Genomic DNA, 55922 nt, shown 5'->3' on the forward strand with positions numbered 1-55922 from the left:
TACCCTGATGGAAACTCAGTGCGGATTGTTCGACCACACACTCACCCCGCGCTTCAAGATAAACATTCACCATCGCGAACGCACCTTGGTGTTGTGGCGACTTCGCGATTCCTTCGCCATTTCTTTGTGCACGAACGAATGCCTCAGTGCCATCATGATACGGTACGCCAGGGGGTAACGCAATGGGCGCTTACCCCCAGACGTGACAACCGAGTGACAAACCGCCACGTGTCCAAGTCACCCCTGGGCATTTCGGAGGACTTCCGTAGCAGACCACCATTTCTTCGATTGCGTATCCCGCACCCAAAGCCGCAGCCAGCCGTTCTGCACCTTTTGCCGAAAGTCGGCATGGTCTCGGAGCAGGAGGGCCGCATGCGCCACAGGCACCTCCATTACCACCGTCAGCCGCAGCGGACGGTGGTACAGGTGGCCATCGTCGGCCGCAATCGACTGCCATGGAAGTCCCGGCAGCAGATCGCTCGCGTTTCCGTTCATCACGCCGACGCCGGCGGTGACCGTCTGCAGGACCTTGTTGCCTCCCCCGTGAACGTGCGGCGCCACCGCCGAGGCGTAATACTGCAAATTAATCCACTGCGCCACGGTCACGGGACCCGACACAATCGCGCGGAGGTAGGCCCCGTCGGGATCGCACCGCCAGTCGTAGTCGTGCGCGAACACCTGGCCGCGGAGGCGCTCATCGAGGTCGGGCAGGCGGCCAACCCAAAAGGCGCGGTTGCGCGCCAGCCCCCACTCCGGCCGGATCTCGCTCCAATCGCAGGCGCGGCGAACGACCTCTCGCTGATCCGGACGCCCCTCTGCGCCGGGAAGTTGCTCGAGGCGCTCGGCGGCCGCGCACGCCCCGGCTCGGCGCAAGTTCGTATCGAGCTGCTGCCACAATCGCTCGGTTTGCGCAGGCATCTTTGGCACCTCGACCCACTCGATCTCGTCCGTCGTGGTGATGTGCACCGCCGCGAGAAACACCGTCTCGTCCGGAATGTGGAGGCCGTGCTGGTCGCGAAGCAAGCGCCTGACGTCGGCTCGATTCAGCGCCATGGCGAGCAGTCGCGCGTTGTGCCGCCCCGATTGTCCGCCACACGCTCCGCATTCGAACGCCGCCCGATGGGGCTGATTCTCCACCCGCGCTTCGTGGCCGCAGACAACGACCATGCGAGCGAACTCTGTCAGACCAATCGAGCGAAACAAGTCGGCGGCCGCGGACGCGAACAGCTGCGCCGTCCCACCAAGCGCCGAATTCCGCGGATCCGCGGACCGATGCGCTTCACCGGCGAGTTCCCACCGCGTCTGCACGAGCGGCAGGGAATCACGCAAGAGGCCGCGAAGACGGGCCGACGCGCGCGGGACCGACTGGACAAGCGCGTGCAGCGCGAGGTATCCGCCCGAGAGCTCCGGCAAAGCGAGGGATGCCACACTCGCCTGTTTCAGCTTCTTGAACGAAAGCCCCACCGCTCGCAGAGCACCTGTGACGCGGAGGCGGCGATCATAGGCGCTCGGCTCCATCGCTCGCTCCCGCATGTCGGCCACAGGCGTCACGATGGCCGGACAACTCGGGTGCGCATACGCGCTGTCCAAGGGTTGCGTCCGCACTGGGAGATTGAAAAAGCCTGCGCAGCCGTAGGTCGCGTACGGGCCGAGCGCCTCGAGATGGCGACGCAGTCGCTCCGAGCGCACGTCGATGCAGAACAGCAACTGGGCGTCGGCTTCCTGCGTGCGGCTGGGCGCGGCGCCGGATCGCACGAGCTGCGCGTCCAGCGTCTGTTCCCAGGCCTCAAGCCACACAGCGTACCGATCGGCGGTCATGTATCGGTGCACGGCGAGGACGAGATCGTCTGCCAGCTCTCCTTCGACGTCCGCGACGTGCGCAGCCGCCTGAGCCAGACCGGTCCAATCGGGATGAGGCGCGAAGACGCCATCAGGCCCTGCAACAGCCCACTCGATGAGGATGCGCAGCGCGAGATACTCCCGCATCAGGCGGCCTTGGCCGCCCTCCTCCCGATCCCGATAACGCAGCGCGCCCACAAAGCCAGGCATGCGCAGGTGGTGCACACGAAAGTAGTCCGCCGCGAAGCGCGGCGCTGCGCGGAACCGGTCGAGCCCAAACGCGAGCACCTCGTCGGGGTCTCGCGGCAGCTCCTCCACGCGCCGCCGCTCGGCCTTGCTGAGGGCTGGATCGCGCATGAGAAGCGCACGGGCGGCCGCGAAAAGGCCCTCATCCCGTCCTGGCATGGCCCACGCCGACTGCCCCCGGTCCAGATACAGACGCAGGTAACGCGACGTGAGCGCATCGACGCGCGTCCTCGCCTCGTCGGACGGCAGCGGAAAGCGAAGCGCATCGTGGGGCAGGTCCACGCGCGCGGCCGTCCGCGCAGCGAGCGCCGCCGCTTCGGCGGAGATAGGAAGCTCGGCCTGCTCCAGCGTCAGGCGGGGCTGGATACGCGCAAATGCCGCGCGCAGCGTCGCTGGCACGTAGTGGTCCAGATATTGATCCATTCGATCCTGGAGCGCGTTTGGATCAATCTCGCCGCGGGACTTTGCGTCCTGCAGCAGGCGCCAGGACGGGTAAAGCCGCACCCCACCGAGCGCCTGCAATCTCCGCATCGCCTCCAGGAAGGACAAGTGTTCCAGTGCCGGCCAGGGATGCCGGGCAATCCACACCGAGAGGGGCCACTGAACGGCGGTCACATCGAGCGCCATCTCGGCGGCGGCTGCGGCGGATGTCGGAGTCCACGGAGCGTAGGGCATGGCCAGGGTGGACGAGATCACGAAAGCATCGCCTCCTTTGCGAGCGTTTCGAGCGCGGCGGGTTGCGCCTCGGCAGCGTGCGGGCTCGGATCGCCCATGTGCGCGAGCCACGCGTATGCGCGCAGGGAGCACGGGTGGCGAGGATGTCTGCGCAGCCATGTGAGGAGCGCAGCGTGAAGCGCGATGAGTCCCGCCGCCACAGCGGCAAGCCACGCATTCCCTGATCCCGGCGTCCCCAGGAGAACCGCCCACGCGCGGATCAGCTCGTCACGGAGTGCCAAGGCAAGCGCGCCCGCGAACAGCGCGATCGCAGCGCCGAGCCACCGCCCAGCGCGTAGGGACGTGGCCGCCGCAAGGGCGACCGCACACCCTGCGCCGAGCAACAAACCAGACAAAAGGCTCAACCCGTCTGCCGGACGAGGGAAGGCATAAACGAGGAAGAACGCCGCTCCGACGAGTTGTGCCCACGGAAAACGAGGTGATAGCACCTGCGCCTTGACCAGAACCTCGTCGGGGCGTGGCACGGCCGAGCCGGATCGCAAGAACAGCGTTGCCTTGAAGACCCCGTGCAGCACCAGATGGACCATGGCGACGGCATATGCCCCCACGGCGCACTCCGTCAGCATGAGCCCCATTTGTGCCATCGTGGACGCGACGAGCTGACGCTTGTAATCCGCGTGAATCATGAGGATCCCTGTGCCGATGGCGATGCTGACCCACGCCGCAGCCATGAGCAGCGCGCGAGGGATGATCCCCCCCGTCGCGAGAACCGGCGCAAATTTGGCGAGCAGCAGGCCACCAGCGTTCACCACGCCTGCGTGCATCAGCGCCGACACCGGCGTCGGCGTAATGGCCGAGTCAAGCAACCAACGCATGAATGGCGCATTACCAGCTTGTGCGAGCGCAACCACCGCAAGGACGAGACTCGCGAGAATCGCCACGTGAGGACGTTGTGCCAGCGCCGCGACGCCCGCGTGGAGCGAGATTCGGCCGGAGGACTTCACGCACAAAAGCGATATCAGGGCGATACCGCCCATGCTTCGCAGAAGCCTCACGAAGACTGTGCGGACGACGCGCCGCACCGCACGGCTGCCTCGCTGCAGCGAGATGAGCCGCACGATCCCGACATCCATCCCTATCCAACAGACGGCGAAGACAATCGCGTTGTCGACCATCCAGCTTGCGCTCGCGCAGAACAGCGTCCAGGTCATCCACGCGAAGTAGCGGCCGTATCGCTCGCTCCCTGCCAGGTGGCGCATCGCAAACGCCTCGACCCCGAGTCCCAGCGCGGCGATGTAGGCAGACACGGCCCAGCCCAACCGTGCGTCGCGATAGGGCTCGCCAGACGTGAAGACGAGACCCGCAAGCGAGATGAACGCGACGAGTGCGAGCCCACCTAGCAGCAGCCCGACGCACCGATCCAGATAGGTTCAATTGCCTGACACGTGCTGTTCGATGAACTGTACGCCGCCATCCACACGGATATGACCGCGAGATGGAGGCATTTCACAAGTCTCGCCCGGCGTCCACGATATCGCGTCCGCCCTCGAACTCACCGGACTCGAGCTTCCGCTCAAGGTCCGAATGCAACCGAAACACCATGATCCGTTCGCCCGTGCGCGTGCTGAGATCCGTGAAGAAGCTTTTCACTTCTTCTCCTGTGATCCGGCGAATGATCACCTTCAGATCCTCAACCCCAGACTCCACCAAGCTGGTGCGAGTCCGCTTCACCGACAGCATGCCCTCATAGGTCTCGCAGAGCGCGTACTCCGCGGACGAGAGAATGCCATGCAGCGAAACGATGATCATATCCCGCAGGATATCCGTCTTAACCGAGACCGAGCCGCGCCCGAGATAGTCCTTTTCCCACTTCGTCAGGGCGTTCGAGATGTCAGCCTCGATGCAGCCTTTCAGCTTGGATGCCGCCATGTCTCTCTCCCTCGATCCGCGATCGCTGCACGGTCTCGCGCTGGACATCAGAGAGTATTGTATCAAGGAAAACCGCATGGCGACAAGAGGAACATGGAAAAGGGGGCCCGGCTGGTGTCGGGCCCGCGCGTAGTATGAAGAATCGTCGGCGAAGGTCAGATGGGATACTGGCGCCGATCCCGCTGAATCGAGATCCATTTCAGCGTCGTAAACTCATCGATGCCCCACTGGCCGTTGTATCGGCCGACGCCTGAAGCTTTTTCACCGCCAAACGCCACAAGTGGCTCATCGTTCACGGTTCCATCATTCACGTGAAACATCCCTGTCTCCACCTGCATTGCGACACGAAGGCCGCGCTCAATGTCACGCGTGATGACCGCGCCCGTCAGCCCATAGTCGCTGTCGTTCGCCACCCGCACGGCTTCTTGCTCATTCGCGACAGGCATCACCGCCACAACGGGGCCAAACATCTCGTCTTTCGCACACGCCATCTCTGGCCGAACGTCGGCCAGTACGACCGGCCCCACAACGTTTCCGTACACAGGTCCCCGATAAGCGACCCGCGCCCCCTGCTCGACGCTCGCATCGACGACGGCCAGCAGCCGCTCGACCTGGCGGCGGTTGATGAGCGGCCCGATGACCGTCTCAGGATCTCGAGGATCGCCCATCTTCAGCTTCGACACCCGTTCGACAAATTTCCCGAGAAATTGTTCATACACATCTTTCACGACGATCACGCGATTGGCACACATGCAGATCTGGCCCTGATGCGTGAAGCGGCTGAATATCGCCGCATCGACAGCAAGGTCGAGATCGGCATCATCAAGCACGATGAGCGCGCTGTTTCCGCCCAACTCCAGCGTCACTCGCTTCAGATGTCGGCCCGCCACCTCGGCGATGTGGCGCCCCACAGCGGTGGAGCCGGTGAACGAGATGATTCGCGGAATTGGGTGTTCCAGAAATGCGTCGCCAATCTCCGCGACATCGGCCACCACCACGTTGACAAGCCCCTTCGGCACGCCGGCTTCTTCGAACACCTGCGCCAGCAGTGTGCCGCCCGTGATGGCGGCCTCCTCGTGCGGCTTCAGCACGACACCGTTGCCGCACGCCACTGCGGGCGCCAGGGCGCGCATCGACAAACACATGGGAAAATTGAAAGGACTTAAGATGCCCACCACCCCGGCGGGCAGGCGGAGCAGGCGATTTTCTTTTCCGGGGATGGTCGCCGGGAGCAACCGCCCCTCCATGCGCAGAGGATACGTCGCCGCCTCGCGCAAGAAGTTCTTCACCAGTTCGAACTCGATGGCCGCCTTGATGAAGGTTCCTCCGATCTCGTCGGCGACAAGCGAGATGACGTCATCCCGATATCCCTCCCAAATTCGGAGAGCTCGCTCCATGACAGCCTGCCGTTCGAACGGATTCACGCGCGCCCATTGCTTCTGCGCAACCTCGGCAGCACGGTACGCCTCGTCGATATCCTCCACCGTGGCCAGTCGGATTTCCGCCACCGTCGAACCGTCGTACGGATTCCGATTGCGGTGAACGCGGGCGCTGCGCCCGTCGCGCCACTCGCCAGCGATGTATTGACGTGATAGCTTCGTGAGATCGAACATGTGGACCTCCGTTTCCCGCCGTTGCAAGCACGGCGATGACTTCAAAGGTCATGCTACAAGCGCTTTCAAAGCAGGGCAAGCAGTCCTTTCCTCCATGCGGAACACCGTCCGCCTGACACGATGCATGGCGCACGAGAGGTTCAATCAAACTGGCCTTCAATCAAATTCGCCGGCCCGCCCCTTGAGGGACGGAACCGGCGAACGGTGTCCTCATATTCCTTTGAACCCATGCATGGTGGAGGCGACGGGAATCGAACCCGCGTCCGAAGACCTCGCTACATGTACATCTACGGGCGTAGACCGTCTACTCAAGTCCCTGCGACCCGCGGACGATCACGCTGGTGCACAGGCTAGTTCGCTATCGTCTCACGGCGTCCCCGCGAACGAGGGAGGCCGCCAGCCTGCTTAGATGACGTTACGCGACGCGCGCAGGCGACGCATCACGCAACGGTCTCGCTGGATTAGGCAGCGAGAGCGAGCTTGTTTTGAGTGGTAAAGCGATTCGCTTTGCCAGTTAAATTTAGACCTGCGTGCATAACGTGGTCGCAGCCCCACGGCCCGCCGTACATGCTCGAACAGTCCCCGTCGAATCCAAAACGCCCCCGCGTTTTGGCGACAGCCGTCCGGCATGTCTTCAGCGAATCGCTTATCGTTCAACAGCACACTTTATTATACTCCACTTTGAATACAGATCAACCCATTTCCACAAACAACCTGACCCGCCCCCTGCCCCGATTTCTCGAGCGATACGAGCGAGGTCACTCCCCGCGCATGCGCGCTCGCAGTGCGCGCTGAATTTCGCGGTTTGCATCGCGCTCCTTGGCAGCTTCGCGCTTGTCATACAGCTTCTTTCCTTTCGCGAGCGCCAACTCCACCTTGGCCCACCCATCTTTGATGTAAACTTTGGTAGGCACGAGGGTGACCCCTCGCTGCCTGACCGCACCATAAAGATGATTGATCTCCTTCTTGTGCAGCAGGCACTTGCGGGGCCGGAGCGGATCATGGTTAAACCGGTTCCCCTGCTCATAGGGCGCGATATGCATGTTGTAGATGTACACTTCCCCTTCGTCCACGCGCGCGTATGCGTCCCGCAGGCTTACGGATCCCTTGCGGATGGACTTGATCTCCGTGCCCGTCAGCACGAGACCTGCCTCGTACGTCTCTTCGATGAAGTAATCGTGGTACGCCTTCCGATTCTGCGCAATCAATCGAGTTCCCTGCGATCTCGCCATCTCACGTCACTCCGATGCTCCATCGGGCGCGCGATACGCCGCCGTGCGCGGGCCCTGCCATCTGCCACACGGCGGCACATTCGCATCACCGTTTCCGCTTGCTGCGCGAACCGCGCCCACCCGATTTGCCTGTCTCCTTTTTTCGCTTCGCGGGAGATCGCTCCCCCGCGCGGGCCTGCCGCGGCTTACCCTCGCTCCCGCCTCGGCCGCTGCGCTCGCCCGCCTCGCGGGCAGGCCATGTTCGATAGCCTCCCCGCCGCGTGGGCGTCGCGCCAGGGCCGCCCCGTATCCCCCGGCCGTCTTCTGCCGGACCTGACTCCGGCGCCGCACGCCGGCCGCGCTTCTGCGGCCCCTTTCGAGAGCGCGGATCTGGATACTCCTCGTCCCAAGCGTCGTATGGCAGATCACCGGTCAGCATGTCGCCTGGCACGGATGATGCTTCGTCTTCGCCGTCATCCCAGTCGGACAGGCGAACGCCCGCGCTCGCGCCCGCACTTCGCTCCCGCCGCACGCGATGGCGCTTGTCGTCCCGCTCGCGGCGGCCACCGGCCCGGGAAGCAGCCTCGCGCCGCCGGCGCTCGGTTACTCGCCGCTCCTTCGGTGTCAGGTCCTCATCATACACGATCGCGCCTGGGCCTTCACCTCCGACGTACGTCGCTTCGCGAAGATGTTCGACGAGCCCAAAGTCGATCCGCAGGTCCTCTTTGGCCGCCCGTATCACCACGACGCGGACGGGATCGCCAATCCGGAAGACGCGCCGCGTGCGCTCGCCGATGAGGGCCATCTGGCGCTCGTGGAGCACGTAGTAATCGTCTGACAGCTCACTGATGTGGATGAGTCCCTCAATGCCATTGTCAAGCTGCACAAACAGGCCGAACGGAACCACACCCGAAATGACGCCGTCAAACTCCTCGTCGATGTGCTCCTGCATATATTCGACCATCTTCAGCTGATCGACTTCGCGCTCGGCGTCCTGGGCGATTCGCTCGCGCTCGCTCGACTGACGGCTTGCATCGGCGACAAACTCGCGCAGTTGCGCCTCACGTTCCGGAGACAGCGATCCGCGCGTCAGCACCTCGCGGATGATGCGATGGATGGCCAAGTCCGGATACCGGCGGATGGGCGATGTGAAGTGCGTGTAGTACTCCGCCGCGAGGCCAAAGTGCCCCGTGCATTCCGGGCGGTATTTCGCCTGCTGCATCGACCGCAACATGACCATCGCGATCATCCGCGCCTCGCGCTTGCCCTCGACCTCGTTCAACACTTCCTGAAGCGCGCGCGGATGAATCTTGCCGCCAGCGGTCCCCTTCACGCGATATCCGAAGTTGTGCAGAAACAGATTCAAATGAATGATCTTGTCCGGATCCGGATCGTCATGTACGCGGTAGATGAACGGCGCGCCGAGCCAGTGAAAGTGCTCGGCCACGGTTTCGTTGGCGGCGAGCATGAACTCCTCGATGATCCGCTCCGCGATGGATCGCGGGCGCGGTTCAATGGACGTGGGCTCGCCGAGATCGTTCACGCGCACCTTGATCTCGGCGAAGTCAAAGTCGATGGCCCCGCGCCTCATCCGCTTCTCTCGTAAAATGAGGGCCAGCTCCCGCATCAACTCGAACATGGACACGAGCGGCGCATACCTCGCTCGCAGCTCCGCGTCTTCGTCCTCCAGGATCTTGCGCACGTCGTTGTACGTCATGCGTTCCGCCGTGCGAATCACACTGGGCACAATTTCATGGGAGACGATGCGCCCCTGCCCGTCGATCTCCATGACGCACGACATCGTGAGGCGATCCACTTGCGGGTTGAGCGAGCAGATGTTGTTCGACAGGCGCTGAGGCAACATGGGGATGACGCGATCTACCAAGTACACGCTTGTCCCGCGCCGGAAGGCCTCTCTGTCGAGCGGGCTGTTCTCCTTGACGTAGTAGCCCACATCCGCAATGTGTACGCCGAGCTCGTAGTGTCCGCTGGGCAGGCGCTTCACATGCACCGCGTCGTCCAGGTCCTTGGCGTCGTCACCGTCGATGGTCACGATGATCTCGCTGCGAAAGTCCTTCCGCCGGGCGATCTCGGCCGGATCGATCTCCAGCGGAATCCGCTCCGCGTTCGCGAGTACGTCCTCTGGAAACACCTCCGGCAGGTTGTACTTTCGCACGATGGCCAGGATGTCCACGCCCGGCTCGTCCGGATAGCCGAGGACCTCCACCACGCGCCCCACGGGGCCGTGTGTGGCTGTCGGATAGGAGGTGATCTCAACCACCACCACCTGTCCGTCGTGCGCATTCCCCACCGCATCCCTTGGCACAAAGACGTCCTCGGGAAACCGCTTGTCGAGCGGCGAAACGAACGCGTGGTGCGTGTACATCGCAATCTGCCCCACGATGCGGTCGTTCCCGCGCTCCAAAATCTTGACGATTTCTCCCTCGCGGTGGGCCTGCGCCCCCTTGCCGCGCTCGTCGCGCAGTCGCACGAGCACTCGGTCTCCGCTCATGGCGCCATTCAAAGCGGACTGGGGAATATAGATGTCGGCCTCGGCCTCGTTTTCGGGAATGACGAAGCCATACCCCCGTGCCTTGAGCTGAAGCCTGCCGGCGATGAAGTTCATCTGCTCCGGCAGCGCGTAACGGTTATTCTTGGTGCGAACGAGATCTCCTGCGTCCTCCAGCTCGTTCAGAAGGCGGACAAATGTACGAAAGTCCGCCGCGCTCTCCACGCCGAGCCGCTCACACAGTTCCTGCACCGTGCTCGGCCTGTAATCCTCGGAGCGCATGTATTCAAGTAATCGCTCTTTCCACAAGAAGGCTTCACTCCATCGTCCATCGGCCAGGTTCAGCGGAATCTGCCGCATGCGTTGGTACTAGTATGAACCCAAACGGACGAGATCGCCACAAAAGGAAGAAGAAATTTGCATCGCGCGGCAGACGAGAGCTGACCTCAGACCTCCTTGTGGGTTGGCCGCTTGTGAAGAAAGAGCGAACACAGCACGAGCCCAGCGGCCAGTGCGACGAGGAGCCAGAACGAGCCCGCAAAGTTCCCGGTCGCGTCCTTGATGGCGCCGGCGAGGATTGGCACGAAGCCGGATATGATGTAGCCGCCGCCCTGCATCATGGCTGTCCAGCGACTCGCATCGTCTCCGCTTTTGGTCTCATCCAGCGGCAGAATGAGCAAGATGGGAAACAGTCCCCCGAGCCCGACGCCGAGCAGCGCGTCGGCCAACCAAGAGCTCCACGCGGGAAGAGGGAGAGCGCAGACGACGAGGCCCACGAGCGTCAAGGACGCCGATGCGACAAGCCAAGGCGCACGGTTCCTCGTGCGGCTCATGGCCATCGGAACGAGAAGGCTCGCAAACATCTGAATGAGCGCAAACACGGTGAGTACCACGCCCGCGCCGCTGGCCGAGTAGCCAGCCTCCTCGGCGCGCGGGGCGAGCCATGTCGTCGTCGAGTAGTAGATGCCCGATTGCAGGCCGAACGCGGCGAGCAACAGCCACGCCCTGCCCGTGCGCCAAGGCGATGGCGATGCAGATTCAAGCTGCCCGCCAGCGTTCAACCCGCTGGCTTCGCGCTCGTCGTCCCCCGGCGCCGCGCGGAGCACCGGCCACCACCCGATGAGCCCGAACACCGCAAGAACGGTCCACATGCCGAGCGACGCCTGCCACGACCCGAGCCCGCGCGCCAGTGGAATGGACAGCGCGGCGCTCGCCAAGGCACCGAGGCCAATGCCGACGGAGTACAGGCCGATCACGGCAGGCGCGCGCCGGCCAAAGTGATGTTTGATAAACCCCGAGAGGAGCGGCCCGCAGATGGCGATTCCCACGCCGGCCGCAAACGCGGATGCCAAGAGAAGCCACGACGCGTGGGCGAAAAAGCGCACGAGCGTTGCCAGGCCGACGAGTCCCACACACGCAAAGACGGCCCGATTCATGCCCATTCTGGCTCCCACTCCGCCCGTGAGCGGCGCGAAGACGCCCATGCAAAACACGGGAATGGACGTGAGCAGGCTGACCTCGGCAGCGTTCATGTGCAGCGAACGCTGGATGGTGAGCACGAGTGGCCCGATGGACGTGATGGGCGGCCTGAGATCGAGTGACACAACGAACACCGCGATGGCCAAGAGCCAGAGCGCCTTCCCCATCCCCATCCCCCTTTTCTCTACGCCAAGCGCAAAAAAGGAGCCCTTCTGCAGGGCAGAAGAGCACCTGATCTTCGCGTCATCGTCGTGTCTCTAGTGCACGTTGTAGTGGTACATCACCGCGATGAGCCCCGTCACCAGGAACAAGAGTATGGCGAGCACCACGGTCACGCGGGCCAGCAGGGAATCCATCCCTTTTGGGCGGCGGTTGGAAAACTGGTTGGCGCCGCCCGTGATGACGCCCGACAGGCCCGCGCTTCTCCCCGACTGGAGCAGGATGACAAGCACGAGCAAGGCACAGAGCGCCACGAGGGCAATCTTGGCCGCCAGCATCATGGTCTTGTCACCTCCGCTCCCCAAATCCCAAACTTAGTCTAGCACGGCTGTCAACCTTGCACAAACGCGCCGCGCCCCGCGTACGCCGCCGCCGCGCCCAGTTCCTCCTCGATGCGCAGCAGTTGGTTGTACTTCGCCACGCGATCCGTCCGGCTCGGCGCGCCGGTCTTGATCTGGCCGGTGTTGAGCGCCACGGCGATATCCGCGATGGTCGTGTCCTCGCTCTCGCCTGAGCGGTGGGAGATGATGGCCGTGTAGCGGTTCTTCTTGGCGAGTTCGACCGCCGCAAACGTCTCCGTCAGCGTGCCGATCTGGTTGACCTTCACGAGGATGGAGTTGCCCACGCCGCGATCGATCCCCATCTTCAACCGCTCCACGTTCGTCACAAACAGGTCGTCCCCAACGAGCTGCACCTTGCCGCCGAGGGCCGCGGTGAGGTTCTTCCACCCATCCCAGTCGTCCTCCGCCAGCCCGTCCTCGATGGACAGGATGGGGTACTTCGAGAGCAGTCCCTCGTAGTAGTGGATGAGCTCGTCGGCCGATCTCGTCACGCCCTCGCCCTCGAAGTGATACTGGCCGTCCTTGTACAGCTCCGTCGAGGCGATGTCGAGCGCGATGGACGCCTGCTCGCCCGGCTTGTATCCGGCCTTTTCGATGGCCTCGACGATGACCTGAATCGCTTCCTCGTTCGTCTTCAGGTTGGGCGCAAACCCGCCTTCGTCCCCGACCGTGGTCGACAGCCCTTTATCCGCGAGCACCTTTTTCAGGCTGTGGAAGATCTCCGCGCCCATGCGCAGCGCCTCGCGGAACGTCGGCGCGCCGTGCGGCACGACCATGAACTCCTGGATGTCGACCGTGTTGTCTGCGTGCTTGCCGCCATTCAGGATGTTCATCATCGGCGTCGGCAGGGTGTGCGCGTACGTCCCACCGAGGTAGCGGTACAGCGGCAGGCCGAGCTCCGCCGCCGCAGCCTTTGCCACCGCAATGGACACGGCGAGGATGGCGTTAGCCCCGAGCTTGCCCTTGTTGGGCGTGCCGTCCAGGGAGATGAGCAGGTTGTCGATGGCAATCTGGTCCAGCGCGTCCTCGCCGATGATCTCCGGCGTGATGATCTCGTTCACGTTTTTCACGGCCTTGAGCACGCCCTTGCCCTGATAGCGACCCTTGTCGCCATCCCGAAGCTCCACGGCCTCGTGGGCACCGGTCGACGCGCCGGACGGCACAATGGCGCGTCCCTTCGCGCCGGACTCGAGCTCTACCTCCACCTCGACCGTGGGATTGCCGCGGGAATCGAGCACCTCGCGCGCATGGACGTCAAAGATCTCGGACATCGCGATCCTCTCCTTTGTTTGACAGGAATTCAGTGTTCAATCAAGGTCGTGCCCGTCATGGCCTGGGGCTTGGGCACGCCGAGCAGATCGAGCAGCGTCGGGGCGAGATCGGCCAGCACGCCGCCCTCGCGCAGCTTCAAGCCGGGGACCGTCACAATGCACGGCACCGGATTGGTCGTGTGCGTCGTGCAAACCTCGCCCGTGTCGGGGTAAATCATCATGTCGGCGTTGCCGTGATCGGCTGTGATGATGGCGACGCCGTCCATGTCGAAGATGGCGTCCATCACGGTCTTCAGGCACTCATCGACCGCCTCGCACGCCTTGATGGCCGCCTCGAGCGAGCCGGTGTGCCCGACCATGTCCGGGTTCGCGAAGTTCAGGATCATGGTGTCGATCTCGCCCGAGCGAATGCGCTTGGCCGCCGCATCCGCCACCTCGTACGCGCTCATCTCCGGCTTCAAATCGTACGTGGCGACCTTGGGCGACGGGATGAGCACGCGTTCCTCGCCGGGGAACGGCTCCTCGCGCCCGCCGGAGAAGAAGAACGTGACGTGCGGGAACTTCTCCGTCTCCGCGATGCGGAGCTGCGTGAGCCCCGCCTTCGACACGACCTCCCCGTATGTCTCGGTCGGAAAGTCCGGCGGATACGCGATCTCGCTTTTCACGTCGTCGCTGTACTTCGTCATCGAGACAAAGTGCACCTTCGGCGGATTGGACCCGCGGTCGAACCCGTCGAACGCAGGATCCGTGAGGGCGAGCGACAGCTGAATGGCGCGATCCGGCCGGAAGTTGAAGAAAATCAGGCTATCGCCGTCCTCGACCGTCGCGAGCGGCTTGCCGTCCCCGTCCACGTGCACGATGGGCTTCACGAACTCGTCGGTGACGTCCACGTCGTAGCTCGCCTTGACCGCCGCGATCACGTCCTCGCAGCGATCACCCTCGCCGTGAACCATCGCGTCGTACGCGCGCTTGACGCGCTCCCAGCGCCGATCGCGATCCATCGCATAGTAACGCCCCATCACCGTCGCGATGAACCCTGTCTGCAGGTCGTCCATGAGGCGCTGGAGTTCGGTCAGATATCCGACGCCCGTCGTCGGCGGGGTGTCCCGGCCGTCGAGGAACGCGTGGACAGCGACACGCGGAACCTTGCGCCCCGCGGCCATGCGCAGCAGCGCAAACAGGTGATCGATGTGACTGTGCACGCCGCCGTCCGACACGAGCCCACAGACGTGCAGGGTCTTCTTGCGCCGCACCGCGAGGTCCATGGCGCGAACCAGGATTTCGTTCTGGAAGAAGTCTCCGTCGCGAATGGCCTTGGTGATCCTGGTGAGATCCTGGTACAGGACGCGCCCCGCCCCAATGTTCGAGTGGCCGACCTCGGAGTTGCCGAACTGCCCGTCCGGCAAGCCGACGGCCTCACCGGACGCCTGCAGCGTCGTGTGGGGGTATGTCTCCCAGTAGCGATCGAAGTTCGGCGTCTTGGCCAGATAGACCGCGTTGCCCTCATGGTGCGGACTCAAGCCGAAGCCGTCGAGGATGATGAGTGCGACAGGGCCCTTGCCGTTCGGCCGCGGTTTACGCACAAACTCGCTCATGCGAGCACCCCCCGGATGGCTTCCGCCATGGCCGCGAACGATGCGGGGTCCAGGCTGGCGCCGCCGACCAATGCGCCGTCGAGATCGGACTCCTGGACGAAAGACGCCACATTCTCAGGCTTCACGCTGCCGCCGTACAGGATGCGAAGACCCTCTGCAGCCTGGTCCGACCAGGTCTCCGCCACGGCCGCGCGAATCGCCCGCGCCACTTCCTGCGCGTCCCCAGGCGTGGCCGTCTTGCCGGACCCGATGGCCCAGACAGGCTCGTACGCGACGATCGCACTCGCCACCTCGTCCGCGCTGAGACCGTCAAGACCCTGAAGCACCTGGCCCGTGACCACTTCTTTGGTCACCCCATCCTCTTTCTGCGACGAGTTCTCTCCGACACACAGGACAGGCGTCATGCCATTGACCACGATGGCCTTCACCTTTTGGTTGATGAACTGATCCGACTCGCCGAACAGCATCCGGCGCTCTGAGTGTCCAGCCAGGACGAATTTCGTCCCGAACTCAGCAAGCATACCCGGGGCAATCTCGCCTGTATATGCACCTTCCTTTTCTGGAAACACATTCTGGGCGCCCAGGTGCACATGCGCCGGCAACATCACGCGCAGGACGTGCAGACACGTGTACGGCGCGCAAATCGCGTACTCGATCCGGCTGTCGAGCTTCTGCGACTGCTGCCCGAGAGCCTCTGCGAAAGCCCGGGCCTCCGCCACCGTCTTGTACATCTTCCAGTTGCCCATGAGAAGGGGCGTCCTCGCCATTCAAAAGACCTCCTCACTTATCTTCAATCGCGGCCACACCGGGCAGCGTCCTGCCCTCAAGAAACTCCAGCGACGCGCCGCCGCCCGTGGAGACGTGGGTCATCTTGTCAGCCACGCCCGCCTGTTCCACGGCAGCCACCGAGTCGCCGCCGCCCACAATGGTAATCGCGTCCGCCTCCGCCATGGCCTGCGCGATGGCAAACGTCCCCTTCGCGAACGCGGGCATCTCAAACACGCCCATGGGCCCATTCCAGATGACCGTCTTCGCGCCGAGGATCTCGTTTCGGAACATCTCCACGCTCGCCGGGCCGATGTCGAGCGCCATTTCGTCCGGCTGGAGCTCGCTCACGAGCCGCACCGTATGCTCCGCGTCCGGCGCAAACGCCTTGGCCGCCACCACGTCCACGGGCAGCAGGAACTTGCGGTTCGACTGGCTGGCGAGATCGAGCAGATGGCGCGCTGTGTCCTTGGCGTCCTCCTCCACGAGCGACTTCGCCATGTCGTGGCCCTGAACCGCGAGGAACGTGTTTGCCATGCCGCCGCCAATGATGAGCGCGTCCACCTTGGGCAGCAGGTTCTCAATCACCTTGATTTTGTCCGACACCTTGGCGCCCCCGATGATCGCGACGAACGGCCGCTCCGGATTCGCGAGCGCCCTGCCCATGATCCCGACTTCCTTCTCCATGAGGAAGCCCGCCACGCAAGGCAGATACTGCGCGATCCCGGCCGTGGACGCGTGCGCGCGATGCGCGGATCCGAACGCGTCGTTCACGAAGACGTCGCCGAGATCGGCCAGTTGTCGGGCCAACTCCGGGTCGTTCTTCTCCTCACCGGGATAGAAGCGGACGTTCTCCAGGAGCAGAATGTCGCCGTCCGCAAGCGCCGACACCGCCTTCGTCGCCTCTGAACCGACGGCCTCCGGGCAAAACGCCACGCGCTTCTGCGGAAGAAGCGAAGCGAGGTGATCCGCCACCGGGCGAAGAGAATACTTCGGATTCGGCTCGCCCTTCGGGCGCCCGAGGTGGCTCATGAGAATCACGCGAGCGCCGCGATCCGACAGATATGTGATGGTCGGCAACGCCGCGCGAATTCGCGTGTCATCCGTGATATGGCGCTCGTCGTCCATCGGCACGTTGAAATCCACGCGCACGAGCGCGCGCTTGCCCTGCCACGCCACATCTTCCACGGTCTTTTTCGGCACAAAAATCCTCCCATCTCCAAGCGTCTTCTGATCTCGGGTGCTGTTCCGCTTGTATTGTACCAGACCCTCCCGCGCGCGTCTAAAGGGGCGCAGAGAGACATATACATGGCAAGAGCGAGATCGCATCGGGGGTGGCCCACCATGACCATCGGCATCATCGGGACCGGACACATGGGCGGCATGCTCGCCGCCTTGCTCGCAGACACCTCGAGCGAGCGCATCCTCGTGTTCAATCGGACGCCGGAAAAAGCCGCCCTCGTGGCTGAACGTCACCCTCACATCGCGGTTGCCAGAGATGTCTGCGACATCGCCGAGGCCTGTGACACGGTCATCATCTGCACGCGCGCGGCGGACGGTGAGCAGGTGATCCGCCACATCGGCCCGCTGCTGTCGCCGACCACCCTCCTGCTGACCACCATTTCGACGGCCCATCTTGCCTCTTGGCAGCAGTTCACCCCCGCCATCCCGGTCAAAATGGTGCCGAGCCTCACGCAGTGGGTGAAGTCGGGCGTCATCCTCGTCATCTATCCAGAAAACGCGGACAGAGGCATCAAGCGGAGAGTCGAAGATCTCCTCGGTCCCATCGGCCAGCCGTTTCCCATCGCTGACGAGCAAGTGCGTGTCGCGTCGGATCTCACGAGTTGCGGACCCGCCTTTTGGGCGCGACTATGTCTCGCGTGGACGAACGCCGCGGCCGCCACGGGAGCACTGAGTCACGAAGAGGCAGCGAAACTCGTCCGCGAGACGGCCATCGGGTTTGCCCGCCTGCTCGAGGCTGGCTGGTCCTTCGACGAGATTTTGGACGCCGTCTGCGTGCCGGGCGGCGTGACGCAAGCAGGACTCGAAGCCTTCACCGGCGTGGAGGCTGTGTTCACCAATCTCCACCGGCTCACCGCTCACTTTGCGCGCGGCCATATGCCGGAGGCGCCGCGTGGCGGCTGAAGTCCCCGGTGCAGAGATCGGCCAGGCCCCTACTAACTCGAATTTTTAGAAGCTTTGTCGAAAGGGCGTGAACTGGAATACATCGTCTTGTGCGCCGCTCGCCCGAGTCGCATAATGGTTACAAGTGTAGAAATTTGTTTGCTATGCCGTCGAAGGTGGTTGTAACATTGGGCTCTGCATACGCACCCATGGCTTCGAACGACAACGAGTTCCGCAGGCCTGATGAGGTCTCGGGCGACACGCATCCGCCCCGCCTCAGGCCGCCGCACCTCCTTGTGCGCCCGAGCGCGCGCGAGCTGTCCTTCTTCGAATTTGTGCGCGATCTCGCCGTCACCCATCCCGACCCCGCCCCCTTTCTCTGCCTCGTGCTGGACACCGAAGGCTGTGTCATGACCAGTGCAGCGCACGGCAAATGGGAGACGGATGAAGTAGCCGCCTGCCTGGATGCCGCTTCGCGCGAAATCTCCGCTGCTGCGGCGCACGAGATACGCAGATCGCCTCGGGCGGAAGGCGGGGCAGCGGCCGTCGCCCTTGTGCGCGTGGATCGTTGGCTCACAGCGTTGACCAGACTGCCCATCGCCGTTGGACGAGCACGCCATCTCGCAGTCGTCCGCAGCGCCGCGGACGAGGACCCTTGCAACCTCGGGCGCCTTGCGCTTCACCTCACCCACGCTGCGACCCAGGCGTGGACAACCTGTGAGCGAACGATTGTACAGAGAAGTCAATCTGTCATTGCACGCGTGCGAAAGAAATTGCAGGAATTCGAGAAAGTGTCCGCATTGGCCCAATTGTGCGCCGGCATCGCGCACGAGATTCGCAATCCGCTCACCACGGCGCGCGGATTCCTGCAGCTCTTTGCCGAGCGCTGCGACGAGAAGGATCGCGCCTACCTCGAACTCACCATCAGCGAGCTGGACCGCATTCGCGAACTGCTGGAGGACTTCATGGGCCTGTGCCGACCGGACCGCGAGGAGGCGGCCGAGATCGACATGGCCGAGATTGCGAGATCCGTCCATCGGTTTCTCCTACCCGAGGCCAGCCTGTTCGATATTGCGCTCGAACTGCAAGTCCCCAATCACCCCATCCTGGCCGCCGTTCGTCCCGCACAGATCAAACAGGTCCTCATTAATCTGGTACAGAATGCGCTTCAGGCGTGTCGAGGCCAGGCACACGCCGCGGTGAGCCTCGCCGTCGCCGACACGGAAGACCGCGTCGTGGTACACGTGGTGGACAACGGCTGCGGGATCGAACACATGGACCGGATCTTTCGGCCGTTTTACACCACGAAGTCCACCGGCACGGGGCTTGGGCTGTTCGTTTGCAAGCACATCGTCGAGTCGCACGGCGGGTCCATCTCCGTCCGATCTCAGGTCGGCGCAGGGACCACGGTCACTGTGGAGATCCCGAAATGCGCGCGGCGCGCGTAGTCAGCGCGCCGCCAGAAGATCGGCCAGTTCCGCCGTCAACCGCTTAAATCGCTCAAGCGCCTGGTGCACCGGCGCCTCACTCGTCATGTCCACCCCAGCCAACCGAAGCAGCTCGATGGACGTGTTGGAGCTGCCCCCCGAAAGAAACTGCAGGTACCGCGCCACCGCATCGCCGCCCTCGCGCCGGATTTTTTCCACCAGGGCGAGCGCCGCCGAAATCCCGGTCGCGTATTTGTACACGTAAAACGCGGAATAGAAGTGTGGTATGCGCATCCAGCCGTGCGCGATGTCGTCGTCCACCGTCACTGCGGGCGCGTAGTAGGCTCGATTCAACTCGTAAAACGTCTCGTCCAGCCAGTCCGCCGTGATGGCGCCACCCGACTCGATGCGCTCGTGCGTGCCCTTCTCGAATTCCGCATAGAGCGTCTGCGCGACGAGCGTGGTTCGAATCGTCTCCACCTGGCGGTTGAGCAGGTACGCGCGCCGGAGCGGGTCCTCTTCTCGCCCGAGCAGGTGATCGTACAAAATCGCCTCGTTGACCGTGGACGCGACCTCGGCCACGAAGATGGTGTAATCGCTGTAGATGTACGGCTGCGTCTTGCGCGAAAAATAACTGTGCATGGAATGGCCAAGCTCGTGCGCCAGCGTGAACATGTCCTGCACGGAATCCGTGTAGTTGAGAAGGATGTACGGATGCGTGCCATACGTGCCCCACGAGTACCCGCCCGAGCGCTTACCGCGCGTCTCGTACACGTCCACCCAGCGCCCGTAAAGCCCCTCGCGCGCGGCGCTCGCGTACGCCTCGCCGAACACCTCGACAGCTCGAAGCACGGTCTCGCGCGCCTCCGCGTAGGGGACCTTCCAGTCGATCTCGCCGACGAGCGGCACGTACAAATCCCACATATGCAGTTCGTCGAGCCCGAGCGCGCGCTTGCGCAGCGCGAGATACGACTGGAGCGCCGGCACGGACTCCCGCACGGCGCCAATCAGGTTTTCGTACACCGAGCGCGGGATGCGATCCCCGTCGAGCGCCGCGTCGAGTGCGGACGGGTACCTCCTCACGCGCGCACTGACTGCATTCCGCTTCACACTTGCCGCGTACAGCGCCGCTATGGTGTTGCGATGCTTTTTGTACGTGTCGTACACCGCGTGGAACGCCCGCTCCCGGACGCCGCGATCGCGCCGCTCCAACAGCTCGTGATACAGCGCGTGCGTCACCTGCACGTCTTCCCCGTTCTCGTCGCGGATGACCGGGAAGACCGTGTCCGCGTTGTTGTACATCTCGAAGATCTCGGACGGGGCGTGCAGCACCTCGCTGAACTGCGCCAAAAGCTCCTCCTGCGCCGGGGTGAGGACGTGATCGCGCTGGCGAAGCGTTTCCTCCAAGAAGAAGCGGTACAGGCCGAGCCCCTCGACTGTTTTGAGCCAGCCTTCCACCTGTTCCTGCGCGAGCTGAACGAGTTCCGGGTAGAAAAACGACGTCGTCGCCTGGATTTCGGCGGCGAGCCGCTGGGCCTCCGCGAAGAGCGCCTGCCGCCAGCTCTCCGTCGCATCCTCGTCGAGCTTCATCTTGGCGTAGACGAAGAGCTTCGCGAGGATCTGGCCAAGTTCATCGTGCGCCTGCAGCGCCTGGAGAAGCGTCTCACCGGAGGTGTTCAACCGCCCGCGAAACTGAACGAACGCTTCCGCCAGCGCGCGAACGCGATGAGCATCCTCGCGCCACGCCTCTTGATCCGGGTAGATGTCTTCAAGGTTCCAGCGAAACTCGGGGTCAATTTCCTGTCTCGTCTTGCCGCGCACGTCGCGCGCCCAGATCACCTGTAATGCCACCTTCACGCCTCCTTGTCTTGCCGCCTGACGTTCGCCATCTGCGCGTCCGTGAACGCGCCCGGGAGAAGCTGGCCGACGGTGGTCTCCACCACATCGCCCCGGAGATTCCCGAGGTAGACCGGTGTGTCGGGTGCACAGAATTCGGCCAACACCTGCCGGCACGCGCCGCAGGGAGAGACCGGCTCCGGGCTGTCTGCGATGACGGCCACCGCGCGAATCTCGGGCTTCGTCCCCGGCACACCTTCGGCGACGGCGCGAAACACCGCGGACCGCTCCGCGCAGTTGGTGAGCCCATACGACGCATTTTCGACATTGGCGCCCGTCGTCATGCGCCCGTCCGCAAGCTCAAGCGCCGCGCCCACGGCGAAGCCGGAGTACGGCACGTACGCGCGATTGCGCGCTTCGCGAGCGGCTTCCATCAGATGGGTGTAGGGCTCGTCCTCGCTCCGGTCGATCCGGGCGAAAATGAGCGGCGGCGCCTCGACGGGATCGTCCGAAATCTCCACGACCGCCTCCAGCTCCCGCATGCAGCGGAGGGCGTCCTCCTCCGTGCGCGCGTGCACGGTGAACATGGGCCGATGGGTCTGGACGCGATCGCCCACCTTGGCGTGCAACACGATCCCGACGGACGGATCGATGGCCGCATCCTTCGTCTCCCGGCCCGCGCCAAGCCGCATCGCCGCAATCCCGAACGCAAGCGCGGGCAGCTTGGCGACAAAACCGGCCTTCTTCGGCAGATAGGGCATTTGGACCGGGGCCTGCGGGAGGCGGCTCGGATCGTCGACCACGGCCGGATCGCCCCCCTGCGCCGCAATCCAGCGCCTGAGCGTCTCGAGCGCCCGGCCCTCGGCGACCGACTGGCGCAACATGCGCCGCGCCTCCTCGCGCGTGGCGGCCACGCCCGCCAGTACCGTCATCTCCTCCGCCAGGGCGAGCGCGATCTCGGCGAGATCGAACGGCCCCTCGCCGGACAAAACGCGGATGGCCTCGGCCACCTCAAGCGCGTTCCCGATGGCGCACCCGAGCGGCTGATCCATGTTGCTGAGGACGGCGACCGTCCGCCTGCCCGCCGCCTCGCCGATCTCGACCATCAGCCGCGCGAGCCTGCGCGCGTCCGAGCGCGACTTCATGAATGCGCCATCGCCCACCTTCACGTCGAGCACGATGGCGTCGGCGCCGCCCGCCAGCTTCTTGCTCATCACGGAACTCGCGATGAGGGGCAACGACTCCACGGTCCCCGTGACGTCCCGAAGCGCATACAGCTTCTTGTCCGCCGGCGCCAGATCCGCTGTCTGTCCGCCCAGCGCGATGCCCACCTGCCTCACCTGCGCCACGAGCTCTGCCACGCTCAAATCCGTGCGGAACCCCGGGATGGACTCCAGCTTGTCGATGGTCCCTCCCGTGTGGCCAAGCCCCCGCCCGGACATCTTGATGACCGGCACGCCGATGGACGCGACGAGGGGCAGCACGACGAGCGTCGCCTTGTCTCCCACGCCTCCGGTGCTGTGCTTGTCGACCTTCACACCCGGAATGCCCGAGAGATCCAGCCGATCCCCTGAATCGGCCAAAAGCCGCGTGAGCACGAGCGTTTCCTCGCGAGTCATGCCTCGCCATACCACCGCCATGAGAAAGGCGCTCATCTGGTAGTCCGGGATGTCCCCCTTCACATATCCCTCGACCAGAAACCGAAGCTCCTCCTCGGTCAACACCTCGCCTCTCCGCTTCTTGTCGATCACGTCCACCGCTCGCATGCAAAGCCACCCTCTCGTCTCGAGCTCTTCGCGTCCATCGTACCACAGCGCCGAAGCGGCTGTGCGACGCCCCTTCACGGATGGGACAGACTCCAGTAAAGTGGTACGTGGCAGATTTGCGCGCGATTCTCGGCTCAGCCGGAAATGGAGACGAACCATCGTGATGGGACGAAAGCTCACGCTGTACAGCTTCGCATACCGGGGACTGTCCTCGTTTCTCACCTTCGCCAACAGCGCCATCGCCGCGCGGTACTTGCCGACGGCGAGCCGCGGCGAGTTTCAACTCTCCACGACCGTGGCCACCCTGGGTCAGTCGTTCTCGGGCGGATACACCAATTATTTTTCCTACGCGCTGCCCCGCAGGCCGCACGACAAGGCGCAGATTGTGCAGATGGGGAACTTTGTGATGTATCTGTTCAGCATCGCCGTCTGGCTGTGCGCCCTCGCCGCCATTTGGATCTGGCACCCGCCCCTGTCTATCGCCTACGCCATGGTCGGCATTCCGTTCACGTTTCTGTTCGGATACGGCTCAAAGCTTCTCAACTCGCTCGGGGAGATCTCGTGGCTGAACCGCGTGAACATCGCGCAGGCCGTGGCTTTTCTCGCCCTGTACCTCGCCTTCATCGCGTCCCACTGGCACATGGCTCCCGAGCCCCGTCTCCTGTGGACGTTTCGCATTTGGCTCATCTCCTGGGCCGTTTGCGTCGCGTTGACCCTCGCCGTCACGTATCAGAAGCTCGGATTCGGAGAGACACTCAAGTGTCGATTCCACCGGACAGAATGGAGGGGGCTCTACCGGTACGGCACCGCTTCTTCGCTCGCCATCGTCACCGGGTACGTCAATTATCGGACGGACTTCTGGATGCTCGCGCTGATGCACAGCGCCACCACGCTCTCCATCTACGGCGTGGCAGTCGCAGCGGCGGAAATCCTCAACACCCTCACGCAAACCATCGCGACGATGGTCTTTCACCGCGTGACGGCGGCGAGCGTGGACGACGCCGGGGCCATCACGGAAAGCGCCTCGCGGCAGACCCTCGTGACATCCACATTCGCCGCCTGCGCCCTGGCGCTGGGAATGCCACTCATCGTGCTCGTGTACAGCTGGCACAAGTACGGCGGAAGCCTCGGGCCGTTCTACGTGCTCCTGCCGGGCCTCGTGCTCAAAGCCACGGCCAACGTCATCGCGCAGTACTTCACCAACGCGCTCGGCCGCCCCACAGCGCTCACCTGGGTCAACCTGGCCGTGATCGCCGCGAACGGCCTCATGTGTCTCGGCCTGATTCCACTCGCTGGCATGTACGGCGCATCCATCGCCTCGACGCTCTCCTACGTGCTGGAACTGGCCCTGTACATCACCTGGTATCGGCGGGCTTCCGGGCGCGACAGCAAGGCGCTCTGGCGCGTGACGCGCGGCGATCTCGCCCCGTACCTCGATCTCGTTCACAAAGTCCGCGCGCGCTTGGCCCGGACGGCATGAAAAAAGCCCGGCAGCCCGGGCCGATGCGCGACATCAAAAGCTGCCGCCGAAGGACAGATAGAGCAGAAGCATGTTCAGCGCGACGATCACGGCCGCACAGAAGCTCGCCACCCAGGTGGTCAGCCGCCGGTTCACCAGACGGCCCATGATGTCCGGACGGCGCGTGAAGTAGATGAGCGCCACGACGGGCATCGGCAGGACGATACTCAGCACCACTTGGCTCAGCACGAGCGTCTCCGTCGGATTGATGCCAAGCGCCACGATGATGACCGTCGGGATCATCGTGATGACGCGGCGAAGCCAAAGCGGAATGGTGAAGCCGACGAACCCCTGCATGATGACCTGCCCTGCCATCGTACCGACGGCAGAACTTGAGAAGCCGGAGGCCAGCAGTGAGATGAGAAACACCGCTGCGCTCGCCGGGCCAAGGAGCGGCGTCAGGGTTTTGTAAGCGGTCGAGATGTCCGCAATCCCCGTGTGACCCGTGTTGTGAAACACCGATGCGGCCATGAACATCATCGACAAATTGACAAGGCCCGCGAGTGACATGGCGATGGCGACCTCTTTCGCGCTGAAACGCGCGATTTTGACCTTATCCTCTTCGTCCCGCGGCTGAATTCGGTTCTGCGTCAAGCTCGAATGCAAGTACACCACGTGCGGCATGACCGTGGCGCCGATGACGCCCACCGCGAGCAGCACCGCCGCCTGGTTGCCGAGCCACGGCACCACGCTGTGATACGCCACCTCGCCCCAGTTCGGCTTGGAAAAGGCCGTTTCAACCACGTAGCACAGCGCGATGATCAGGACGAACGCCGTGATGAATTTCTCGAGCGGCCGGAATCCCAAACGATCCAAGGTAAGAATGAGATACGTCACCACGCCCGTGACGAGCGTGCCCCATAGCATAGGGATGTGAAGCAGCAGGTTCAAGCCCACGGTTGCACCCAAGAATTCCGCGATATCGGTGGCCATGGCCGCAACTTCGGAGAATGCCCACATCACATAGGTCAGCCATTGGGGAAAATGATCTCGGCACATCTCGGGCAAACTCTTGCCAGTGGCGATGCCTAGTTTTGCGGACAGATGCTGAATGAGCATCGCCATGAGATTCGCGAGCACCACCACCCACAGCAGTCGATAGCCAAACTGCGAACCGCTCTGAATGTTTGTGGCGTAATTGCCAGGGTCGATGTACGCGACGCAGGCGACAAACGCCGGGCCAAGGAATGGCAGCAACGCGCGCAGCCCTCTGCGGCGGTGATCCAGCGCGGCTCTGGCCGCCCGCACAGCCTTCGAGTCAGACGTCTGCAAGCTCGTGGTCGTCACACTCACCTCATCGCCCCCCTCTGCCGGGCAGTTCCCTGTCTTTGGACCCCAGGCACGAGTTGTATTCGGGTAAGATTTTTAGCCCAAGGAAACTTTCTGAGCCTATTATACGCCGAACAGCGCAATTTGTGACCTGCACATTTGGCCAAAGAAAAAATTTTTGGTCGCGGGAAAATGGACCATGCGGAGCGCAGGGGTTTCAGTGGAAGTCAGGAAAGCCTCCTACTGAGCGGGCAGGAGGGGGCAACTTGCCCCCGCACAAGACCGTGCGGGAGGCCCCGCACGCGGCTGTCGTGAAACGAGACGATCCGAGCAATCGACATCGTTCATGGATTCCTCCCTGTGCGTAGCGTTCAGCACCGTGCTACCGCAGTCAGCATAGCATACCTGCCGACTGATCCAGTCACTCTCGCAAATCGTCTAGGGCCTGCCCAGTGAGAGAAGGAGTTAACAAAGGGGAACCGACGCCACCTCACACACAAAAGAAAGCCGCCCCGTCACCGCTCGTGCGAACGGATATGGGACAGCCTCCAAAGACCGAAAGACGTAAGTTTCACCTCGTTACACGAACACGGGATCCTTGAGGTCCTCAAGCTTGACCATGGACTCCTCGGCGACTTCCTTGTGCAGGCTGTTTCCATGGGCATCCATCGTAACGATGGCCGGGAAGTTGTCCACCTCGAGATGCCACATGGCCTCAGGGATACCGAACTGCTCGATGAAGTCCACGCCTTTCACCTTCGTCACGCAGCGTGCGTAGAACTGTGCCGCGCCGCCGATGGCATTCAGGTACACGGCGCCTGACTTCTTGAGGCCCTGCAACGTCTTCTCGCCCATACCTCCTTTGCCCATCACGGCGCGTATCCCGAACTTCTCGATGATGTCGGCCTGGTAAGGCTCCTCGCGCGAACTCGTGGTCGGACCCGCGGCCTTCACGTGCCATTCGCCGTTCTCGTCCTTGAGCATGACCGGACCACAGTGATACAGGATACCGCCGCGGAGATCCACCGGCGAGTCGTGATGCATGAGATACTTGTGGAGCTCGTCGCGGCCCGTGTGGATCTCGCCCCGAATGAGCACCACGTCGCCCACCTTCAGCTTGCGAATCTGTTCCTCACTGATGGGCGCCTGGAGGACAATCGCGTTGTCTGTCGAAAAAGCCTGTTGCGGGCGCTCGAGCTGGCCCTCGCCGTCCTTGTACAGCCAGCGCTGGATTTCGCCCGTCTCCGGATCCAGAACGACGCCGAGGCGCCGGAACGCCCAGCAGTTATAGGCCACGGACACAAAGAAGCTCGCGGGAATCCGATTGCGCACGCCAATCTTGCATCCAAGCAGCGTCACCCGACCACCGAATCCCATGGTGCCGATGTCGAGCTGATTCGCCTTCTCCATGATGTACTGCTCGAGCTCCGCGAGCTGCGGATTCGGATTGACATCGTCCAGCGGCCGGAACAACTGCTCCTTCGCCGCCTCGTAGCCGCTCGTCCGGTCGCCGCCGATGCAAACGCCGATGAACCCCGCACTGCAGCCCTGCCCCTGAGCCTGGTAAACCGCGTGCAGGATGCACTTGCGGACGCCGTCGAGATCGCGCCCCGCACGGCCGAGGCCGGGAAGCTCGGTGGGGAGCGCGTACTGGATGTTCTTGTTCTCGCAGCCCCCGCCCTTGAGAATCAGTTTTACCTCGACCTCGTCTTTCTCCCACTGATGGAAATGCACGATGGGCGTGCCCTCGCCGAGATTGTCGCCGGTGTTCTTGCCGGTCAGCGGATCGACCGAGTTCGGCCGCAACTTGCCGAGCCGTGTCGCTTCGGCCACGGCCTTCCGAATCTCTTTCTCGAACTCGATTTGGTTGAAACCGACCGGGCAATGGACGATGAAGGTCGGCATGCCCGTGTCCTGGCAGATGGGCTGCACGTCCTCCTCTGCGGAGACGATGTTGTCGACGATGGTGTTCAGGGCGATGGATGCGCGGCTGCCCAACTCCTCCTGAAGCTGCGCGCGCTTGATGGCCCGTCGCACGTCGGGCGGCAAATTCGTGGAAGTCTCCGTGATGAGTTCCAGTAGACTGTCAAACGCTTTCGTCGCCACTTGCCACTACCCCTTTCACAGCACGTGCCTGGTGGCTCTCTTTCAGTATATCACTTGCCGCCCAAGAAGCCGGAATCGCAGACCGTCACAGCCGCACGCCCACGAAAAAGGGGCCTCCATCCAGGCCCCTCATCGAAGCGGCACATCGAGGCGCGCCACGTCCGCCCACGTCTCTCGCCGTGCCACGAGGCGCGCCTCGCCATCCCGGCAAAACACCACAGCGGGCTTGGGAATGCGATTGTAGTGGCTCGCCATCGCATACGTGTATGCGCCTGTTGCAAGGACGGCGAGGATGTCTCCCGGCTCCGGGTCCGGCAGCGGGAGATCCCAGATGAGCATGTCGCCACTCTCGCAGCACTTCCCCGCCACCGACCACGGGCGATCCGGCCGATCCGCCGCGCGGTTCGCGTAACACGCGTGGTACTTCGCACCATAGAGCGCCAAGCGCGGGTTGTCCGTCATCCCCCCGTCGATGGCGACGTAATTCCGCACACCTGGGATGACCTTTCGGCTGCCCACGCGATACAGCGTCACGCCCGCGGGCCCGACGATACTCCGACCTGGCTCAATCCACAAGACGGGCACGTCCATGCCGCGATCGGCAAAGGCCGCCTTCGCGGCGCGGATCACGCCGCGGACGAGATCGGCCACCGGCGGGGCGTCCTCATCGGTGTACGGGATGCCAAATCCGCCGCCCAGGTTGAGCACGGAAAAGGGCAGGCCGAACCTGCGCAGGCCGTCTTCGTACACGCTCGCCATCCGGTGCGCGAGCAGGCGAAATCCCTCCACATCGAAGATCTGGGATCCGATGTGCGCATGGACGCCGATGACCCGTGCGCGTTCCACCTCTTTGAGCCGCGAAAACGCCTCCGCCACCTGGTGGCTGGCGAGATCGAAGCCGAACTTGGAATCCTGCTGCCCTGTGGAGATGTAGTCGTGCGTATGCGCTTCGACTCCTGGCGCCACCCGCACCAGGACGTCCACCGTGCGCCCGGCCTTTTGAAGGATGTCGGCCAGGAGGTCGATCTCGTCAAAGTTGTCCACGATCACGGCCCCGATGCCGCCCGCCACCGCGTACTGGAGTTCCTCCGGGGTCTTGTTGTTGCCATGCATGTGGAGCTTGCTCGCCGGCACGCCCGCCGCGAGCGCGGTGTACAACTCGCCGCCGGACACCACGTCGATGCCCAGATCCTCCTCGTGCGCGAGTTGGCACATGGCCACGGTGCAGAACGCCTTGCTGGCGTATGAAATCTGATAGGGCACGCCTTCCTCTTGGAAGACGCGATGAAACGCACGGATGGTATCGCGAATCAGCCCCTCGTCATAAGCGATGAGCGGCGTGCCGAACTGTGCAACGAGATCGACGGCGCTCACCCCGCCAATGAGAAGATGACCCGCTTCGTCTCGCGGAAAAGGGGCGTTCACCCTCGGCCTCACGTCCAACAGGTGCTCTGATTTCACTCTGTCCACTCCTATCGTCTCTCTCTTCACGACGTGTGGCAACCCGAACTGTGTACAGGACCTGAATAAAGATTCAGACACAAGTATATACGTGCTCCAGCGAGGTGGGCAACGGCAAATTGCGGCGAGACGGCACGCATAGCGCGCTGCAGGTCAGAACATGCTAGCCGCAGATTCAGTTTGGAGGTGAGACCGTGCGCTGGAATCCTGTGGACTGGATAGCCTGGGCGCTCGTCGTCATTGGCGGCATCAACTGGGGCCTGATTGGATTTGCCAACTACAACCTCGTGGGCGCCATCTTCGGCGCAACCTGGCTCTCGCAGTTCGTGTACGCGCTCGTCGGACTCGGCGCCCTATGGCAACTGGTGGCCGTCCTGGTGAAGAGTCAGGCTGTGAGAACTTGAAGGTGTGCCGCGAAATGAGAAGAAGCCCTGGAACCCGACGAGGAACCAGGGCTTCTCCATTTATCACCAAGGGACTTCCATGAGCTCAGCGTCCGACGCGCAGGCGACGTTCGGACAAGGGAGATGCATTTTCTATTTCGGCGTCCTCTCCGACGCTCGCCGCGTTCAGCGTGAGACCGCGCGTCTCGGGCGCCAGGAAGAGGCAGATCAAGAATCCGCCGAAGGTCACGAGCGCCCCCACCAACATGGTTGGGCCCACACCGTACCGGGCCAAGGCCCATGGCAAAAGGTACGTGCCTGCCACGGCTCCCAACCGGCTGATGCAGGTCGTCACACCAACCGCTGTACCGCGCACCTCGGTGGGAAACAACTCGTTTGGGGCGAGCCATTCCATGATGTTCGGCCCGCCGGAAAACAGCGCGTACAGCAAAAAGCCGAGGCCAATGACCCAGAGCGGCCCTTTCGGGAACAGCCCGAGGAGCAACATGCCGATGGTCATGACAGCGAACGAGCCAATCATCGTCGCCCTGCGCCCGAGGCGATTCAGAAGCCAGAGCGCGGGTACGCAGCCCACGATGAACAGCACGCTGATGATCGCCGAACCGTACCCGGACGATCCGCGGAGCACGTGGTAGTCGTCAAGCAGCGTCGGGCCAAACGTCAACATCGCGAAAAGCGGCGCGACCGCGGCCGTGAAGAAGCCGCCGACGTACAGCGTGCGCTTCCAGTACGTGCGATTGAACAGTGTCAGGTAACTGGTGCGCGTGCGCTTCTCGTCCGGCACCGCGATGTGCTTGAGGCTCGCACCCGGCCCATAGATGTTGCGAAGCACCTTCAGCGCTTCGCGCGCCCGGCCCTGCTGCAGAAGCCAACGCGGAGACTCGGGCGTGCCAAGCCTCAAAATCACGAGCACCACGCCAGGCACCGCGCTCGACGCCAACATGTACCGCCAGGCGTCCGGCCCAATGGGCAGAAGCCACTGTCCCACCAGATATGCGACCGTGGAACCCACGTACCACGCGATGACCGTCACGCCGAGCATCATGCCCCGGTGTTTGCGCGGCGCGAACTCGGTCAAAAGCGACGTTGCGATGGGATAATCCGCGCCGACCGCGATGCCGAGCACGACGCGCAAGGCGAAGAGTTCCCAGGCGCTGTGTACAAAGAACTGCAAAATCGAGGCCACGATGAGCAGCACGAAATCAATGGTGTACATGAGCTGGCGCCCAAATCGATCCGTCACGTACCCAAGCAGTCCGCCGATGAAGATGCCAATGAGTGCCGATGCCCCAATCAGGCCACTCCACATGGCGTCGAGGTGCAATTCAGGCGTCAACTGCGTGAGCGCCACGGCGACGATGCTCAGGATGTACCCGTCGAGAAACGGCCCACCAGACGAATAGATGGTGAGCTTCAGGTGAAAAGGACTCCACTTCGCGTCTTCGACCGGATTGGCCGGCCTTGTCGCTTGCAGTTCCATGGTTTCCCCCCTCAAGGTATGGCGATCTCGACTGCGCGCCTGCGTAATAACGCACACGAAGTCGCGATATCGCACGAGGGGGATCCGCAGATGAGGTAGACCAACGAGGCTCACCGGTGGGAAAAGCGAGGCGAAGAAAGCGGCGATACATGGCATCGTCCCCTTTCCGTGCGCTTACGAGGTTAGCTGACGGGTTAGGGCGGAAAGGCGCCCCACGACCAAAGTCGTTTCACCCCGAGAGTTGGGTCACCCGTTTCCTCCGCAGGAGGAATTCAGCGCTGCCGCTTGTATCGCAATGCGAAACCTGATGTACATGTTACGATACACGAAACTTGAGGTGAACGCAAGATGAAAGTCAATCTTTGGACACCCGCCGCGGGCGGCCGTCGCGAGGCCACCCAGCGCGGCGCCATGCGTCAGGCCGATGTCGGATTCTTGATAGCCGTGAGCACCGCCTCATAAGACGGATCGAGAATTCGAATGTCCGCCGACTTCGCGAGCTGTGCCACGAGTTTCGTCTCGCTCTCGGCATTCTGCTGCTTGATGGCCTGGATGATCTGCGACCGAACGGCCGACAGCGGCTCCACGTGCTGCGGCGTAATGGCCTGGCACTGCACGATTTCGTATCCGCCCTGCACCTTGACCGGCCCGCTCACCGCGCCGGCCTTGAGCGCGAACGCCGTGGACGCGATGGAAGGCTGATCGGCCTTCAGCTCATCCAGGCTGAACGTGCCGAGCAGACCGCCCTTCGCGCGAGTGGCCGCGTCGGTCGACATGGATTTCGCCACAGACGCAAATGGGGTCCCGGACTGGACTGCCGCAAGGGCCTTCTCCGCATCCGCCTGCGTCTTCACCTCGATGACGGCGATCTTGCGCGTTTCCGGTACTGTGAACATCGACTGGTTCTGCTTGTAGTACGACGCAATCTGCTTGTCCGTCACCTGAACCTGCGCCTCGGCGAGCTTGGTCGCGAGAATGTTGTCGCGAATTTGGCTCAGAAACTGCGCCTTGGTCATGTGGTTCTGCGCCAGGAGCGAATTCAACTGCGCGTCGGACGTGATGCCGTTCTGCATCTCGATGGCCGTCAGTTGCTGATTGATCTCCGCATTCGTCGCCGTGATGTGCTGTTTGGCCGCGGTCTGCTCAATGAGGGCATTGGCGATGAGCTCCTCCAGCATCGCCGATCCGGCGTAAGCCTCCGATTGCTGCGCGAGCTCCTGCCTCGTGATGGCGGTCTTGCCCACCATCGCCACCACCGAGCCGCCCCCATGCGCCGCATACGTGCCAAACCAGACGCCGCCCACGATCAGCGCGCCCGCGGCTGCGCCGACGATTCCGGAAATCCACCGTTCCTTCTTCAATTCCATCCTCCTTCAGTCTTTCCGCACCCTGGGCTGCACATCCCAGTTCAAGCAAGCCTATCACGCGGCTCCAGGTTGCGCAACACGTGCTTCTGCACCTTGCCCGTGGCATTGACCGGCAGGGAACCCGCAATGACAATCTGCGACGGCCGTTTGGGCTTGGCGAGGTGGGCCGCGCAGAACGACTCCAGCTCGGCGCGCAGCGCGTCCGCATCGACGCCGTCTGGCTCCTCCGGTACCACCCACGCCACGGCCCGTTCCCCGTAAAGCGGATCCGGAAGTCCCACCACGGCCGATCTCGCCACCGCCTCGTGCGCGTTCAGCACGTCCTCGATCTCCCGCGGGGAAATCTTCTCCCCCGCCCGATTGATCATCTCCTTCGCGCGCCCGGTGATGTACACGTACCCATCCTCATCCATATAGCCGAGATCGCCCGTGTAAATCCATCCCGGGCCATAGCCGTAATCCGGCGCCGGCTCCATGCCCACATAGTGATGGATGACGTTGTCCCCTCGGATGGCAATTTCACCGAGCTCGTACGGCGCGACCGGCTTGCGCTCCGCGTCGACGATGACTAGCGACATCCCCACTGGCTTCCCGACCGATCCCGGCTTGCGCGTGCCCGGAGGCAGCGGGTTGGTGCAGATCTGCCCGGCCGCCTCCGTCATGCCGTACGCCTCGATGACCGGAACCCCAAACGCCGCTTCAATTCGCGCGGCTACCGCCGGTGTGAGCGGCGCGGAGGCGGATCGCAGAAAGCGGAGCGTTCCGAGCGCCTCTTTCGGCGCCTGCCTTTTGGCGACAATGGACAAAATCGTCGGGACGCACGAGACCCATGTCACACCGTGGCAGTGAATATCGTCCCAGAACAAGGAGGCATGGAACTTGTCGCGCATGACGATCCGCCCGCCCGACACGATGGTCGACAGGAGGACAATCACCTGGCCATTGATGTGGAAGAGTGGCAGGATGCAGTAGGCCACATCCGCGGCCGTCAGCGCATGGCTCTGAATGACGTTTTGCACGGCAGCCCACAGGTGTCCATGCGTCAAGAGCACGCCTTTGGGCTCACCCGTGGTGCCGGAGGTGAACATGAGCACGGCTGGCTGCTGTTCAGAGGTACCTTGCCGCGCTTCGAGTGCATATCCGGAGGAGCGTTGCCAGATTTGAACCACCTGGCCTCGCTCGGCGTCCATCTCGACAGACGGCCCGCAATGAAATAGGTGCCCGCGAAGCACCTCGCCCCACCGTTCACCAGCCGAAGGCGCCACGATACCGTGATCCGCCCGGTAGCGCGCCAGGGCTCGCTCAAATTCGCCCGCCGGCATGTCGCTGTTGGCCGGCACGCAAACCGCACCGTGTTCCAGGCACGCGAGATAACTGACGACAAACGCGTACGAATTGGGCAGCGCCACCATCACGCGATGCCCCGGGCGCACGCCAGCGGCGGAGAGCTGTTCGCGAAGCTCCTGAACGTGTGCGCGGACCTCGCCGCACGTGTACCAGCGGCCGTCCCAGACGACGGATCGCGCAGAGTCAGCGAGCGCGCGCGCGAACGCGATTTGCAGACGGGACATGAGAAACACCTCGATTTCGAGATTGGAATTCGCGTGTCCACGGGAGCCCATCTCATCCCGCCGCACTGGACGCAGCTTTGCGCGCCGGGGACTTTGGCAGGCCCGCCTTTTCGCCGACGATGTATCCGACGAACCGAATCTTTCCAATGAAGTACGCGGCGACGCCGGAGGACATGTACGTCAACGCAATCCAGATGGGCAGCATCGCGTACTGGACGGCAAGCGAAGTGTGAATCTGGTCTGCCAACAGTTCGACGAAGCGAAGTGCAATGGGATGAATGAGAAAGATGCCGAAGCTCACGCCGCCAAAGAAGCGGATGACGCGACTCGCGCGCGGCATGCGCCCCTTGGCACGCCGCGCTTGCCAGCCCAGTCCAATGCGCCAGAGCAAGAGCGCCACGGCCAAGCTGTAGGGCACCATGACAGGCTGCAGCGTGTCGACAATCTGTCCTCCTGTGAGATGGAACACATCTCGGTTGAGAAAATAGATGCCAATGAGGACGCACCACATGCCGCACCACGCCCACAACAGCGCGCGCGCATGGGCCATGGCCCAGTTTTTGAGGCGCGGGTAGTAAATGGCGAACAATGCGCCCGCGATGAACCAGAACTCATATGTGAAGATGTCGCGATCCCGATATCGCACGAGGATGCGCAGCCAGGCAGGCAGCTGATACACGTTCACGAACTGCAGCGAAGCCTGATTCCAGATTAGAATGCCAATCTCAAGGAAAAAGGCAACGACTACAATCGCCCGATGATGCCGCTCGGAGCGCTTGAGCCAACGCACCATGAGCGGAAATACGACGTATAGCTGCATGGACACGAGAAGAAAATACAGGAAATATTGATTCGCGGTGGCCAGACTCGTGAGGAAGGTGTGGACGAGATACGGCCAGGTCCACTCGAATCCCTTGAGAAACGTCCCTTGAAACAGAATGTAAATGGCCGTCCACGCGATGTACGGAATGGCGATAAGCAAAAACCGCTTCTTCCAAAAGGACGTGGCTGTAAATGGGCGATCGTAATAGGTGTAAAAGAGAACGAGGCCGGTGATGAACATGAACGCTTCGCGCGTGAAGTGGAACGTCATCATCAGAATGCCAGAGGACACATCCATCCAAGACCCGTCCGGCGTGCGGACGTTGAAACTCGACAGGACGTGTACGCAGATGACACCTAGGATGATGCAGGCCCGCATCAGGTCGACCTCGTAGAGATGTGGCTTCTTCGCCTGGGCCTGGCTCACCTGAACCCCTCCTCACTTGCACTTGAACACGGCATAGCTTACGGGAGCGAGCTTGAAGCTTCGTTGAAAAACATCAAAAGTTTATCAAAGACTCAATGCCACCTTAACACGCTTTCGACATCGTTGCCAAAGGCGGATGTCACCATGGTGCGGCAAGATGGGTGTGAAGTCATCGGGGTCTGGACGAGATCGACGAAAAACTACGATTTTAAGGGCGATTTGAGATGAAAATGACAAGATGAAGGAAAAGACATCCTGGGGGTCGTGGCGATGAAACGGCGCTGGCAAATGGCGTTCTTGACATTTGCTCTTGTCGCAAGCGCGCTGTGGATACCGGCGTCGCTTACGGCGCGGGCAGCGGAAGGCGGAACATCTGGACCATCCGTCCAACCGGGGTACTCCGCATCTGCGGACGCAGGGTCCACATCCATGCACGCCTCGGCGGGATCCGGTGTGGCGCCGAATCCGCTCCACGGGCCGGGAAATCTAACGGGAAGCGAAGAAAGCTCCGGCTCGAACGGAGCGGCCAACGCGCCAAACGCGCCTGCGCAGGAACGCGTGGTGCGCGTGCTCATTATCGGCTCGTCTGTCGCACGCGGCTGGAAAGATCCCAAGGGTGGAGGCTACTTGCACCGGACGTTCTCGGCCCTCTCTACGCTGACGCCCATCACATATGACGTGATCGACAAGGCCGAGCCGGGCAAGGGCGTGCTCAGCATTCGAAATACGTACGTGAAGTGGCTGGAAACGTACCAGCCGCAGATTGTCTGCATCGCGTGGGGCGGCCTGGATGACTTGTATCAGCACACGCCGTTTCGCGTGTACGACGAACAGGTGCGGTGGCAGATTCAAGAGGCGCTTGACCATCGCGCCATGGTCATGCTCGTGACGACGCCGGTGTCCAAGGCGTCGTACACCACATACCGGGTGGCGCAACAGGCGCTCATGGAGAGCGAGATCCAGGTGGCGGACAGCTTCCACAACCCGAACGTGTACGTCTTCAACGTGTTTGACCAGATGAAGGCGTATCTTCAGGCTCACCACGAGAGCATCCAGCCGCTGATGCACGACAGCTGGCATCCCAATGCGAGAGGCCATGCGCTCGCGGCAGAGCTTTTGGTGAAGGACATCCTGGGAAAATTCCCTGTAACGGCACCCGTATTCAAGGCAGAACCGTCCTCGTCGGCCGACCGCGCTAGGCAGGAATCGGCATCGTAACGGGCTTGAAGAACAAGCGCCTGACGCGGGCGCTTTTTTCTTTGGCAGTCATCCCTGCGGCGAATCAACGCTCGGCCTGAATGGATTGACCCTCTCCCTGCGACAGGCCATTCACATCTGCGGCGACAATGCGGAATCCACTCCGGACTGAGGATTGAACGCGACCATTTCCAGTGGCGAAAAACGGTATAATAAAGGACACAACGCCACACGAAATGAGGTTCGCGGCATGGCCAAGAATATGAGAAGGCATCGCTTCGCGGCGTGGCTCGGCACATGCGCCGTGGTCTGTGCGGTCAGCGCCTGCGGGACAAACGCGGCCGACAGCGCGCCCACAGCACCCGAGGGCGCGCAGTCGGCGGCGCGACAGACGAGTCCCTATCCGCTCTTTTCTCACCCGCCCGCGCAGCCGATCGTCGCCATGGGTGTCGGCGGCTCCGTCGCGCACGGATGGGATGACCAGACAGGCGGCGGCTATCTCGTTCGGGCGTTTCAAGCGTTGACGAAAGCGGGTCCTATCTCGTTTCAGTTCATCAACAAGTCCATCGAAGGATACGGCCCCACGCAGATGGCGGCCAAGTATCCCGAATTTCTTCGCGAGGTCCATCCTCAGGTGGTCGTCATCTCGTGGGGCATGTTGGATGACATCGCCAACAAGACGCCCATCTCCGCATTCGAACAGGCCGTTCAGTCTGAAGTTCAACAGGCCCTCGCCGCGCACGCGGACGTGATCGTCGTGACGCCGCCGCCCACAGGCGCATCGTATGGCCACGACCAGACCTCGGAGAGCCAACTCGTGGCCGACGAAATTCGGGTGGCAAAGCAATTCAAAACGCCGGACGTGATTGTCGTGGATCTCTTTAACCAGATGAAGCGCTACCTCGCCGCTCATCACCAGTCGATTCAGATGTACAGCGCGGACGACTGGCATCCGAACACACAGGGCCACGCGCTGGCGGGATGGCTTTTGGCACAGGACCTGCAAGGGACGCTGGTGCCTGCCTCGAGCCCCAAACCGAGCTGAAGTGGTGTGGCGCCCGAATGTGGCCCATCCGCCGCACTCACGCCTCGTCGCACTCCCACACGTCGGGCAGCGGAATCCCGTAGCCATCGGACAACTCGACGAGATCGGCCCACACCTCGTCGGAGATGGGAATGCCCCGGCGGCTGCGCGCAACTCGCTCCCGATGCCGCCGTTCGCCAGGTACAGAAACGGACGGCGCGCCTTTCGCAAGCGGCGCATCATGAATCTCCCCGACGAGTGACGCGATGCGCTGCAGGAACTCCTCCTGGCCCACAAAGAAATCCGGATGTAGCGCCAGATAAAAGAAACCGTTGCCTCGGGGCTTGCCATCGTCGGCGAACATGAAGCCCACGTCCTTGGCCACCTGTGCGCCGGCGAGGACTCCGGCCAGTACTTCCACCATGAGCGCCAGGGCATAGCCCTTGGCGCCGCCTATCGGGAGAAGTGCCCCTGTCAGCGCGCGCTGAGGATCACTCGTCGGCGCGCCGTCTTCGTCGACCGCGACGCCTTCGGGAAGCGGTTCGCCCCGCCGGGCACGTTCGATCACGGCGCCGCGCGAGATGGCGCTCGTCGACAGGTCGATGGACAGCGGATAATCAAGCGGCGTCGGCGCCGCGAATGCGATGGGGTTTGTGCCAATGACGGGCTTGCGGCCCCCCGGCGGCGCCAGCGCGGGATGCGTATTGGCGCAGCAAACCCCCATCATTCCGTACAACGTCGCCCACTCGGCATACAGGAACAGCGCGCCACAATGGTTGGCCCGGCGCACGGCCACTGCGCCTAAGCCTGTCTCGCGGGCCAATTCCACCGCGTACGCCGCCGCCTCTTTGGCGCTCACGAAGCCAAGCGCGTGGTCCCCGTCCAGCACGGCCGTGACAGGTCCGGTGCGCGTCCACATAAGATGCGGCTTCGCATTGATTTTGCCACTTTTCAACCCATGCAAATACCACGGCAAGCGCATGACGCCGTGGCTCGAAATCCCTCGGAGATCCGATTCGACAAGCGCGGTGGCGGACCAATCCGCGTCGCGCTTCGCCACACCTGCGGCGGCAAAGCAGGCGCGCGCAAAAGCGTGCAGCGACGCGGGCGCGACGAGCCTCTGCAACCTCTTCCCACTCCCCAACGTCTCCGCGTCATTGCTCCACCGCCTGCGCCACCAGCTTGGCGTACACCATCGCACCGGTCGGATTCAGGTGAACACCGTCCGGCCAAAAATATTCCGGATGCCCGGCGCTCGCTTGATACCAGTTGACGAGCACCACATGCGGATAGCTCGCGGCAACCTGAGCAAGCGTCTGATTGACCGCGTTCTGCCACGGGCGCGGCACGCGCGTGTTGACCAGGATAATTTTCTGGACAGGCCCGAGCGATTGGAGCAGGGAGACGAGCTGTTGTTTGCTGAAGGGCCCATTGGTGCCGAGTTCGAGGATGACGATGTGGCCCAATTCTCCTTTCGCCTTCAGGGCCTGAACCACCTGCGGCGCCTGATACATCTGGCGCCCGACCTGCCCGTCGCACACAATGCCGGGCAGGAGCTTCTCCAGATCCGCCTCCACGTCGATCATGACCGAGTCCCCAATCGCCGTCACGCCGACACCTGACGCCTTCTTCGGCTTGGGGTCCGCAATCGTGCGCACAGCCCCGGTCCGTGGCGTGGCGGATGCCTGGGTTGGATGAGGCCCGGTTGGCGAACCGTTCCTAGTCTCTCCACCACCCGGGGCCGCATGCGCGTCACGCGCCGAGGGGGTTTGGCTCGATCCGGCCGCAGTCACCGGTTTCGCGTGCACCTTGCCAAGCGAGGCCACCACAGGATACGCCGTCATGCCTGCGCAGAACAGAATCGCGATCCCGGCCACGACGCCCGTTCCATACATCATGCGGCGCCGCCCGCTGCGAACGCGTCTCGTGCGGTACACATCTCGAACGGCGCTGCTCTCCGCGCGCCGGCGCTTGCCCAGGCGCCGAATGGGCTCTTCGACGATCCGCCAGGAAAGTGCTGCAATCACCACCGCCAGCGCCACCTGCCACGCCGCGCGAATCAGGCTGAAGTCGTTCGCGTCGATGAGCGGCGTCGTCAGGGCGATGATGGGAAAGTGCCAAAGGTAAATGCCATACGATCGCACGCCAATCCAGCGCCACGGCTGGGATCCGAAGGCGCGGCCGAGCAGCGTGCTGGGATGCGCCAGACAGGCTACCAACCCTGCGGTGGCGATCGAGAGAATCACCAGGCCGCCGCGATACAAGAACGGCTCGTACTCGTTCGTCTGCCAGATCATCCAGAGGATCGACAAGAGACTCAAGAGGCCGACGAGATCGAGAAGCAGGCGGCGCCGAGGCGCGAGCGGGCGATTGAACGCGCTCGACGGCCACACGAACGCGAGCATTGCGCCGATGAGCAATCCGAACGCGCGCGTGTCCGTTCCATCGTAGACGCGCGTCGGGTCCATGCCCGGTTGATACAGCACCGCCATCCATACCGCCGAGGCGAGGGCAAGCCCGCCGGTGAAGGCGAGGATCCGCCCGCGCCGCTTCAAAAGCTTGAGCGCGAACAGGAGCAGGAGCGGCCAGATGAGGTAGAACTGCTCCTCCACGGCAAGCGACCAGAGATGCCCGAGCGGCGTCTGTCGCCCAAAACTTTGGAAGTAGGAGACCTTGTGAAAGATGAACCACCAATTGCTCACGTAGAAGAACGACGCCACGGCGTCCTGAAAAAACTGCACAAATTGCGCGCGATCCGCCAGGTATACCCAGATCATGACGGCGACGAGCATCACCACGAGCGCGGGTAAGAGCCGCCTCGCGCGCCGCAGCCAAAACTGCTTGAAATCAATGCGGCCGGTGTCACGCCACTCCGACACGAGGAGATCTGTGATCAGATAGCCGGAGAGCACGAAGAAGACCTGAACGCCGAGCAGTCCTCCGGGAGCTCCGCCCCAATTGACGTGATACGCGATCACGGCGAGCACCGCAAGCGCTCGCAATCCGTCCAGTCCTGGCATGTACCGGCCATGCCCGCCCATCGGCTTTGGCATTGTCTGTAACTCCTCCCGTCGGCGCAATCCGTGTCGAAATTCCCCGTTTCGATTATATCTAGGTGACGATGCAACTGGGCGTTGTGTTTCATGGAAATTTGCCGATGCACTTGCGCCGCACCAAAGAGGCGTGATCGACGGGATTCGACACGGAGCGCGATCATCCCTTGGGCCGGAAGAAGACCGCCGTCAGGAAGGCAAACACGATGGCCGAGGAAATGCCCGCGCTCGTGAGCTCGAAGATGCCCGTGATGACGCCGACAAGCCCGTGCGCCTTGCCCTCGGCGATGGCACCCTGGACGAGCGCGTTACCAAACGAGGTGATGGGCACCGTCGCGCCCGCGCCCGCGAAGCGCACGACGGGATCGTACAGGCCGAGTCCGCCGAGCACGGCGCCAGCCACCACAAGGATGGAGACCACCTGCGCGGGCTGAAGGCGAAAGGCGTCCATCAGCAACTGGCCGAGGAGACAGATGGCGCCGCCGACGAGGAACGCCCACAGGTAGGTCATGGCGTACTCCCCCCTGCTTCACAAGCCGCGCTCGGCCACTCCATGGCGACGGCGTGCGCGATGCACGGAATGGTCTCCTTCTGCTGATACGAGATGGGGGATAAGAGCGCCCCGGTTGCCACTACCAGCACGCGGCGCAGTTCGCCTTGCCGGAGTCTGCGCTGCACGTGGCCGTACGCGACGGACGCCGAGCACCCGCACCCGCTGCCTCCCGCCAGCACCTCCGGCAAGTCGCCGTAGATGAGAACGCCCGCGTCGTGGTACCGATCCTGCGGGATGTTCACGCGGTGCTCCACCATGAGGTCGCGGAGGATGCGGGAGCCGACGCGGCCGAGATCGCCTGTGAGGACGAGATCGTAGTAATCGTGCGGCAAATCGAAGTCCCGGAAGTGGCTGACAAGCGTGTCGAGCGCAGCAGGGGCCATGGCGGCGCCCATGTTGAAGGGGTCCGACAGGCCCATGTCCACGACCCGGCCGACGGTGGCCCGCGTGACGACCGGATGTTCACCCTTCCCGTCGTTCGGCGCGACGATGGCGGCCGCCCCGGCCGTCACCGTCCACTGCGCGGTGGGGGGCTTCTGCGCGCCGTACTCGGTCGGATACCGGTAGTGCTTCTCCGCGGCGGCGTTGTGGCTGACGGTGGCCGCGAGAACGTAGCGGGCGGAGCCGGTGTTCACGAGCAGCGACGCGAGGGCGAGACCCTCCATGGACGTGGAACACGCGCCAAAGATCCCGAGATAGGGCATGGCGAGCGTCCGCGCGGCGAACGAGGACGAGATGATCTGATTCATCAAGTCGCCCGCGATGAAAAACGAGATGGCGTCTTTCGTGAGGCCCGCCTTCTCGATGGCCTTCTGACACGCCTCGTCCAAGAGCGTGCGCTCGGCCTGCTCCCAGCTCTTCTGTTCCATGCGGATGTCCGCGTGCAGCAGATCGAAGTCGTCGGCGAGCGGCCCCTTCGCTTCTGTCGGCCCGCCAATGGCCGCCGTCGACAGGAGCATCGGTCGGTGCTCAAACTCCCAGCTCTGATGTCCCCTGAGCATGCTCTACCTCCCTGGCGCAACGAGCGTGTGAAGCAGTCCGATGAAAAAGGCCGCCACGACGCCCCAGACGATCACGGCCCCGGCCAGCTTGAACATGTTGGCCCCCACGCCGAGCACCCATCCCTCGCTCCTCGATTCGAGGGCAGCCGAGGCCATCGCGTTGGCAAACCCCGTCACCGGGATGGCCGTGCCCGCGCCTGTGAACCGCGCGATTTTGTCGAACACGCCGAGCCCCGTGAGCAGACAGGTGAGCGCGATGAGCACCGCGACGGTCGGATTGCCCGCGTCTTTGCGGCTGAAGCCGCACACGTGTACGAAAAAATCGCTCACCGCTTGGCCCAGCACACAGACCAACCCGCCTGCGACAAACGCGATAGCGAGGTTTCTCGCCATGGGGCGAGCCGGTTCACGCGCCGACGCGAACGCCTGATACGCCTGCATCACGGGCGTCGCCTTCTTCAGCTGTGCCTTCGGCATCCCGCGTCCCTCCCTAATGCCGCAAGTACGGCTCCGTCTGGTTCAGCACGGACTCTATTCGTTTCGCCATGGCGGCATAGTCCCGCTTGGCCCCCTCATCCTCCGTGGCAAGCGCGTACAGTTCCAGATCCGCTTGCGCCTTCTTCAGCAGGATGTGCGTCAGCTCGCGTGCCTTCGGTTCGGGCACCTGAATCCGGTCGTCGTACAGATCCACGTACAATTCTCCGGCCGCGTTCACCTGCGCCAGATACACGTTCTCCACCGCCACGCCGAGCTTGTCCAATTCTCCTTTCAGCCATCTGCGGTTGAAACCGATGGTGGCGAGCCCTTCGTCCATGATCTTCCCGTCCATGATCACGACCTGAGGCTGCGACTCGGCCGGCACCTTGAGCCCGAGGCGCTTCGGCGTCACCGGCTCCGCCTCCGGCTTCAACATGACGTTGACCGAACCGTTCGACTCCATGATGGCGAACTCCACGTCGGCCACCTGGAATACGTTCTTGGCCCGCAGATGCTCCAACAGTTCGTCCGTCGACATGCGTTCCTTGCGCAGGTTGTCCTCGAGGATCTTCCCGTTCTGAATGAGCACCCGCGCCTTGCCCTCGAGGATGTCGCGCGCCTTTTTGCTTTTGAGCGCGATGAAGCTGAGCAAAATCGGCAGCGCCGTGTACACGGCCATGGGCAACAACCCATGATACAGAGGCGCCTGCAACTGATCCGGGATGATGGCCGCCATATCGCCGATGGCGATCCCGACGATGTACTCAAAGAACGTGATCTGCGAAAGCTGTCGCTTGCCGATGAGCTTCGCAAACAGAAACATCGCAGCAAACGCGATGAGCGATCGGATCACGATGGTCAGCCATTCCGCCACCCGCTCACCTCCACCGACGTGAAGCGAGCCAGGGAGCACGCTCCCTGGCGCCAGCGAGGATTAGAACCCCTTGTACTGAGGCTCCTCTTGCTCCATCTCGGCGACCCGAGCCTGCAGTTGCTGCACCACCTGCTGTGTCTGCTGAGCCGCTTGTGTGTACAACTGCTTGGCCTGCTGATTGTCGGTCGCGAGCGCAAACGATTCGAGGTTCGCCTGCGCGCTCTTCAGGTTCGCGAGCGTCGTCTTCACCTGCTGCGCGACGGTCACAGGTCTCACCCCCAATCTGGACCGTAATGTCTCCGATCGATGGCAGCGCATATACATCGATGAAGTTGGAAATCCCGGGAAGACTCCGAAATGTGACTTTCTATTTCTTTTCGTTTATTTATTTCTGTTTATTTTGCTATAATCGACGGTGCGACGAAATTTGCCGCGGCCATCGGTGCGCGCCGCCCCTGTAAGCGTTACACTGAAGACATGAACTTATGCACAGTGACCCATCTCCTCCGGTCGCGGTCATGGAGGTCTGCGCCATGAAAGTCAGCCTGTTTGTCACCTGCATCGTCGACGCCGCTTTCCCGCGCGTCGGCATCGCCACCACGCGCCTCCTCGAGGCGAGCGGCTGCGAGGTCGATTTCCCCATCGGCCAGACCTGCTGCGGCCAGCCTGCCTTCAACAGCGGCTACGCCGACGAGGCCCGCCACGTCGCGCGCACGCTGCTCGAGGCGTTTGCCGACGCCGACGCGGTCGTGAGCCCGTCGGGATCGTGCGTCGGCATGATTCGGCACTACTACCCAAGCCTCTTCGCGGGCGATCCGGCCTTGGCTCAGGCAGCACAACGCCTCGCGGACAAGACCTATGAACTCTCGCAGTTTCTCGTCCGCCGCCTGGAAAAGGTCGACTTCGGCGGCCGCTTCCCGCATCGCGTCACGTTCCATCCCTCGTGTCACGGTTCCCGCCTCCTCGGCGTCCGCGACGAACCCCTCGAACTCCTGCGCCACGTGCGGGATCTGGAGCTCGTCGATCTTCCCTACGCCCGCGACTGCTGCGGCTTCGGCGGCACGTTTTCGGTAAAAATGAGCGAAATTTCAAGCTCCATGGCAGCAGAGAAGGCGGAGAACGTCGTCGCGAGCGGCGCCGAGGTGCTCGTATCCACCGACATGGGCTGCCTCATGAACATCGGCGGCACCCTCTCCCGCCGCGGCGCCCGCGTTCGCGTCATGCATCTCGCCGAGCTTTTGGCGGAAGCCGCAGGTCTGACCGAGGAGGTGACCGCATGAACACCAAGTCATCGGTTCGAGACCGCGCCAAAGTCGCCCTCGGCGACGACTTCCTGCGCGGCGCCGTTCACTTCACGACCGACCGGCTGCGCAACCGCAAGCAGGCCGTGACCGAAGACTTCGGCCACTGGGAAGCCTGGCGGGATCGCGGCGAGGCCATTCGCCGGCACACCATCGAACATCTCGATTTCTACCTCGCGCAATTCGCGGACAACCTCGAGCGGCTCGGCGCCCACGTCCACTTCTGCGCCGACGCGCGCGAGGCGCTGGACGTGGTGACAGATATCGTGCACACCAAGGCCGCGCGCCGCGTGGTCAAGTCGAAGTCGATGGTGACCGAGGAGATTCATCTGAACCATCACCTCGAAGAGCTCGGCGTCGAAGTGGTGGAAACCGATCTCGGCGAATACATCGTGCAGCTCGCGGGCGAAACCCCGTCGCACATCATCATTCCGGCCATTCACAAGACCCGCGAGCAGATCAAGGCGCTGTTCGAGGCCGACGGCGGCGAGAACCTCACCACGGAGACGCGCGATCTCGTCGCGTTCGCCCGCCGCCGCCTGCGCGAGATGTACCTCACGGCCGACATTGGCATCACCGGCTGCAACTTCGCCATCGCCGACACAGGCTCGATTGCCCTGTTCACCAACGAGGGCAACGCCGATCTCGTCGCCAACCTGCCGAAGACGCACATCGTCTTCATGGGCATGGAGCGCATCCTCCCGACACTCGCCGATCTCGAGGTGTTCGCGCACCTCTTGCCGAAGAGCGCGACCGGGCAGAACACCATCACCTACCTATCGCTCATCACCGGCCCGCGCCGCGCGGGCGATGGCGACGGCCCCGAAGAGATGCACGTGGTCATCCTCGACAACGGCCGCTCGCGCCAACTTGGCGATCCCGACTTTCAAGCGGTGCTCCACTGCATCCGCTGCGGGGCTTGCCTGAACGTCTGCCCGGTCTATCGACAGATTGGCGGCCACGCGTACGGATCGGTCTATCCCGGGCCCATTGGCGCCGTGCTCTCCCCGCTGCTCGAAGGCGGAGAGGCATATCAGGACCTGCCGTACGCCTCGAGCCTGTGCGGCGCCTGCTATGAGGCGTGCCCGGTCAAGATCCCCCTTCACGACATGCTCGTCAAGGAGCGCCAGCAGTTCGTCGCCAAGACCGGCGGCAAAACGGGCGAAAAGGCGGCATTCGCGGCGTACCGCGTCACGTTTGCGGATCATCGGCGCTATCTCGGTGCCATCCGCCTTGCGAGGCGCCTGCAGGGTGGTTTCGCGAAGGGCGGCGTCATTCGCGCGAAGATTGGCCCGCTCGCGGGCTGGACGGATCGGCGCGATTTCCCCGCGCTCGGCCAGCAGACGTTTCGCGAGTGGTGGATGGAGAGGAAGCGAGGTACGAGGCGTGGATAAGACGGCGTTTTTGGCGAACATTGCGTCGCGGCTCGGAAGACCCCCCGGGTCGGCACCCGGCCGCCGCGACGCCATTGGCGTGCCGGACTTCTGGGCGCATCGTAGGACGAGCCACGAGGAGCGCGTGGCGACGTTCTGCGCCCGGTTCCAGGCGCTTGCGGGCGAGATCGTGCGGTGCGATAGTGAGGCGGCCCTGCTCGCGGCGCTCGACGAAGCACTCAAAGCGCTCAACCCCCCATCCGTCGGCGCCTGGGGCAAACACGCCCCTTGGCCCGTGAACGTGGAAAAGGTCCTGGAGAAATGGGGGGCGCGGCGCTTTGGCGAGCAGCCGGTGCTGGACATCGACGTTGGCATCACGGGCGCGAGCTTCGGCGTCGCGGATACGGGAACCATCGTGCTGGCATGTGGCGACGCCGCAGGCCGCACCGTGCACCAGGTCCCGCTCGTGCACCTCGTGGTGATGCGGGAGAGCCAGGTAGTGCAGAGCCTCGGCGACGCCATGGCCCGCCTGCGAGAAGTCGCGCCAATCGGGCACCTCCCCGCTTATGTGCACTTCATCAGCGGCCCGAGCCGCTCGTCCGACATCGAGAACGATCAAACCATCGGCGTGCACGGCCCCGCCCGCGTGATATGCTTTTTGCTGCAGGACAGCGCAGACGGCCCGTGATGGGCGTGCCGCACGCCTGGCTCGTCACGCGCGCAAAAAGGGCGTCCCTCGTACCACCCGTACGCGGGACGCCGTTGCCTCAGTCTTTTTCCGCCCTCACGACCTTTACACCCACCGCTTCAAACCGCCGCACGTCCTCGTCCGACGTGTCGACATCCGTGATGAGCACGTCGATCTCGTCCACATCGCCGACCTTGGTGAAGTCGCGCACCTGGATCTTGCTGTGATCGGCGAGCAGAATCAAGGTGTCCGCAATCTCGGCCATTTTTCGCTTGACCCGGGCCTGGAGCGCGTTGGACTCGGTGAATCCGTGATCGACGTGCACCCCTTTGCAGGACAGGAACGCCTTATTCACGTGAAACCGCTCAATGGTTTCTTCCGCCATCGGCCCCACATACGACAACGAGCTCGCACGGAGAATTCCACCCGTGGAAATCACTTCGATTTTGTCCTTCGAGGCGAGTTCCAATGCGATTTTCAATGAATTCGTCAGCACCGTGAGTGGCACGTTGGGCAGCGCATTGGCCACGTGCAGCGCCGTGCTGCTGGCGTCCAGGATAATGCTGTCGCCCGGTTCCACATATGTGAGAGCGATTCTCGCGATGGCCATCTTCTCCGGCACATGCTCCGACTCGCGCACCAGGTACGAAGTCTCTGCAGGCGTGTCGTCGTCAACGCGAACTGCGCCGCCGTGACTGCGGCGCAGTTTGCCCTCCATCTCGAGAATGTGCAGGTCTCGCCGCACGGTCTCCTCGGTCACGGAGAACATGCGGCTGAGCTCTTTGACGCGGATACTACCGCGTTCGTTCAGGTGTTGGAGAATCGCTCGCTGTCTTTCAGCTGGGAGCATTGGCACGGTCACTTCCTCTGCTTATACCTCAATGAGGACTCCCTTTTTGATAATTACGTTGGCATACAAGCCGGTGTCGGCGGTTCGAATAATTGCATAAGCTTTTCCTGATCTTTCATAGAATGCGTCTCGCGGCAGCTCTTCAATTCGCGGCTCACCCTGGTAGTATTCTCCCAATAGAGAGATAATCATCTCACGCACCGGGGTAGGGAGCTGACCATCCCTGTCCTCCTTCCTCATCACTGCACTGTTGATGGGGCTATAATCGTCCAGCGGAAAAATCTTTAGTATATAGCCTAAAAGTTTAGGAACAGATGCGTGTCCCGTATCGATTACCTTGGACCCCCTAGTATGTGCCGGGAAATTGGCGTCACATATCACCAACTCATCCCCGTGCCCCATGCAATGGAGCACATAAACTATTTCTGACGTCAATGCTGCTGGGACACCTTTTAGCACATGTCATACCTCGCTTCAAAACAGTTTTACTGGGCCAATCTTTGGTTCCTATATCTCTCGACTTCCAAATTTCGTACTTCCAAAATTTCTTCCTCAGATAACTCATGCACCTTCGTGTGAGTAGCGAGCGCGGTTAAATAAATTTTACATGCCTGCTCTATGATTTGCGTTCGGTAATACGCCTGTAGTACAGTGCTTCCTGTCACCACTAGACCATGGTTTTGCAGAATCAATGAACAGCCATTGGACTTCACAAGTGCCGATGCAACCGCTTCTCCAAACTGTTCTGTTGTCGGCAACATGTATCGAAGCAGTTCCGTCTTACCCACCAATGCAGCTTGGTCCGGAAACAAAATGGGCAACCGATCACCTACCGTGGACAGAGCGATACAGTACGTAGGGTGTGTGTGTAGAACAACATTTATTTCTGGGTTCGTCCTATAAATCGCTATATGCATTGAGGTTTCGGAACTGGGACGGGACACTGCACTTAGACCGTACTCGCCTGTTTCAAGGTTCACCTTTACGAAATCATCCGGCACCAAGGAGCCGAACGAAGATCCTGATGCGGTTATGGCCATGGTTTCGCGGTCAAGTCGAATACTTGCATTGCCTCCCGGCCCGTGCACAAATCCGCTATTCGCTAGAGCTCTGAGTGCCGTACACAAAGTATCCATATTCTTGTCAGCCATGATACCCCTCGATTCGACGTCTATTTGACTTATATCGAGCGTAAATGTCTTCCCAAATCTGCGTTTCTAGAAGAGATGGCTCGACAACCTCCAATTCTTCAACACTGGATGCGAGCGCCCGAACGTCTGATACATCGAGTAGCCCATTCGCAACCATCTGAACCAGTGCATTTCCCACAACGCTCGCCTCAACCGGGCCCCTGACCACGAGGAATCCGGTCGCATCCGCGATCATCTGTGCTAACAGTCGATTCCTTGCCCCCCCACCCATAAGTCTTATACATTTCGGCGTTACCCCTGTAAGTCCCACCAGCTCATTAATAGTGTCCTTATAGGCCATCACTAGGGATTCTAAAAATGATCTGTACAAAACAGGTAGTTCATCAGGAAGCGCTAGCCCCAGTTCTCTCGCATGCTGCCGCAGTGCAGATATCATGCTACTTGGTGAAAAGAAACAGGGATCTGTAATGTCAAAGAGAAACTTAAATTTATCGGACAGAGCTGCCTTCTGTATGATGCCATCCACCGTTGCGCGGGTTATCGACATCTCTGAAAACAGCCGTTCCATAATCCACATCCCGGGGAGATTTTTCAAGAAATCAGTTCCCCAAAACCCGCTTTCGTTCGACCACTTGGTGTTCATTGCTGCTTCAGAAAGTACAGGCCGACTCAGGGTCGTTCCCACGATCGACCAAGTTCCTGAACAAATGAATAGTTCCTGGCACACAGGCCCCAAACAGAACGTCGCCGCTTGCGTATCATGTTCGAGCCCCGAAATCACTTTAATACCAGTTTGCTGCTCGGGTATAGTTAGTTCACCTAAGACAGAGCCGGGCGTTACGATGTCCGGTAATATCAAATTTCCGATGCCCAACTCGCTCACCAAGGCTTCGTCCCACTCGCCACTATGCTGATTGTAAAGTTGAGTAGTGCTCACAATCGAACGTTCGGCTGCCCAACTTCCGCACAGCTTGTTTGCTACTATACCAGCGATAAAAAGGATTCTGCCCTCAATCTCCTCATCATTATGAAGCATTCTCACAAGTTGCGTCGAAGTATTAATCCCATTAATGGGCACTCCTGTTCTTTTATAGACCACAAACTCTGGCACTTTCCTTCGAATATGCTGTGCGTATTCTTCGTTTTTGGGGTCCCTATAGCAAGAAACCACCCCCGAAAATTCACCGCCAACTGTAAATACGCCAAAGTCGACTCCCCAACTATCGATAGCCACTGATATCACATTTGGTATGTCAAGTGCCTTCCTTAGCCCCAGTAAGGTGGAATCGATAATCCAATTCAAGTTCCACGCCACCGAGCTGCTTGTCACAACTGGTCCATTGGAAAAACGATAAATCTCAGATAGATACAGGTTCCTACCGTTAAAGCTAACCCGATAAACTCTGCCACTCGTGGCCCCCAGATCAACCGCAACCACGTTGTAGTCCATAGTCTTCCATACCCCTTGTTCCGTTCAGGCGGCTTCCTCACGCGTACAGCGGACCAAATGCAGCACAGGCCCGGAAGTCAGCCCCGACGCTGTCGTCATGACCAAACTGTGTCCAAACTCTCGGCCGGAAAATTCTCGAACTCTCGACGTTGTGCATGGGCACTGGAATTCTCAACATCGACGCTAAGGTGATGAGTTCCGGCCCGATATGGCCATAGCAAATCGCGCAATGATTGCTTCCCCAGTTGTCCATAACTGTATATACCGACTCGAATGCACCTCTTCCAGTTAACCTCGGAACAAACCAAGTGCTTGGCCACGTCGGATTGGTTCGTTCGTCTATAACTCGGCTTACCTCCGGCGGGAGATCAATTGTGTAACCCTCTGCTAATTGAAGCACGGGGCCTACTCCACGAACTTTATTGAGCCGTATGATGGTTACCGGCATCCCACCTTTTGTTACATACCTGCAAGAAAATCCACCATTCTTGAAATAGTCATAGGCGGGGCACCACGTCACAGACTCTAGGCAGGATTCGATGTCCTGCACCGTCATCTCCCAAAACGGCTTTATGAACGGGTTACCATCTCGAGTCGCAGCGCCAGTGCCGTCCAGCGCAGCTGGCCCGGAATTAATCAGATGTAAAAATCCATTTTCCGATAAGCCGGTAGGCTTCCATCCCGTTACCCTATGAATACTTTGTGGACTCCAGTATGTTCGAACATCTGCAAATATTTGAGCAGTTCCAGTGAGTAAATGTCCGAACAGCATGGATATCGCATTTAACGAATCATTCTCCGTCGCGACAATGTAAGGACGTCTGGGTCCATTCCAGTCAAAGGACGAACATAGGATACTTTCCATAAAATCACTAATCGGAAAGTGGTCACTCCAAGACCTTTGCCCCTGAAACCCCGCCGCGATAGCCGCATGACCGAACGACTCTTCTGGGTAGCCCAGTTGTTTGAGTTTATCGTTACCTTCTATCAAATCCCTCATGATGAGGGCCATTTTCACAACAAACTCCCAGTCCCTGTCCTTCTGAGCTTTACTACGTCGCTCCGCGGGCGGATTCCGGTCCTCTCCCTCCTTGCAATATTTCTGTACCCACCTTAGTGCTCTCTTGAACTCATCGGGATCGAAAATCCCCCGTTCGATTCGTCTCACAAACTCCGTCATATCCACATACTCGACTCTCATGCCTAAATAATCGCTGAAGAAGGACTCATCGATTAGGCATCCCGCGATACCCATTGATACATATCCGACGGACAGGTATGACCTGTCCTTCATAGCCACCACGGATATTGCGGCCTTAGCAAATTGGATTAGCTTTTTCTGTACGTCGTTCGGTATAGTCACATCATTCACATCTTGCACATCCGATCCGTATATTGCGAAGACCGGAATACCTAGTGTCGACAGTGCAGAAACTGCGGCGGATAAGTAAACAGCTCCAGGGCGCTCTGTACCATTAAAGCCCCATATTGCTTGCGGAACTGTTCTATCTCTAAAAATTGTCTCCAGCGGATAACACCAAGATGGAGTCACCGTGATTACAGCAGCTACACCCTCAGAAGCAAACCACTTGTCGGCGCGTATAGCTTCAGCAGCTCCGCCAATGCAAAATTCAGGAACGAGGCATTCTACGGCGTTACCATCTGGCTTCCGTACATACGTCTGGAGTAGTTCTGCTACACGACGAGCCATTTGCAAAGTAATGGTCTCAAGAGATTCCCTAATACCTCCGAAGCGACCATCGACAACTGGTCGTATACCGATCTTCAAGTTATATTCCATTCTGAACCCTCCCTGTTGTGGGCACAGGACGAATACCTGTGCCCACACGGATGCTCAACCCTTATACCCCGGGATATACTGACTGATTGCCTTAATAGCTGCCGGAGTATTTACATTTTGAGTGGTAACGAGCATATAAGGAGTATCAATCTGCTTGGGAACATGTTGCCCGTGCTTAATTGCTACAAGTTCTTCCACAGCTTCGTATCCCATTTCGTACGGATACTGAAGAATTGCAGCATTGATTAATCCTGATTTAATGTCACCGACTTCCCCCATGTCGGCGTCAAATCCAGCTACGAACACCTTACCTTTCAGCCCCATCGCTTGTACTGCATTCGCAATGCCAAGGACAGACCTATCATTTGCCCCGAACATTAGGTTAATGTTCGGATGAGCGTGTAAAAACGTCTCTGCTTCTGCTTCAGAGGTCGTGATACTGTTGTTGCCCAGCTGCATACCGACATATTTGATCCCGGGGTATTTTTTCATACCCAATTGCCATCCCTCAGGACGCTGTATGCCGGTACTAGACTCTTGATTAAAATCGATAATCGCATACTGTCCTTTGCCATGTACCTTCTGAGCGGCGTACTCAGCAAGTGCTTCTGCTGCAGAAATATTGTTAGTCGCCAGGAAACAGTCAGAAACGTTAGGGCTAACACCAGAGTCTACGGTGACTACTGGTATGCCTTCTTTCTCAGCATGTTCAACCGGCCCGACAAGGGCTGACGGATTTTGAGCTGCCAGAATAACGCCATCGACATGTGCAGTGACCGCGTTGTTGAACATCGACAACTGTGTTGTTAAATCTGTTTCAGTGGCGGGCGCCTCAAAGGTTACCGTGACCCCGTATTTCTTCGCTGCGTCGTCTGCTCCCTGTTTCACAGCCAGCCAGTACGGCGAATCGTTGGATTTCGTAATTAATTCGAAAGTGTAGTGCTTAGTCGAAGCTGCTACAGGGACATTTGGCACATTCGTTGCAGTGTGAGATACATCGGTGCCACAGCCCACCGCTAACATTGCTGCTACACCTACAGCGCCACTCAAGCATCCTTTTTTGTGCAGTGTTGATTTTGTTTTTCTCATCATCTCATCGCCCCTCTTCACAACTCTTTTATTGATCAAGCGGGGTTAGGCGTTCATACCAGCCGACCTCCGCCTGAATCCATCAATGAAGACAGCCAAGACTACAACGATGCCTAGCAGGACGCTCTGCCAATAAGACGAGATGCCCACCAATTGTGATCCATTCGCAAGTACAGCCATCAATAGGGCACCTATCATGCTCCCCCAAACGGTCCCTTCGCCACCAAAAAGGCTAGCTCCCCCAATTACGACAGCAGCAATCGAATTCAATTGATAGTTAGTTCCCATATCCGGCATTGCGGAGTTTACCCATGCTAACATGACGATGCCACCAACCGCGGACAATACACCACTCAAAATGTAAACGAAGATGATATGGCGATTTACTTGCATACCCGAAAGTCTAGCAGCAAGCGGATTACTACCGACAGCGTAGGTACATCTACCGAACTTCGTCTTGCTTAAGACGAAATGAAAAGCGATCGCAAGAACAATCATCAACAGAGCAATGTTCGGCACAATTTTCAAAACCCCACCATTACCAAAGTTGTAAACGGATTGAGGTATGCCAAATACCGGCTGACCATTTGGAATGATTAGGGCAATTCCAGCATCTATACTCATTGTTCCTAATGTAGCGATAAAAGGAGGGATCTTTGCAAGCGTAATCAACAGACCGTTTACGAAACCGGTCGCTGCCCCAATTAATAGACCTGCAACCATCGATATCCATATAGGGTAATGATGTTCAAGAAGCAAGCCGGTCATAATCCCCACCAAATCGATTACAGAGCCTTGCGACATGTCAATGCCGGCTGTGATAATGACAAAAGCTTGGCCTATCGAGAGTATTCCCACAACCGCCACTTGTTGAAGTATTTGAAATATATTAGAAAAAGTGAGGAACGACTTCGATAGAACTGAGAAAACAACTACTAATGCGATTAATCCCCCGAAGACAAGCGAGGCATTTAGCGCGCTCCGCAACGACATCCTGAAGCGTGTAGAGCCCATCTTATTCTCAGTAGTAGATGCAGATACCAAGTGTCCCACGTTTTATCACCTCTATAACTCCGAGATGTACTTACTCATTGCCCTTGGGCCAATAACAACTCCGCTTCGGTAACACCCTTCGCAAATTCTCGTGTAATCTTCCCATGTGCCATGGTAACAATTCGGTCGCATAAACCAATAAGCTCTGGATTATACGACGATACGACAATCACTGCATTACCTTCATCAGCGAGTTTATTAATCGTTCTATAGATCTCGGATTTCGACACAACGTCTATACCCTTGGTTGGCTCGTCAAGAAGAAATATCCTAGCATTCGTAGGTATCCATTTTGCAATGGCTACTTTTTGCTGATTGCCTCCACTCAACGTCCAGACACGCTGATTGATAGATACACACCTTACCTTGGTAACCTCGGACATTTGTTCAGCAACGCTTCGTTCGGCGTTATCATCCACAATTCCGACGAACGAACTCGTACTACCAAGAAGGAGACTCGGAAGATTGAGATTAAATTTTACCGACATTTGGAGGTTCAAGCCATCCACGCGCCTGTCTTCCGTCACAAGAGCCAACCCAAGGCGTATTCCGTCTCTAGGTGAACGAATGCGGACACGCTGCCCGTCGACGTACATCTCTCCGTACTCGCTTTTGTCAGCTCCAAATATCATCCGAAGTAGCTCTGACCTCCCGGACCCAACCAGTCCCGAAATGCCAACAATCTCTCCATAACGGACTTCTAGAGAAATCGGCCCAACACTTCGTCCACCAAAATCGACGAGCTTCAGAGCAACTTCTTTCCTGGGTTTGTTTGATCTTACGGGATAAAACTCCCCAATTGTGTGGCCAACCATGAGTTCTGCAAGACGGCGTTCATCCAGTTCACTCACCAGGCCTGTATATACCACCTTCCCGTCACGAAGAACCGTGCATCGGTCTGCTATCTCAAAAATCTCCTCCATGTGATGGCTGATAAATATGATGGTAAGTCCATCTTCTTTCATTGCCTTAATCACCCGAAACAGAGCCTGGGTTTCTGACAGCGTAAGCGATGCGGTTGGTTCGTCCAAGATAATTATTCTAGGATTCCTATGCATAACCTTAGCAATTTCACAAACTTGCTGTTTACTTACATTTAATCTGTCAACACGTATCCGAGGATTAATCTGTACTCCAAGCCTTTTGAGTTCCGCCTCCGCCTCTTTCACTGTCCGACGGTCATCTAAAAACCCCAACCGAGAACTCGGTTCAACACCAAACAGAATATTTTGGGCGACCGTTAGGTGGGGGAATAGACTCAACTCTTGGTATACAATTCCTATACCAACCCTCTCCGAGTCGCGCGGGTTCAATATTGCAACCTCGCGCCCATCAATGAGTATTAAACCCTCATCAGCCGTGTAAGCTCCGGAAAGAATTTTCATGAGCGTGCTCTTCCCGGCTCCGTTTTGTCCAACCAGAGCGTGTACCTCTCCTGGATAGGCAACAAAGGAGACATCATCGAGCACCTTGGTAGCGGCAAACGCTTTTGATATACCACGTAATTCCAGCAAATCGAACCCCTCACCTCAGTTGAAATCGCTTTCTAGGCCCTATTTTAGTACACGCGGACCGCATTTATCAATTGTTTTTGTTGTTTTTTATCTGTTTATATATGTTTTATTTTTGCTTATGTAGTCGCCTCAGCATGTCTTCACCTCTTCCTGCGCCACGGCGCTCTTGATCCGCTTCAGCACCTTCATCACGTTGTTTTCG

45 protein-coding genes, 1 other RNA gene and 1 riboswitch are annotated in these 55922 nt (G+C 60.8%); of the genes, 9 read left to right on the forward strand and 37 right to left on the reverse strand.

Translation table 11 applies throughout. The features are described 5' to 3' along the window. Positions 1 to 237: 237 nt before the first annotated feature. From AMA01_RS06250 to AMA01_RS06310, 13 genes are all read right to left on the reverse strand, one after another. Positions 238 to 2781, reverse strand: coding sequence for a putative inorganic carbon transporter subunit DabA (locus tag AMA01_RS06250; RefSeq protein WP_231862845.1), 2544 nt, complete (start codon positions 2779 to 2781; stop codon positions 238 to 240). Next, positions 2778 to 4184, reverse strand: coding sequence for an NADH dehydrogenase subunit 5 (locus AMA01_RS06255; protein WP_082744023.1), 1407 nt, complete (start codon positions 4182 to 4184; stop codon positions 2778 to 2780). The genes AMA01_RS06250 and AMA01_RS06255 overlap by 4 nt, the downstream gene beginning before the upstream one ends. Before the next feature lie 82 nt (positions 4185 to 4266). Continuing rightward, the gene (locus tag AMA01_RS06260; RefSeq protein WP_067848998.1) at positions 4267 to 4689 is read right to left on the reverse strand and encodes a DUF2294 domain-containing protein; all 423 of its coding nucleotides are present in this window, start codon (positions 4687 to 4689) and stop codon (positions 4267 to 4269) included. A 155-nt stretch (positions 4690 to 4844) separates the two neighbouring features. Then, entirely contained in the window at positions 4845 to 6302 is a 1458-nt protein-coding gene (locus AMA01_RS06265) for an aldehyde dehydrogenase family protein (RefSeq protein WP_067848999.1), read from the reverse strand. A gap of 233 nt (positions 6303 to 6535) precedes the next feature. Further along, positions 6536 to 6906, reverse strand: a transfer-messenger RNA (tmRNA) gene (gene ssrA, locus AMA01_RS06270). A gap of 154 nt (positions 6907 to 7060) precedes the next feature. Next, a complete protein-coding gene (smpB, locus tag AMA01_RS06275) occupies positions 7061 to 7534 on the reverse strand; it encodes an SsrA-binding protein SmpB (protein ID WP_067849002.1) in 474 nt (157 codons plus the stop codon). Positions 7535 to 7619: 85 nt separating this feature from the next. Continuing rightward, complete coding sequence (rnr, locus tag AMA01_RS06280; protein ID WP_067849005.1) at positions 7620 to 10331, reverse strand: ribonuclease R; 2712 nt, start codon at positions 10329 to 10331, stop codon at positions 7620 to 7622. 137 nt (positions 10332 to 10468) lie between these two features. Then, complete coding sequence (locus AMA01_RS06285; protein ID WP_067849007.1) at positions 10469 to 11668, reverse strand: MFS transporter; 1200 nt, start codon at positions 11666 to 11668, stop codon at positions 10469 to 10471. A 90-nt stretch (positions 11669 to 11758) separates the two neighbouring features. After that, positions 11759 to 12001, reverse strand: coding sequence for a preprotein translocase subunit SecG (gene secG, locus AMA01_RS06290; RefSeq protein WP_014463578.1), 243 nt, complete (start codon positions 11999 to 12001; stop codon positions 11759 to 11761). Positions 12002 to 12051: 50 nt separating this feature from the next. Further along, positions 12052 to 13332, reverse strand: a complete 1281-nt coding sequence (eno, locus tag AMA01_RS06295) for a phosphopyruvate hydratase (RefSeq protein ID WP_067849009.1) — start codon at positions 13330 to 13332, stop codon at positions 12052 to 12054. 29 nt (positions 13333 to 13361) lie between these two features. Further along, positions 13362 to 14927, reverse strand: coding sequence for a 2,3-bisphosphoglycerate-independent phosphoglycerate mutase (gene gpmI, locus AMA01_RS06300; protein ID WP_067849011.1), 1566 nt, complete (start codon positions 14925 to 14927; stop codon positions 13362 to 13364). Beyond that, complete coding sequence (gene tpiA, locus AMA01_RS06305) at positions 14924 to 15694, reverse strand: triose-phosphate isomerase (RefSeq protein ID WP_067849014.1); 771 nt, start codon at positions 15692 to 15694, stop codon at positions 14924 to 14926. Before tpiA ends, gpmI begins: the two co-directional genes overlap by 4 nt. Positions 15695 to 15707: 13 nt before the next feature. Beyond that, positions 15708 to 16895, reverse strand: coding sequence for a phosphoglycerate kinase (locus AMA01_RS06310; RefSeq protein ID WP_067849017.1), 1188 nt, complete (start codon positions 16893 to 16895; stop codon positions 15708 to 15710). Between the two features lie 141 nt (positions 16896 to 17036). Between AMA01_RS06310 and AMA01_RS06315 the strand changes: the two genes are divergently transcribed. Both AMA01_RS06315 and AMA01_RS06320 read left to right on the forward strand, forming a co-directional pair. Beyond that, positions 17037 to 17837: a pyrroline-5-carboxylate reductase dimerization domain-containing protein gene (locus AMA01_RS06315; RefSeq protein WP_067849020.1), complete on the forward strand. Its 801-nt coding sequence runs from the start codon at positions 17037 to 17039 to the stop codon at positions 17835 to 17837. Positions 17838 to 18004: 167 nt separating this feature from the next. Further along, entirely contained in the window at positions 18005 to 19264 is a 1260-nt protein-coding gene (locus tag AMA01_RS06320; RefSeq protein ID WP_067849023.1) for an ATP-binding protein, read from the forward strand. On the opposite strand, the gene pepF is transcribed toward AMA01_RS06320, so the two are convergent. Beyond that, positions 19265 to 21094, reverse strand: a complete 1830-nt coding sequence (pepF, locus tag AMA01_RS06325; RefSeq protein ID WP_067849028.1) for an oligoendopeptidase F — start codon at positions 21092 to 21094, stop codon at positions 19265 to 19267. It lies immediately after the preceding gene. A 2-nt stretch (positions 21095 to 21096) separates the two neighbouring features. Next, positions 21097 to 22923, reverse strand: a complete 1827-nt coding sequence (locus AMA01_RS06330) for a pyrimidine-nucleoside phosphorylase (protein ID WP_231862846.1) — start codon at positions 22921 to 22923, stop codon at positions 21097 to 21099. An 85-nt stretch (positions 22924 to 23008) separates the two neighbouring features. Between AMA01_RS06330 and AMA01_RS06335 the strand changes: the two genes are divergently transcribed. Further along, positions 23009 to 24325 (forward strand): lipopolysaccharide biosynthesis protein, encoded by a 1317-nt coding sequence (locus AMA01_RS06335; protein ID WP_231862849.1) that lies wholly within the window; start codon positions 23009 to 23011, stop codon positions 24323 to 24325. Between the two features lie 33 nt (positions 24326 to 24358). On the opposite strand, the gene AMA01_RS06340 is transcribed toward AMA01_RS06335, so the two are convergent. The 3 genes from AMA01_RS06340 to lysA form a co-directional block, all read right to left on the reverse strand. Beyond that, positions 24359 to 25657: an Nramp family divalent metal transporter gene (locus tag AMA01_RS06340; protein ID WP_156468420.1), complete on the reverse strand. Its 1299-nt coding sequence runs from the start codon at positions 25655 to 25657 to the stop codon at positions 24359 to 24361. A gap of 555 nt (positions 25658 to 26212) precedes the next feature. After that, positions 26213 to 27739 carry a fumarate hydratase gene (locus AMA01_RS06345; RefSeq protein WP_067849038.1) on the reverse strand — a complete coding sequence of 509 codons (1527 nt, stop codon included), beginning with the start codon at positions 27737 to 27739 and terminating at the stop codon, positions 26213 to 26215. A 129-nt stretch (positions 27740 to 27868) separates the two neighbouring features. Then, a complete protein-coding gene (lysA, locus tag AMA01_RS06350) occupies positions 27869 to 29200 on the reverse strand; it encodes a diaminopimelate decarboxylase (protein WP_082744026.1) in 1332 nt (443 codons plus the stop codon). Positions 29201 to 29394: 194 nt separating this feature from the next. On the opposite strand from lysA, the gene AMA01_RS06355 reads away from it, so the two are divergent. Continuing rightward, positions 29395 to 29604, forward strand: coding sequence for a DUF378 domain-containing protein (locus AMA01_RS06355; protein WP_014463564.1), 210 nt, complete (start codon positions 29395 to 29397; stop codon positions 29602 to 29604). A gap of 85 nt (positions 29605 to 29689) precedes the next feature. Here AMA01_RS06355 and AMA01_RS06360 read toward each other — a convergent pair whose 3' ends face one another. From AMA01_RS06360 to AMA01_RS06375, 4 genes are all read right to left on the reverse strand, one after another. Continuing rightward, a complete protein-coding gene (locus AMA01_RS06360) occupies positions 29690 to 31084 on the reverse strand; it encodes an MFS transporter (protein ID WP_067849043.1) in 1395 nt (464 codons plus the stop codon). Positions 31085 to 31239: 155 nt separating this feature from the next. Further along, a riboswitch (cyclic di-AMP (ydaO/yuaA leader) is annotated at positions 31240 to 31372 on the reverse strand. A 128-nt stretch (positions 31373 to 31500) separates the two neighbouring features. Beyond that, on the reverse strand, positions 31501 to 32451 hold the full coding sequence (locus AMA01_RS06365; protein WP_067849048.1) for a peptidyl-prolyl cis-trans isomerase: 951 nt from the start codon (positions 32449 to 32451) through the stop codon (positions 31501 to 31503). 41 nt (positions 32452 to 32492) lie between these two features. Next, the gene (locus AMA01_RS06370) at positions 32493 to 34022 is read right to left on the reverse strand and encodes an AMP-binding protein (protein ID WP_067849124.1); all 1530 of its coding nucleotides are present in this window, start codon (positions 34020 to 34022) and stop codon (positions 32493 to 32495) included. Positions 34023 to 34074: 52 nt separating this feature from the next. Then, on the reverse strand, positions 34075 to 35271 hold the full coding sequence (locus AMA01_RS06375; RefSeq protein ID WP_067849053.1) for an acyltransferase: 1197 nt from the start codon (positions 35269 to 35271) through the stop codon (positions 34075 to 34077). Between the two features lie 270 nt (positions 35272 to 35541). Here AMA01_RS06375 and AMA01_RS06380 point away from each other — a divergent pair, with 270 nt between their 5' ends. Both AMA01_RS06380 and AMA01_RS06385 read left to right on the forward strand, forming a co-directional pair. Next, positions 35542 to 36489 (forward strand): SGNH/GDSL hydrolase family protein, encoded by a 948-nt coding sequence (locus AMA01_RS06380; RefSeq protein WP_067849057.1) that lies wholly within the window; start codon positions 35542 to 35544, stop codon positions 36487 to 36489. A gap of 229 nt (positions 36490 to 36718) precedes the next feature. Further along, positions 36719 to 37513 carry an SGNH/GDSL hydrolase family protein gene (locus tag AMA01_RS06385; protein ID WP_067849060.1) on the forward strand — a complete coding sequence of 265 codons (795 nt, stop codon included), beginning with the start codon at positions 36719 to 36721 and terminating at the stop codon, positions 37511 to 37513. A 37-nt stretch (positions 37514 to 37550) separates the two neighbouring features. On the opposite strand, the gene AMA01_RS06390 is transcribed toward AMA01_RS06385, so the two are convergent. From AMA01_RS06390 to AMA01_RS06420, 7 genes are all read right to left on the reverse strand, one after another. Continuing rightward, positions 37551 to 38618 (reverse strand): Ldh family oxidoreductase, encoded by a 1068-nt coding sequence (locus tag AMA01_RS06390; RefSeq protein WP_067849063.1) that lies wholly within the window; start codon positions 38616 to 38618, stop codon positions 37551 to 37553. Between the two features lie 28 nt (positions 38619 to 38646). Then, entirely contained in the window at positions 38647 to 40545 is a 1899-nt protein-coding gene (locus tag AMA01_RS06395) for an acyltransferase family protein (RefSeq protein WP_067849066.1), read from the reverse strand. 160 nt (positions 40546 to 40705) lie between these two features. Beyond that, the gene (gene spoVAE / locus AMA01_RS06400) at positions 40706 to 41056 is read right to left on the reverse strand and encodes a stage V sporulation protein AE (protein WP_067849069.1); all 351 of its coding nucleotides are present in this window, start codon (positions 41054 to 41056) and stop codon (positions 40706 to 40708) included. After that, positions 41053 to 42099, reverse strand: coding sequence for a stage V sporulation protein AD (gene spoVAD, locus AMA01_RS06405; protein WP_067849072.1), 1047 nt, complete (start codon positions 42097 to 42099; stop codon positions 41053 to 41055). The genes spoVAE and spoVAD overlap by 4 nt, the downstream gene beginning before the upstream one ends. A gap of 3 nt (positions 42100 to 42102) precedes the next feature. After that, a complete protein-coding gene (gene spoVAC / locus AMA01_RS06410; RefSeq protein ID WP_067849075.1) occupies positions 42103 to 42576 on the reverse strand; it encodes a stage V sporulation protein AC in 474 nt (157 codons plus the stop codon). 13 nt (positions 42577 to 42589) lie between these two features. Further along, positions 42590 to 43450 (reverse strand): DUF421 domain-containing protein, encoded by an 861-nt coding sequence (locus AMA01_RS06415; protein ID WP_067849078.1) that lies wholly within the window; start codon positions 43448 to 43450, stop codon positions 42590 to 42592. 60 nt (positions 43451 to 43510) lie between these two features. After that, positions 43511 to 43717, reverse strand: a complete 207-nt coding sequence (locus AMA01_RS06420; protein WP_067849081.1) for a DUF1657 domain-containing protein — start codon at positions 43715 to 43717, stop codon at positions 43511 to 43513. 266 nt (positions 43718 to 43983) lie between these two features. Here AMA01_RS06420 and AMA01_RS06425 point away from each other — a divergent pair, with 266 nt between their 5' ends. The 3 genes from AMA01_RS06425 to AMA01_RS06435 are packed head-to-tail and all read left to right on the forward strand — an operon-like array spanning position 43984 to position 46812. After that, positions 43984 to 44730: a (Fe-S)-binding protein gene (locus tag AMA01_RS06425; RefSeq protein WP_067849085.1), complete on the forward strand. Its 747-nt coding sequence runs from the start codon at positions 43984 to 43986 to the stop codon at positions 44728 to 44730. Then, positions 44727 to 46145 carry a LutB/LldF family L-lactate oxidation iron-sulfur protein gene (locus AMA01_RS06430; RefSeq protein WP_067849087.1) on the forward strand — a complete coding sequence of 473 codons (1419 nt, stop codon included), beginning with the start codon at positions 44727 to 44729 and terminating at the stop codon, positions 46143 to 46145. The genes AMA01_RS06425 and AMA01_RS06430 overlap by 4 nt, the downstream gene beginning before the upstream one ends. After that, the gene (locus AMA01_RS06435; protein WP_067849090.1) at positions 46138 to 46812 is read left to right on the forward strand and encodes a LutC/YkgG family protein; all 675 of its coding nucleotides are present in this window, start codon (positions 46138 to 46140) and stop codon (positions 46810 to 46812) included. Before AMA01_RS06430 ends, AMA01_RS06435 begins: the two co-directional genes overlap by 8 nt. A 79-nt stretch (positions 46813 to 46891) precedes the next feature. On the opposite strand, the gene AMA01_RS06440 is transcribed toward AMA01_RS06435, so the two are convergent. Genes AMA01_RS06440 through AMA01_RS06470 form a run of 8 tightly spaced genes read right to left on the reverse strand, consistent with a single transcriptional unit; the run spans position 46892 to position 55720 of the window. Continuing rightward, positions 46892 to 47662 (reverse strand): DeoR/GlpR family DNA-binding transcription regulator, encoded by a 771-nt coding sequence (locus AMA01_RS06440; protein ID WP_067849092.1) that lies wholly within the window; start codon positions 47660 to 47662, stop codon positions 46892 to 46894. A gap of 21 nt (positions 47663 to 47683) precedes the next feature. Further along, positions 47684 to 48121: an RbsD/FucU family protein gene (locus tag AMA01_RS14255; RefSeq protein ID WP_067849095.1), complete on the reverse strand. Its 438-nt coding sequence runs from the start codon at positions 48119 to 48121 to the stop codon at positions 47684 to 47686. Between the two features lie 26 nt (positions 48122 to 48147). Further along, positions 48148 to 48813, reverse strand: coding sequence for a class II aldolase/adducin family protein (locus AMA01_RS14260; protein ID WP_082744028.1), 666 nt, complete (start codon positions 48811 to 48813; stop codon positions 48148 to 48150). Further along, positions 48806 to 50263, reverse strand: coding sequence for a rhamnulokinase (locus tag AMA01_RS06450; protein WP_082744030.1), 1458 nt, complete (start codon positions 50261 to 50263; stop codon positions 48806 to 48808). Before AMA01_RS06450 ends, AMA01_RS14260 begins: the two co-directional genes overlap by 8 nt. A 37-nt stretch (positions 50264 to 50300) precedes the next feature. Then, the gene (locus tag AMA01_RS06455; protein ID WP_067849102.1) at positions 50301 to 52064 is read right to left on the reverse strand and encodes an L-fucose isomerase; all 1764 of its coding nucleotides are present in this window, start codon (positions 52062 to 52064) and stop codon (positions 50301 to 50303) included. A 54-nt stretch (positions 52065 to 52118) separates the two neighbouring features. Next, a complete protein-coding gene (locus tag AMA01_RS06460) occupies positions 52119 to 53156 on the reverse strand; it encodes a sugar ABC transporter substrate-binding protein (protein ID WP_231862847.1) in 1038 nt (345 codons plus the stop codon). A gap of 42 nt (positions 53157 to 53198) precedes the next feature. After that, on the reverse strand, positions 53199 to 54206 hold the full coding sequence (locus AMA01_RS06465; protein ID WP_067849105.1) for an ABC transporter permease: 1008 nt from the start codon (positions 54204 to 54206) through the stop codon (positions 53199 to 53201). 35 nt (positions 54207 to 54241) lie between these two features. After that, a complete protein-coding gene (locus AMA01_RS06470; RefSeq protein WP_067849108.1) occupies positions 54242 to 55720 on the reverse strand; it encodes a sugar ABC transporter ATP-binding protein in 1479 nt (492 codons plus the stop codon). Positions 55721 to 55922 lie beyond the last annotated feature (202 nt).

Origin of the sequence: Alicyclobacillus mali NBRC 102425 (assembly GCF_001570745.1) — a bacterium.
GTDB classification, from domain to species: Bacteria; Bacillota; Bacilli; order Alicyclobacillales; family Alicyclobacillaceae; genus Alicyclobacillus; species Alicyclobacillus mali.

Bases quoted from the DNA above. Each gene is read 5' to 3' on its own strand.
- AMA01_RS06430 (WP_067849087.1), top strand. From the start codon at position 44,727: ATGAACACCAAGTCATCGGTTCGAGACCGCGCCAAAGTCGCCCTCGGC.
- AMA01_RS06335 (WP_231862849.1), top strand. From the start codon at position 23,009: ATGGGACGAAAGCTCACGCTGTACAGCTTCGCATACCGGGGACTGTCC.
- AMA01_RS06365 (WP_067849048.1), bottom strand. From the start codon at position 32,451: ATGGAATTGAAGAAGGAACGGTGGATTTCCGGAATCGTCGGCGCAGCC.
- AMA01_RS06260 (WP_067848998.1), bottom strand. From the start codon at position 4,689: ATGGCGGCATCCAAGCTGAAAGGCTGCATCGAGGCTGACATCTCGAAC.
- AMA01_RS06440 (WP_067849092.1), bottom strand. From the start codon at position 47,662: ATGCTCCCAGCTGAAAGACAGCGAGCGATTCTCCAACACCTGAACGAA.
- smpB (WP_067849002.1), bottom strand. From the start codon at position 7,534: ATGGCGAGATCGCAGGGAACTCGATTGATTGCGCAGAATCGGAAGGCG.
- AMA01_RS06395 (WP_067849066.1), bottom strand. From the start codon at position 40,545: ATGCCAAAGCCGATGGGCGGGCATGGCCGGTACATGCCAGGACTGGAC.
- AMA01_RS14260 (WP_082744028.1), bottom strand. From the start codon at position 48,813: ATGGCTGACAAGAATATGGATACTTTGTGTACGGCACTCAGAGCTCTA.
- gpmI (WP_067849011.1), bottom strand. From the start codon at position 14,927: ATGAGCGAGTTTGTGCGTAAACCGCGGCCGAACGGCAAGGGCCCTGTC.
- AMA01_RS06460 (WP_231862847.1), bottom strand. From the start codon at position 53,156: ATGATGAGAAAAACAAAATCAACACTGCACAAAAAAGGATGCTTGAGT.
- AMA01_RS06315 (WP_067849020.1), top strand. From the start codon at position 17,037: ATGACCATCGGCATCATCGGGACCGGACACATGGGCGGCATGCTCGCC.
- AMA01_RS06360 (WP_067849043.1), bottom strand. From the start codon at position 31,084: ATGGAACTGCAAGCGACAAGGCCGGCCAATCCGGTCGAAGACGCGAAG.
- spoVAC (WP_067849075.1), bottom strand. From the start codon at position 42,576: ATGCCGAAGGCACAGCTGAAGAAGGCGACGCCCGTGATGCAGGCGTAT.
- AMA01_RS06265 (WP_067848999.1), bottom strand. From the start codon at position 6,302: ATGTTCGATCTCACGAAGCTATCACGTCAATACATCGCTGGCGAGTGG.
- AMA01_RS06455 (WP_067849102.1), bottom strand. From the start codon at position 52,064: ATGGAATATAACTTGAAGATCGGTATACGACCAGTTGTCGATGGTCGC.
- secG (WP_014463578.1), bottom strand. From the start codon at position 12,001: ATGATGCTGGCGGCCAAGATTGCCCTCGTGGCGCTCTGTGCCTTGCTC.
- AMA01_RS06385 (WP_067849060.1), top strand. From the start codon at position 36,719: ATGGCCAAGAATATGAGAAGGCATCGCTTCGCGGCGTGGCTCGGCACA.
- eno (WP_067849009.1), bottom strand. From the start codon at position 13,332: ATGTCCGAGATCTTTGACGTCCATGCGCGCGAGGTGCTCGATTCCCGC.
- spoVAE (WP_067849069.1), bottom strand. From the start codon at position 41,056: ATGACCTACCTGTGGGCGTTCCTCGTCGGCGGCGCCATCTGTCTCCTC.
- tpiA (WP_067849014.1), bottom strand. From the start codon at position 15,694: ATGGCGAGGACGCCCCTTCTCATGGGCAACTGGAAGATGTACAAGACG.
- spoVAD (WP_067849072.1), bottom strand. From the start codon at position 42,099: ATGCTCAGGGGACATCAGAGCTGGGAGTTTGAGCACCGACCGATGCTC.
- AMA01_RS06425 (WP_067849085.1), top strand. From the start codon at position 43,984: ATGAAAGTCAGCCTGTTTGTCACCTGCATCGTCGACGCCGCTTTCCCG.
- AMA01_RS06285 (WP_067849007.1), bottom strand. From the start codon at position 11,668: ATGGGGAAGGCGCTCTGGCTCTTGGCCATCGCGGTGTTCGTTGTGTCA.
- AMA01_RS06450 (WP_082744030.1), bottom strand. From the start codon at position 50,263: ATGGACTACAACGTGGTTGCGGTTGATCTGGGGGCCACGAGTGGCAGA.
- AMA01_RS06380 (WP_067849057.1), top strand. From the start codon at position 35,542: ATGAAACGGCGCTGGCAAATGGCGTTCTTGACATTTGCTCTTGTCGCA.
- AMA01_RS06370 (WP_067849124.1), bottom strand. From the start codon at position 34,022: ATGTCCCGTCTGCAAATCGCGTTCGCGCGCGCGCTCGCTGACTCTGCG.